This is a genomic window from Roseateles sp. SL47 (assembly GCF_026625885.1).
Classification (GTDB): Bacteria; Pseudomonadota; Gammaproteobacteria; order Burkholderiales; family Burkholderiaceae_C; genus Roseateles.
Genome location: NZ_CP113068.1, coordinates 3,822,950 through 3,879,580 on the forward strand (window position 1 = coordinate 3,822,950; position 56,631 = coordinate 3,879,580).

51 protein-coding genes and 1 tRNA gene (2 of these 52 only partly in view) are annotated in these 56,631 nt (G+C 64.8%); 25 read left to right on the forward strand and 27 right to left on the reverse strand.

What is annotated here, in order from left to right; genetic code table 11:
- From OU995_RS16875 to OU995_RS16905, 7 genes are all read right to left on the reverse strand, one after another.
- Window positions 1-703, reverse strand: partial view of a TonB-dependent receptor gene (locus OU995_RS16875; RefSeq protein ID WP_267831168.1) — the start only. The gene continues 2,348 nt to the left of window position 1, outside the view; the window shows 703 of its 3,051 coding nt (coding positions 1-703); it begins with the start codon at window positions 701-703; its stop codon lies off the left edge, out of view.
- A gap of 296 nt (window positions 704-999) precedes the next feature.
- On the reverse strand, window positions 1,000-2,109 hold the full coding sequence (locus OU995_RS16880; RefSeq protein WP_267831169.1) for an ABC transporter ATP-binding protein: 1,110 nt from the start codon (window positions 2,107-2,109) through the stop codon (window positions 1,000-1,002).
- A gap of 19 nt (window positions 2,110-2,128) precedes the next feature.
- Complete coding sequence (locus tag OU995_RS16885) at window positions 2,129-3,541, reverse strand: GH1 family beta-glucosidase (protein WP_267831170.1); 1,413 nt, start codon at window positions 3,539-3,541, stop codon at window positions 2,129-2,131.
- Between the two features lie 28 nt (window positions 3,542-3,569).
- Window positions 3,570-4,448, reverse strand: a complete 879-nt coding sequence (locus OU995_RS16890) for a carbohydrate ABC transporter permease (RefSeq protein ID WP_267831172.1) — start codon at window positions 4,446-4,448, stop codon at window positions 3,570-3,572.
- Between the two features lie 7 nt (window positions 4,449-4,455).
- The gene (locus OU995_RS16895) at window positions 4,456-5,394 is read right to left on the reverse strand and encodes a carbohydrate ABC transporter permease (protein WP_267831173.1); all 939 of its coding nucleotides are present in this window, start codon (window positions 5,392-5,394) and stop codon (window positions 4,456-4,458) included.
- Between the two features lie 10 nt (window positions 5,395-5,404).
- Window positions 5,405-6,793, reverse strand: coding sequence for an ABC transporter substrate-binding protein (locus tag OU995_RS16900; protein WP_267831174.1), 1,389 nt, complete (start codon window positions 6,791-6,793; stop codon window positions 5,405-5,407).
- Between the two features lie 127 nt (window positions 6,794-6,920).
- Window positions 6,921-7,943, reverse strand: a complete 1,023-nt coding sequence (locus OU995_RS16905) for a LacI family DNA-binding transcriptional regulator (RefSeq protein ID WP_267831175.1) — start codon at window positions 7,941-7,943, stop codon at window positions 6,921-6,923.
- Between the two features lie 215 nt (window positions 7,944-8,158).
- Here OU995_RS16905 and OU995_RS16910 point away from each other — a divergent pair, with 215 nt between their 5' ends.
- The 4 genes from OU995_RS16910 to OU995_RS16925 all read left to right on the forward strand — a co-directional run bounded on the left by OU995_RS16910 (window position 8,159) and on the right by OU995_RS16925 (window position 10,977).
- Window positions 8,159-8,518: a response regulator gene (locus OU995_RS16910; protein WP_267831176.1), complete on the forward strand. Its 360-nt coding sequence runs from the start codon at window positions 8,159-8,161 to the stop codon at window positions 8,516-8,518.
- Window positions 8,519-8,742: 224 nt separating this feature from the next.
- Entirely contained in the window at window positions 8,743-9,747 is a 1,005-nt protein-coding gene (locus OU995_RS16915; protein ID WP_267831177.1) for a beta-1,6-N-acetylglucosaminyltransferase, read from the forward strand.
- Between the two features lie 12 nt (window positions 9,748-9,759).
- Entirely contained in the window at window positions 9,760-10,290 is a 531-nt protein-coding gene (locus tag OU995_RS16920; RefSeq protein WP_267831178.1) for a hypothetical protein, read from the forward strand.
- A 54-nt stretch (window positions 10,291-10,344) separates the two neighbouring features.
- Window positions 10,345-10,977 carry a trimeric intracellular cation channel family protein gene (locus OU995_RS16925; RefSeq protein ID WP_267831179.1) on the forward strand — a complete coding sequence of 211 codons (633 nt, stop codon included), beginning with the start codon at window positions 10,345-10,347 and terminating at the stop codon, window positions 10,975-10,977.
- A gap of 359 nt (window positions 10,978-11,336) precedes the next feature.
- Here the strand turns inward: OU995_RS16925 and OU995_RS16930 are convergent, their stop codons facing one another.
- Together OU995_RS16930 and OU995_RS16935 are read right to left on the reverse strand one after the other, a co-directional pair.
- Entirely contained in the window at window positions 11,337-12,677 is a 1,341-nt protein-coding gene (locus tag OU995_RS16930) for a sigma-54-dependent transcriptional regulator (RefSeq protein ID WP_267831180.1), read from the reverse strand.
- Window positions 12,670-14,580, reverse strand: coding sequence for a sensor histidine kinase (locus OU995_RS16935; RefSeq protein ID WP_267831181.1), 1,911 nt, complete (start codon window positions 14,578-14,580; stop codon window positions 12,670-12,672). Before OU995_RS16935 ends, OU995_RS16930 begins: the two co-directional genes overlap by 8 nt.
- 649 nt (window positions 14,581-15,229) lie before the next feature.
- Here OU995_RS16935 and OU995_RS16940 point away from each other — a divergent pair.
- From OU995_RS16940 to OU995_RS16955, 4 genes are read left to right on the forward strand one after another with little or no spacing between them, the layout of a single operon-like run.
- Window positions 15,230-16,153 (forward strand): branched-chain amino acid ABC transporter permease, encoded by a 924-nt coding sequence (locus tag OU995_RS16940; protein ID WP_267831182.1) that lies wholly within the window; start codon window positions 15,230-15,232, stop codon window positions 16,151-16,153.
- Window positions 16,154-16,163: 10 nt separating this feature from the next.
- Window positions 16,164-17,291, forward strand: coding sequence for an ABC transporter permease subunit (locus OU995_RS16945; RefSeq protein WP_267831183.1), 1,128 nt, complete (start codon window positions 16,164-16,166; stop codon window positions 17,289-17,291).
- 22 nt (window positions 17,292-17,313) lie between these two features.
- Window positions 17,314-18,096, forward strand: coding sequence for an ABC transporter ATP-binding protein (locus OU995_RS16950; protein WP_267831184.1), 783 nt, complete (start codon window positions 17,314-17,316; stop codon window positions 18,094-18,096).
- 30 nt (window positions 18,097-18,126) lie between these two features.
- A complete protein-coding gene (locus tag OU995_RS16955; protein ID WP_267831185.1) occupies window positions 18,127-18,843 on the forward strand; it encodes an ABC transporter ATP-binding protein in 717 nt (238 codons plus the stop codon).
- An 82-nt stretch (window positions 18,844-18,925) separates the two neighbouring features.
- Here the strand turns inward: OU995_RS16955 and OU995_RS16960 are convergent, their stop codons facing one another.
- The 3 genes from OU995_RS16960 to OU995_RS16970 form a co-directional block, all read right to left on the reverse strand.
- The gene (locus OU995_RS16960) at window positions 18,926-20,041 is read right to left on the reverse strand and encodes a Leu/Phe/Val dehydrogenase (RefSeq protein ID WP_267831187.1); all 1,116 of its coding nucleotides are present in this window, start codon (window positions 20,039-20,041) and stop codon (window positions 18,926-18,928) included.
- 397 nt (window positions 20,042-20,438) lie between these two features.
- Window positions 20,439-21,191 (reverse strand): 2OG-Fe dioxygenase family protein, encoded by a 753-nt coding sequence (locus OU995_RS16965; RefSeq protein WP_420714737.1) that lies wholly within the window; start codon window positions 21,189-21,191, stop codon window positions 20,439-20,441.
- A 232-nt stretch (window positions 21,192-21,423) separates the two neighbouring features.
- Complete coding sequence (locus OU995_RS16970; RefSeq protein ID WP_267831188.1) at window positions 21,424-22,461, reverse strand: CDP-6-deoxy-delta-3,4-glucoseen reductase; 1,038 nt, start codon at window positions 22,459-22,461, stop codon at window positions 21,424-21,426.
- A 414-nt stretch (window positions 22,462-22,875) separates the two neighbouring features.
- On the opposite strand from OU995_RS16970, the gene OU995_RS16975 reads away from it, so the two are divergent.
- Window positions 22,876-23,820, forward strand: a complete 945-nt coding sequence (locus tag OU995_RS16975; RefSeq protein WP_267831189.1) for an NAD-dependent epimerase/dehydratase family protein — start codon at window positions 22,876-22,878, stop codon at window positions 23,818-23,820.
- On the opposite strand, the gene OU995_RS16980 is transcribed toward OU995_RS16975, so the two are convergent.
- Window positions 23,783-24,373 carry a rhomboid family intramembrane serine protease gene (locus OU995_RS16980; protein WP_267831190.1) on the reverse strand — a complete coding sequence of 197 codons (591 nt, stop codon included), beginning with the start codon at window positions 24,371-24,373 and terminating at the stop codon, window positions 23,783-23,785. The genes OU995_RS16975 and OU995_RS16980 overlap by 38 nt on opposite strands.
- An 833-nt stretch (window positions 24,374-25,206) precedes the next feature.
- Between OU995_RS16980 and OU995_RS16985 the strand changes: the two genes are divergently transcribed.
- Complete coding sequence (locus tag OU995_RS16985) at window positions 25,207-26,817, forward strand: hypothetical protein (protein ID WP_267831191.1); 1,611 nt, start codon at window positions 25,207-25,209, stop codon at window positions 26,815-26,817.
- 922 nt (window positions 26,818-27,739) lie between these two features.
- Here OU995_RS16985 and OU995_RS16990 read toward each other — a convergent pair.
- Together OU995_RS16990 and OU995_RS16995 are read right to left on the reverse strand one after the other, a co-directional pair.
- On the reverse strand, window positions 27,740-27,886 hold the full coding sequence (locus OU995_RS16990; protein WP_267831192.1) for a hypothetical protein: 147 nt from the start codon (window positions 27,884-27,886) through the stop codon (window positions 27,740-27,742).
- Between the two features lie 1,159 nt (window positions 27,887-29,045).
- Window positions 29,046-29,130: transfer RNA gene (locus tag OU995_RS16995), tRNA-Leu, on the reverse strand.
- 63 nt (window positions 29,131-29,193) lie between these two features.
- On the opposite strand from OU995_RS16995, the gene cysM reads away from it, so the two are divergent.
- From cysM to OU995_RS17010, 3 genes are all read left to right on the forward strand, one after another.
- Entirely contained in the window at window positions 29,194-30,123 is a 930-nt protein-coding gene (cysM, locus tag OU995_RS17000; RefSeq protein ID WP_267831193.1) for a cysteine synthase CysM, read from the forward strand.
- 109 nt (window positions 30,124-30,232) lie between these two features.
- Window positions 30,233-30,760: an NUDIX hydrolase gene (locus OU995_RS17005; protein ID WP_267831194.1), complete on the forward strand. Its 528-nt coding sequence runs from the start codon at window positions 30,233-30,235 to the stop codon at window positions 30,758-30,760.
- A gap of 29 nt (window positions 30,761-30,789) precedes the next feature.
- The gene (locus OU995_RS17010) at window positions 30,790-31,020 is read left to right on the forward strand and encodes a sulfurtransferase TusA family protein (protein WP_267831195.1); all 231 of its coding nucleotides are present in this window, start codon (window positions 30,790-30,792) and stop codon (window positions 31,018-31,020) included.
- A 253-nt stretch (window positions 31,021-31,273) separates the two neighbouring features.
- Here OU995_RS17010 and galU read toward each other — a convergent pair whose 3' ends face one another.
- Window positions 31,274-32,143 (reverse strand): UTP--glucose-1-phosphate uridylyltransferase GalU, encoded by an 870-nt coding sequence (galU, locus tag OU995_RS17015; protein WP_267831196.1) that lies wholly within the window; start codon window positions 32,141-32,143, stop codon window positions 31,274-31,276.
- Between the two features lie 84 nt (window positions 32,144-32,227).
- On the opposite strand from galU, the gene OU995_RS17020 reads away from it, so the two are divergent.
- Entirely contained in the window at window positions 32,228-33,202 is a 975-nt protein-coding gene (locus OU995_RS17020; RefSeq protein WP_267831197.1) for an NAD(P)-dependent oxidoreductase, read from the forward strand.
- On the opposite strand, the gene OU995_RS17025 is transcribed toward OU995_RS17020, so the two are convergent.
- Window positions 33,144-36,002, reverse strand: coding sequence for a valine--tRNA ligase (locus tag OU995_RS17025; RefSeq protein ID WP_267831198.1), 2,859 nt, complete (start codon window positions 36,000-36,002; stop codon window positions 33,144-33,146). The two genes, OU995_RS17020 and OU995_RS17025, sit on opposite strands and share 59 nt — an antisense overlap.
- Window positions 36,003-36,231: 229 nt before the next feature.
- On the opposite strand from OU995_RS17025, the gene OU995_RS17030 reads away from it, so the two are divergent.
- From OU995_RS17030 to OU995_RS17055, 6 genes are all read left to right on the forward strand, one after another.
- Entirely contained in the window at window positions 36,232-36,897 is a 666-nt protein-coding gene (locus tag OU995_RS17030; protein WP_267831199.1) for a hypothetical protein, read from the forward strand.
- Between the two features lies 1 nt (window position 36,898).
- Window positions 36,899-37,261 (forward strand): ATP-binding protein, encoded by a 363-nt coding sequence (locus tag OU995_RS17035; RefSeq protein WP_267831201.1) that lies wholly within the window; start codon window positions 36,899-36,901, stop codon window positions 37,259-37,261.
- A 39-nt stretch (window positions 37,262-37,300) separates the two neighbouring features.
- Window positions 37,301-38,011: a response regulator transcription factor gene (locus tag OU995_RS17040; protein ID WP_267831202.1), complete on the forward strand. Its 711-nt coding sequence runs from the start codon at window positions 37,301-37,303 to the stop codon at window positions 38,009-38,011.
- 89 nt (window positions 38,012-38,100) lie between these two features.
- A complete protein-coding gene (locus OU995_RS17045) occupies window positions 38,101-39,354 on the forward strand; it encodes a sensor histidine kinase (protein WP_267831203.1) in 1,254 nt (417 codons plus the stop codon).
- 159 nt (window positions 39,355-39,513) lie between these two features.
- Window positions 39,514-39,927: a hypothetical protein gene (locus OU995_RS17050; protein ID WP_267831204.1), complete on the forward strand. Its 414-nt coding sequence runs from the start codon at window positions 39,514-39,516 to the stop codon at window positions 39,925-39,927.
- A gap of 19 nt (window positions 39,928-39,946) precedes the next feature.
- Window positions 39,947-40,084, forward strand: a complete 138-nt coding sequence (locus OU995_RS17055; RefSeq protein ID WP_267831205.1) for a hypothetical protein — start codon at window positions 39,947-39,949, stop codon at window positions 40,082-40,084.
- A gap of 258 nt (window positions 40,085-40,342) precedes the next feature.
- On the opposite strand, the gene OU995_RS17060 is transcribed toward OU995_RS17055, so the two are convergent.
- The gene (locus tag OU995_RS17060; protein ID WP_267831206.1) at window positions 40,343-41,320 is read right to left on the reverse strand and encodes a GMP reductase; all 978 of its coding nucleotides are present in this window, start codon (window positions 41,318-41,320) and stop codon (window positions 40,343-40,345) included.
- Between the two features lie 245 nt (window positions 41,321-41,565).
- Here OU995_RS17060 and OU995_RS17065 point away from each other — a divergent pair, with 245 nt between their 5' ends.
- A complete protein-coding gene (locus OU995_RS17065) occupies window positions 41,566-42,687 on the forward strand; it encodes a beta-ketoacyl-ACP synthase III (protein WP_267831207.1) in 1,122 nt (373 codons plus the stop codon).
- 74 nt (window positions 42,688-42,761) lie between these two features.
- On the opposite strand, the gene OU995_RS17070 is transcribed toward OU995_RS17065, so the two are convergent.
- Window positions 42,762-45,275 (reverse strand): penicillin-binding protein 1A, encoded by a 2,514-nt coding sequence (locus OU995_RS17070; protein WP_267831208.1) that lies wholly within the window; start codon window positions 45,273-45,275, stop codon window positions 42,762-42,764.
- Between the two features lie 237 nt (window positions 45,276-45,512).
- Between OU995_RS17070 and OU995_RS17075 the strand changes: the two genes are divergently transcribed.
- The 4 genes from OU995_RS17075 (at window position 45,513) to OU995_RS17090 (ending at window position 49,522) form a co-directional block, all read left to right on the forward strand.
- Window positions 45,513-46,487 carry a tripartite tricarboxylate transporter substrate binding protein gene (locus OU995_RS17075; protein ID WP_267831209.1) on the forward strand — a complete coding sequence of 325 codons (975 nt, stop codon included), beginning with the start codon at window positions 45,513-45,515 and terminating at the stop codon, window positions 46,485-46,487.
- A 19-nt stretch (window positions 46,488-46,506) separates the two neighbouring features.
- On the forward strand, window positions 46,507-47,964 hold the full coding sequence (sbcB, locus tag OU995_RS17080) for an exodeoxyribonuclease I (protein WP_267831210.1): 1,458 nt from the start codon (window positions 46,507-46,509) through the stop codon (window positions 47,962-47,964).
- A gap of 171 nt (window positions 47,965-48,135) precedes the next feature.
- Complete coding sequence (locus tag OU995_RS17085) at window positions 48,136-49,080, forward strand: GGDEF domain-containing protein (protein WP_267831211.1); 945 nt, start codon at window positions 48,136-48,138, stop codon at window positions 49,078-49,080.
- Window positions 49,081-49,219: 139 nt separating this feature from the next.
- Window positions 49,220-49,522 carry a flagellar basal body protein gene (locus OU995_RS17090; protein ID WP_267831212.1) on the forward strand — a complete coding sequence of 101 codons (303 nt, stop codon included), beginning with the start codon at window positions 49,220-49,222 and terminating at the stop codon, window positions 49,520-49,522.
- Between the two features lie 147 nt (window positions 49,523-49,669).
- Here the strand turns inward: OU995_RS17090 and OU995_RS17095 are convergent, their stop codons facing one another.
- From OU995_RS17095 to acnB, 8 genes are all read right to left on the reverse strand, one after another.
- On the reverse strand, window positions 49,670-51,607 hold the full coding sequence (locus OU995_RS17095) for a bifunctional 2',3'-cyclic-nucleotide 2'-phosphodiesterase/3'-nucleotidase (protein ID WP_267831213.1): 1,938 nt from the start codon (window positions 51,605-51,607) through the stop codon (window positions 49,670-49,672).
- The gene (locus OU995_RS17100; RefSeq protein ID WP_324288577.1) at window positions 51,604-52,119 is read right to left on the reverse strand and encodes a GAF domain-containing protein; all 516 of its coding nucleotides are present in this window, start codon (window positions 52,117-52,119) and stop codon (window positions 51,604-51,606) included. The genes OU995_RS17095 and OU995_RS17100 overlap by 4 nt, the downstream gene beginning before the upstream one ends.
- A gap of 108 nt (window positions 52,120-52,227) precedes the next feature.
- Window positions 52,228-52,704, reverse strand: coding sequence for a DUF2269 family protein (locus tag OU995_RS17105; RefSeq protein ID WP_267831214.1), 477 nt, complete (start codon window positions 52,702-52,704; stop codon window positions 52,228-52,230).
- A 4-nt stretch (window positions 52,705-52,708) separates the two neighbouring features.
- Window positions 52,709-53,098: a DoxX-like family protein gene (locus tag OU995_RS17110; protein ID WP_267831215.1), complete on the reverse strand. Its 390-nt coding sequence runs from the start codon at window positions 53,096-53,098 to the stop codon at window positions 52,709-52,711.
- On the reverse strand, window positions 53,083-53,958 hold the full coding sequence (locus tag OU995_RS17115; protein ID WP_267831216.1) for an NAD-dependent epimerase/dehydratase family protein: 876 nt from the start codon (window positions 53,956-53,958) through the stop codon (window positions 53,083-53,085). Before OU995_RS17115 ends, OU995_RS17110 begins: the two co-directional genes overlap by 16 nt.
- A gap of 75 nt (window positions 53,959-54,033) precedes the next feature.
- Entirely contained in the window at window positions 54,034-54,570 is a 537-nt protein-coding gene (locus OU995_RS17120; RefSeq protein ID WP_267831217.1) for a thiol-disulfide oxidoreductase DCC family protein, read from the reverse strand.
- Window positions 54,571-54,623: 53 nt separating this feature from the next.
- Window positions 54,624-55,154: a GbsR/MarR family transcriptional regulator gene (locus tag OU995_RS17125; protein ID WP_267831218.1), complete on the reverse strand. Its 531-nt coding sequence runs from the start codon at window positions 55,152-55,154 to the stop codon at window positions 54,624-54,626.
- A gap of 165 nt (window positions 55,155-55,319) precedes the next feature.
- A protein-coding gene (gene acnB, locus OU995_RS17130; protein ID WP_267831219.1) for a bifunctional aconitate hydratase 2/2-methylisocitrate dehydratase crosses the window boundary here: on the reverse strand, window positions 55,320-56,631 show its 3' portion. Its footprint extends 1,280 nt past the window's final position; 1,312 of the gene's 2,592 nt are visible here — the last part of the coding sequence; its start codon lies beyond the right edge, outside the window — the gene reads right to left on this strand; it ends in the stop codon at window positions 55,320-55,322.

A 56,631-nucleotide genomic window follows, 5' to 3' on the forward strand; every position in this document is an offset into this window, starting at 1 on the left:
TGTCCCCCGCGATGGTGTCAGGCAGGCGAGAGTTGCCCTGGTCATGCACGGCCTTGAGACCGATGCTGGCCACGGTGCGTTTGGTGTCCAGCGGGCGCGCGGTGCGGATGTTGATGGTGGCACCGATGCCGCCGGTCGGCGTGCTGGCGCGGCTGGTCTTGTAGACCTCCAGGGCCGACACCGACTCGGACGCCAGATTGGCGAAGTCAAAGGCGCGGGAGCTGGAGGCGGATGTGTCCGCAATCGACGAAGCCGGCATCTGCCGGCCGTTCAGCAGCACCAGGTTGAAATCCGGCCCCACGCCGCGCACCGTCACCCGTGACCCTTCGCCCATGGAGCGGTCGATGGACACACCGGAGATGCGCTGCATCGATTCGGCCAGGTTGGTGTCCGGAAACTTGCCGATGTCCTCGGCCACGATGCCGTCCACCACGCCGCGTTGCTGGCGCTTCAGGTTGAGGGAGGTGTCCAGCGATTGTCGGATGCCGGTCACCACCACGGTGTCGAGCTGGCCGTCGCTCTTTGCGGCCGGTGCCGTGGGCGTCGAGGCCGCTGCGGAGGCCGCGCCTGCCGGAGCGGCGGGCGCCTGCTGGCCTTGCGCGTGTGCGGCGGCAGCAAAGAGCAGGGCGCAGGCCACGGCCACCGGGCGGGCTTGCAGGGGGCGTTCTGAACGGCAGGCACGCGTGTGCTGGACGGATTTCATTGTTGTCTCCTGTTTTATGTCTCAGTCCTGTCCGTGACCCGCCTCTGAAGTCTCAGAGACCGATCCGGCAGGCTGGAGCCGATGGCTCGGCGAAATGAAGCGCTCTTGAAACGTCGTGAAAGCGCTTTCAGAATGGGTCGAAATTTATCTGCTTCGTGTACGGGGGCTCTACTGACTTTCCCTAGAAACGCCTCAGCACGGCGGCGAAGTTGAAACGCCGGGTGACGGCGTGTGCCTGCGCAGGCGAAGTCAGGGAAGGGGCGGCGAACTCTGGCGGGGTGCGGACGGCTTCACCGTCATGCGTAGACGGTCGGACCGGACGCTGCGGGCTCACTCAGCAACGAGGGGAGGGCCCGTGCCTGCTGATCAAAGGCCAGCGCGTCGGGCGCATGTGCCTTCAAACGCACCCGCTCGCCCACCCGCAGGGGCATGGCGGTCATCGCCAGTTTGGCGGTGAGCAGGTCGGGCACGCCCTCCACCTGCAGATGCAGCAGCGAGACATCTCCCAGATGTTCGGCCAACGCGATGGTGGCGGAAACACCGGTGGCGTCCGGCGTGTCGCCCTGAACACCGAGATGCTCCGGGCGCAGTCCCAGGCGCATGGCACCGGGCCAATGAGCGCCGCCCAGCAGGTCCCAGAGCTGGCGTGCGGCCGCCGGTGCGGCGGCATTCGGCCGTTCAATCAGATTGATGCGGGGCGCCCCCAGAAAGCCCGCCACAAAGGCATTGGCCGGTTGGCGGTACAGCGACATGGGTGTTCCCACCTGCTCGATGCGGCCCTGATGGAACACCGCGATCCGGTCGCCCATGGTCATCGCCTCCACCTGGTCATGGGTGACGTAGATCATGGTGGTGCCGAGCTGCTGATGCAGCCGGGTCAGTTCGATGCGCATGTCCACGCGCAGGGCGGCATCCAGATTGGACAAGGGCTCGTCGAACAGAAACACCTTGGGCTTGCGCACAATGGCCCGGCCGATGGCCACCCGCTGGCGTTGCCCGCCGGAGAGCTGCCGGGGCGTGCGGTCCAACAGATCGGTGATGCGCAGGATCTCGGCGGTGCGCCGCACTTGCTCGTCACGCTCGGCGCGCCGCACACCGGCCATCTTCAGTGCAAAGCCCATGTTCTCCGCCACGGTCATGTGGGGATAAAGGGCATAGCTCTGGAACACCATGGCGGCCCCCCGGTCGGCCGGACGCTGCTCATTGGCCCGCACGCCGTCGATCAGCAGCTCACCGCCGTTGATCTCCTCCAGCCCGGCAATCATGCGCAGCGTGGTGCTCTTGCCACAGCCCGACGGGCCGACAAACACCATGAATTCGCCATCTCGCACCTCCAGGTCGATGCCCTGGATGACTTCGTTTTCGCCATAGCGCTTGCGCAGGCCGCGCAGTGTGACTTGTCCCATGGAGGTCTTTCGTGGAGGTTCAGCCCTGGCTGCTGGCCGTCCGGCCGCGAAGGAAGTCCCGGAAGGCCAGCGCGCTGTCCTTGGGCGTGCGCTTCTGGGTGGCGTAGTCCACATGCACGATGCCGAAGCGCTTCTCGTAGCCGGAGGCCCATTCGAAGTTGTCCAGCAGGCTCCAGACCATGTAGCCGCCCATGGGCACGCCTTGCTGCAGTGCATCACCGACGGCGGCGATGTGGGTGTCCAGATAACAGGTGCGGTCGGCGTCATGCACCTGACCGTCCTGGCTGACCGGGTCCGGAAAGGCGCCGCCGTTTTCCGTCACATACAGGCGCCTGGCCTCCGGATAGTCCCGGTGCAGTGACACCAGCAGGTCGGTCAGGCCCTGGGGATAGATCTCCCAGCCCATGTCGGTCAGCGGCAGGCCGCTGTGCTTGGCATCAAAGCTGTTGTCGGCACTGGCCATGCCGCGCGAGTAGTAGTTGATGCCCAGGAAGTCGATGGGCTGCTGGATGAGCGCCAGGTCACCCGGCTGCACCTGCGGAGCGTCCTCGCCGAGGTGCTCCAGCACATCCAGGGGATAGTGGCCTTTGAACAAGGGGTCCATGTACCAGCGGCGCAGCTTGCCGTCTTCCAGCACAGCCTTGGCGCGGTCGGCTGCCGAGTCCGTGGCCGGATAGATGGGCGAGAGGTTGAGCACAATGCCCAGCGTGGCGGGCAGGTTCAGGGCGCGCAGGGCCTGGATGGCACGCCCATGGCTCAGCAGCAGGTGGTGCGACACCTGGGCGGCCAGTCGGCGGTCCTTGAGGCCGGGCGCGAAGATGCCGCTTTCATGGCCCAGTTGCGCCACCACCCAGGGCTCGTTGTGAGTGGCGATGGAGGCCACCTTCGTGCCCAGGCGTCGGCCCATGCCTTCGGCGTATTCAACAAAGCGGTCCACCGTGGCGCGGGCCCCCCAGCCGCCGAGGTCCTGCAGCGCCTGCGGCAGGTCCCAGTGGTTCAGGGTGAGATAGGCCTTCATGCCACGGGCGCGGATGCCGTCCACCAGACGCTCATAAAACGCCAGGCCGGCCTCATTCCACGCACCGTCGCCGGTGGGCCGCACGCGCGGCCAGGAGACCGAGAAACGATAGGCCTGCGCGCCCAGGCTCTGGATCAGATCCAGGTCCTGCTCCCAGCGGTCGTAGTGCTCGCAGGCCAGGTCGCCGGAGCTGGCATCGGCAATGGCGCCGGGCTGGCGGCAGAAGGTGTCCCAGATGGACGGGCCCTTGCCATCGCGGTCGTGGGCGCCTTCGATCTGGTAGGCGCTGGTGGCCACGCCGAAGACAAAGTCCGCCGGAAAGCGCCGGGCAGCAGCGGTGGGCAGGCCGCCGGTGGCGGTGGATGCCTCGGGCGAGGCGGTGGGCAACAAAGGGCTGGCGTTGGAAGGCGACATCGGTGCGTGCGGGTTCAAGGAGGGACGCTCACTTCACCGCGCCCACGGTCAGGCCCGAAATGAGCTGACGGGAGCACAGGACAAAGAGCACGATCAGCGGCAGCGTGGCGATGGCGGAACCGGCCATCATCGCGCCCCATTCGGTATCCACCGGGCTCTGCAGGCTGCGCAGGGCCAGGGGCAGGGTGTACATATCGGGCGAGCGCATCACCACCAGCGGCCCGATGAAGTTGTTCCAGGAGGAGATGAAGGTGATGAGCCCCAGCGTGCCCAGGGCCGGCTTGAGCAGCGGCAGCACGATGCGGGCGTAGATGCCCAGCTCGCCGCAGCCATCGATGCGGGCGGCCTCCACCAGTTCGCGCGGCACCGACGAGGCGATGAACTGCCGCATCAGGAAGATGCCAAAGGCGCTGGCAGCGCCGGGGATGTAGAGCGCGCGCGGCTGGTCGATCCAGCCGAGCAGATCCATGATCATGAAGCTGGGGATCATGTTCATGAAGCTGGGCAGCAGCATGGTGCCCATGACCAGGGCGAACAGGGCCTTCTTGAACCGGAACTCATACATCGCGAAGGCATAACCGCCCATGGAGCAGAACAGCAGTGTCAACGCGGTGTTGCACAAGCCCACGTAGAGGCTCAGCCCGAGGTTGCGCCAGAACGGCAGCTTGCGGGTCAGCAGCTCGATGTTGTGCAGCAGGTCGTTCCCGAACCACAGGGGCGGGGGCAGGCTGAAGATGTCGGTACGCGAGTGGGTGGCGAACACAAACATGAAGTAGAACGGCGCCAGCATCAGCAGCGCGCCGGCACCCACCAGCAGGTAGGCGGCCCAGGTGCTCATCCGGGCGGAAGCTGTGGGGGCGGTGCGGCGCATCGTCGCGTCCATCGGGGTGGGGATCGTGGTGCTCATGGGGGCCTCAGTCGTCCTTGCGGCGGAAGGCGCGGTGGGTGAGCCAGGTCAATGCGCCCACGATCAGGAACAACAGCCAGGACATGGCACTGGCGGCACCGAAATCATTGAAGTCGAAGGCATTGCGGTAGAGATAGACCGCAGCGGTCATGCCGGCCTGGTCGGAGCCGCCTTTGCCACCGGTGAGGATGAAAGGCTCCTCAAACAGCTGCAGGCCGCCAATGATGCTGAGCGTGACACCGAAGAAGATCATCGGCCGCAGGCTGGGCAGCGTGATGTGGAAGAACTGCTGGAAGCGTCCGGCACCATCCATGGTGGCGGCTTCATACAGGTCCGGCGGGATGGTCTGGAGCGCGGCCAGGTACAGCACCACGTTGAAGCCCACATAGCGCCAGAACACCAGGGTGGCGATGGCCGGCTTGAGCGAGTCAGGATCATTCAGCCAGTCCACCGCGCCTGCGGGCAGCAGGCTGCCGATCAGCGGCCATTCCCGCAGGTGGGACAGCGCCAGGTTGATCAGGCCGTAGTCGGTGGAGAACAGCGAGCTGAACAGAATGGCAATGGCCACCGACGAGGTGATGTAGGGCAGGAAATACGCGCCCACCAGGGCATTGCGCCAGCGGCGGAACGCCAGATGCAGGAAGGTCGCCAGGGGAATGGCCACCAGATGCTGCGGCACGCCGGAGGCCACGGCCAGCCAGCCGGTATTGCGCAGCGACTTCCAGAACCATTCGTCTTCCAGCGCAAAGCGGAAATTGTCCAGGCCAACCCACTGCATGGCGCTCAGCCCGCTCGTGGGCTCCCAGCTGTGGAAAGACAAATACAGCGAAAACAGCAGCGGGAACAGGCCAAAGACAATAAACAGGATCAGGAAGGGCGCCAGCAGCGCGTAGGGCGCATAACGTGGCGACAGACGCATCCAGTAGGGCCATTGAATTCGCATCATGAGCCTCCTCTCAGCGGCGCGCACGCAGTTCCAGCAAGCGCTGGGCATCCGCCAGGGCGGTGGGAATGTCCTTGTTGCGGTCCAGCACCTTGTCCAGCTCGGTGTCGATGACCTCGCGGGCAAAGGCATCCTGCTTGTGGACAGGGAATGCGCGAATGTGGCTGGCCGCCTCGCGCCAGTCGCGCCGGGCGCTTTGCCCGTTAAGGAAGGGCAGCGGCTGGTCGAAGAAGGGGTCGGTCTGGGCATCGACCAGGGCCGGGAACGCGTCCTGCGATTTGAAGGCGGCCAGTTGCTGGTCCCGGTTGAGCGTCATGAAGCGGATGAATTCATAGGCCATGGCCTTGCGGCTGGGGTCGGAGAGCCGGGGCAGCGCAAAGAAGGTGCCCCCGTAGGCGGCAAAGGCGCCCTCCGGCAACTGGGTGGCGCGCCAGCAGCCCCGCGTGTTGGGCGCCAGCCAGTTGTTCAGGTGACCGGCCAGCCAGGCGCCGGACATCTGGGTGGCAATGCCACCGCGCTTGAAGCCCTCGGTCCAGTCGGCGGACCAGGCGACCACGCGGGCGTCCAGCTGCTGCCGCCGCACGGCGCGGGACAGCTCAAAGGCGCGTACAAAGCGCTCGGAGGTGACGAGGGGGCGCGATTGCGCGTCGAAGTAAAGACCTTCGCCCGGGGCCATGCCGGTGCGGATGAGGATGTCCTTCATGTCCCGCGCATGGGCCAGCAGGTAGGCGCCGGTGGTGGCCTTGATGCGGACCCCGGCGGCCACAAAACCTTCCCAACTGGTGGTCAGGTCCTTCTCGGTGAGGCCGGCACGGGCGAGCAGGTCGGTGCGGTAGAGCAGGGTGCCGGGGGCAATGTCGGCAGGCACTGCAATGATCGAGCCCTTGCCGGTGGTGGCCTGGTCAAAGGCATACCGGACAAAACGGTCGCGATCGCGGCTCAGGTCAAACGGGGGCGGAGACAGGTCTTGCAGGCCGGTACCCTGCGCAAAGCGGCCGAGGTAGGGGACCTCCAGCGCCATCACGTCCGGCAGGCCCTTGGCGGTGGAGAGGGCCGTGGTCATGGCGGTGTGGTGGTCGTTGACCTCGCGGCTGAGTACCTTCACTTCCACGTCGGGATGGTGGGCATGCCAGGCCGGCAGGGCGGCGCGGACGATCTCGTCAATGGCCGGGAACGCGGCCACTGTGAGTGTCATCGACGGGCCGCCTTCGGTGGAGGCGGTGGGCAGTGCCGACGTGGGGGCCTTGATCGGTGGATGCAGGGATGAGGCGGACGGGCCCGCCCCAGGGGATGGCGGGGGCACCGGCGCTGCGGCGAGCACTCCGCTGATCGCCGCTCCGGCCAGGGCACCACCCGCCAGGGTCAGCGCAAGCGCCGACAGACATTGAACCCACCGCCGCATGAAGCGTGTCTCCGTGGTTGATCTTGTTATGAAAGCGCTTTCATCGTAGCGGTGAACAGCTTGGGGGCGTAGCAGGGTTATTGCTAGGCCACGAAGGTGAGGGCGCGCGGACGCGTGAAGGGAGGCGTCAGAGGGCTCGGGTGGACGAGCGGACGATCAGCCGGGGTTCCGGCAACTGCGCGGTGGGGCGTTGGCCGGCGAGCAGTTCCAGCAAGGCCTGGGCGGCGCAACGGCCCAGTTCCAGCCCGGCCTGATGGATGGTGGTCAGTGGCGGGATGCTGTGGGCGGCGCCGGCCAGATCGTCGAAGCCGACGATGGAGACATCTTCCGGCACACGGATGCCGCGACGGTACAGCGCCAGCGAAGCGCCAAAGGCCATCTGGTCGTTGGCCGAAAAGATGGCGGTAAAGGGTTCTCGGCTGTTGATCAGCTGCTCCACCGCCAGTACGCCGCTGTCCTCATGGAACATGCCAGGCAAGACCAGCGCTGGCTTGTATTTGATGCCGGCGGCCTCCAGGGCAGCGCGGTACCCGCGCAGGCGCTCCTGGGCGTCCGGATGAACCGGGTCGCCGGAGATGAAAGCGATCTTGCGATGCCCCTGGGCCAGGAGGTGATCGGTGGCCAGCCGAGCGCCTTCGAAATCGTTGAAGTTCAGTGCATACAGGCCGGTGGCCTTGAGCGACCGCCCGGTGACGACCACCGGCATTTCTTTCGCCATCTTGCGAAGCGCCTCGTCGCTCAAGCGGCCGGTGAGCACGATCATGCCGTCCACGCGCCGGGATCGCAGGGTGTCGATGCAGCGCTGTTCTTCCTTGGCATTCCAATGGCCGCTGGCGAAGAGCGGGCAATAACCGGCCGGGCCCAGCACTTCTTCAATGCCGCGCAGGGCGACGCCGTAGTAGGGGCTGTCCAGCGTCTGCGTGACCACCCCCACGCTCTGCGAGCGGCCGCCCGCGAGCAGCCGCGCGATGGGGTTGGGCACAAAGCCCAGTTCGGCAATGGCCCGGTCCACGGCGTCCTTCTTGTCCTGGCTGACCACGGCCGTGCCATTGAGAATGCGGGAGACGGTGCTGGGCGACACCCCGCTGGCTTCGGCCACCATGCCTAACGTCACCTTGGCGGATGGACGGGCGGTCTTGGTGGTCTTCATGGGCGGCGTCTGGATGTTGTTCGTGTCGCGGGGAGTTTAAGCGCGTCGATGCGCGGGCAAAACGAAGCTCAAGCTTACCGGGAGCGTCAATTGCTGAAGACGCCGATCCGTGGCTCGCACGAGTGGAACCGCAGCGGCGTCTGGCCGCGAGTCACTCGCGCGACTCTGATGTTCATCCTTCCACATAGGGGATGGTCTGCGCCATCCTTGCTGCCATGCCTTACGCCGTCCTGGTCGACGACAACCTTGAATCCAGCGAAACCCTGTCCATTCTTTTGGAGATGGAGGGTTACGAGACCTCCATGGCCGCTTCGTTGAAGGACGCCCGCCGCCAGATTGCGCAGCGTGTGCCCGATGTGATGGTGTTGGACCGGACCCTGCCGGATGGCCACGGCATGGATTTCATCAGCGAGGCGCTGAGCCATGGGCCGATCACCGTCGTGCTGCTGACCGGTTTGTCCGACCCTGCCGATGCCAAAGAAGCCCTGCGTCGTGGCGCGGCGGCTTACCTGGTCAAGCCGGCAACGATTGAAGAGCTGAAGGCGGTGCTCGATCAGGCGGCGTCGAAGGTGTGAGGTCGAATCTCCCCCAATTCGCGTGTGTGGCGTTTTCGTCAGTCCGCGATGATTTGATCGTTCAGCCCAGTATCCTCGGGCCTCAGAAGCCCAGCCAAGACGACGCCTGAAGGCGCTTGCGGCCGTTTCCTCACGAACAGTGCGATGCCGGGATGACCGGGATGGCCAGACTGCCCGGGGGGATCACGGAAGCCACCAGAGCTGGGCCTGTGACGAGGGCCCACGTGAAAACCGCTTACCTGATCATGGCGCACACTGCGCCGGCGCAGCTTCGCCGACTTGTTGAACTCCTGCGCCACCCGGATGTTGGCATCTTTGTCCACATCGACGCCAAAGTGGATGCCTCTGCCTTTTCTGAACTGACGCCCCTGGGGGTGCGGTTTTGCCGGCAGCAGGACCGGGTCCAGGTGCATTGGGGCGACTACTCCCAGCTCGAAGCCACCATGACGCTCATGCGGGCCGCCCTGGGCGCTGCAGAGCGATTTGACCGGCTTGTACTGCTCAGTGGCATGGATCTTCCGCTCCGTCCGGCAGCTCCATTGCAGCAGTTCTTTGACGAGCACGCCACCACGGAATTTGTGAATCTGGTGCCGATTCCCTGCGCCAAGGCCAACAAGACCGAGAGCCGATTGACGGACCGCTGGTTCAGACCCTCGCTTGCAGGGAAGATTCACCGTCGGTTGGTGCGCCGTGGGCTGCTGCCCGCCACCCGGGACTATCGCCCGGCGTTTGCAGACTTGAAGCCGTTTGCGGGCAGTCAGTGGTGGGCCCTGACTCGCGCCTGCAGCGAGTTCGTTCTGGCCGAAGTGGCGGCCCGTCCACGCCTGGTGCGCTTCATCAAGGGCACGGCCTGCGCTGACGAAACCCTGATCCAGACCTTGATCGGCAATTCCAGATTCGCCGCCCATGCTGCGCGCGCGCTGACCTTCACGCGCTGGAAGCCGGGTGCATCAAGCCCCGATGTGCTGGAGCCGGACGATATGCGGCAGTTGCTGGCACACCCCCAACATCTGGAAGACAGTGTGTATGGCGGGGGTCCGATTCTCTTCGCCCGGAAGTTCAATGAAGCGACGTCGGCCCAGGCTGTGGAGCTGGTCCGGGCGTCTGTGCACGCAGCGCCGGTCCATGGCAGCGCTGCACCTCAGGTCCGTCGCCACCACGATCAGCGGCCTCCGCACAGCGAGTTGGCTCCTGGAGATGATGAAGGCCTCGCTGCGGCCGTGGTGTAAGGTGTCGGCTCCATGGACGATTCCGACGTCCGCCGCAGACTTTTCATGAACCGCCTCAACACCGTTGCCGCTATCTTGATACTCGCGCTGGGCGTCGCCACGTTCGGGGCATTGCTCGCGATGTTCCTGAATGATCTGGCGTTTCATCTCAAGGCCACGCCGCAAGTGGTGACCGTCCAACGCGTGGATGTTCACGCCGAACTGGTGAGCGATTCGGTCAAGGTCAACCCGTCGGTGGCCTTGACCAGCGAGCTGATGCTGTCCACGCCCAAGGGCGAGCGAATGGTCGCGGAGTCGCTGCTGGATTCCCGTGAGGTCACCGACACGCGGGCCCAGATGCTTCGGTCTTTGCAGGGCCACTCCACCTCGCTCTTTTTGAGTGACAGCCATCCCCATCGTTTTGCCACGCAACTGCAGTTCCCGTGGCTGTCGGCTGTGGCCTTGCTGCTGCCGGTGGTGCTGATGATCCTGCCCAGCGCGCTGGCGCTGCTGCATCACTACGGCTCACGCCGGCAGCAGGCCGCTCACCCAGCCGATTTCTGAGGTGCGATCGACTTTCTGCGCCGAACTTTTGCCTCGACTTTTTGCGCCGACCTCATGGCCTACGACATCCCCGCCATCATCCTTGAAGTGCTCGACTGGCTCGGTACGATTGCCTTTGCCGTCAGCGGCGCGCTGGTGGGAGTGCGCAAGCGGTTCGACCTGTTCGGTGTGCTCTTCCTGGCCTTTGTGGTGTCCGTGGCAGGCGGCATGATGCGCGACGTTCTGATTGGCGCCATTCCGCCCGCCGCGATGAAGGAGATCCACTATTTCGTCATTGCCGTGCTGTCGGGGCTGGTGACGTTTTTCTGGTCGTCCCACATCGTCCATTACCAGCGGCTGATGCAATTCCTGGACGCCATCGGCCTGGCGTTGTTTGCCGTGGTGGGCACGCAAAAGGCCATCCAGTTCGGCATCCATCCGGTGATGAGCGCCTTGATGGGCATGATCACCGGCATTGGCGGCGGCATGATCCGCGACGTGCTCAGCGGGGAGATCCCCTTTGTGTTGCGTGCCGACCTGTATGCGCTGGCCGCCCTGATGGCCGGCGTTGTTGTTGCGCTCGGGCACTTCCTCGAATTGCCCCCGGTCTACCCGGTACTGGCGGGTGCCGGGCTGTGCCTGTTCCTGCGCATGATGGCCATCCATTACGGATGGCGGGCACCGCTGCCCAAGCCCCTCAGCGACTGAGGAAGAGGACCCGCGCCGATCGACCTTCACCTTTGAAATCAAGGCGGGTGAGGCGTTGCCTTGAAGGAGTCGTCGGAGCATTGACGGCTTGACATCATCCTCATCGTGCAATGGGGGAGGCGGGGCGCTTCAAGCGACCTGTCGCTTGAAAGAAGAAAACCTCGCCTTGCCCACGCTTGGTGGCCACAGCCGAAAATCCGTACTGATCAAGCAGCCTCACCGCCCGCACCCAGATTGCGTCGGTGCTGCGCGCGCGCATTCATCTGCTGCGGCAGTTGATCGTGAATGCCCCGCTGCAGGCTGCACAGTCCGTCAACGCAGTGCGCCGAGTTTTGACGTCGGCATGGCAATCGGCATGCTCAGCGGAAATCATCCAGCTGAATGCCGTGCCGGTGCAGCTTGTCGTAGAGCGTCTTGCGCGGTGTGCCCAGCAATTCCATCGCCGCCGGCACCTTGCCCTGCGTGCGTCGCAAGGCCTGCTCAATCAGCGCCTTTTCCACCAGCTCCATCTGCCTGGCCAAATTGGAACTGGGCAGGTCTCTCAGCGCCGCCTGGCTGTCCAGATCCTCCAGCGCCAGCACAAACCGGTCGGCCGCATTGCGGATCTCCCGCACATTGCCCGGCCAGTCATGCGCCATCAGCTCGCGCAGCTTCTCGGGGGTCAATTCCGGTGCGGGGCGCTCATACCGTGCGCAGGCCTGCGCCACAAAGTGCTCAAACAGCAGCGGAATGTCTTCCCGGCGCTCCCGCAGCGGCGGCAACTGCAGCGTGGCAATGTTGAGCCGGTAATAAAGGTCGTTGCGGAACTGGCCACGGTCGCCCAGTTCCTTCAGGTCGGCCTTGCTCGCCGCAATGAAACGCACATTGATCGGCAGTTCTTCATTGGAGCCCAGGCGTTCGATCCGCCGTTCCTGCAGCACTCGCAGCAGCTTGATCTGCAGCGGCACCGGCATGGTCTCGATCTCATCCAGCAGCAGTGTGCCCCCGTTGGCATGTTCGATCTTGCCGATGCGCCGCTTGGCCGCCGAAGTGAACGATCCCGGTTCATGCCCGAACAGCTCGCTCTCAAACAGCGCCTCCGGCAGGCCCCCGCAGTTGATGGCCACGAAGTGGCGGTCCCGGCGCGGGCTTTGATCGTGCAGGCAGCGGGCCACCAATTCTTTGCCGGTGCCCGTCTCGCCCAGGATCATCACATCCGCCGACGTGCCCGCCAGATTCAGAATCTGCCGCCGCAACTGGTGCATCGCCGCAGACCGGCCCAGCAACACGGCTTCAATGCCACTGGCCCGCTGCAACTGCGCCCGCAGTTCCTCGGCGGAATGGCGCAGCATGCGCAGGTCCAGCGCGCGCATCACCGCTTCCAGCAGTCGCTCAGGCGCAAAGGGTTTTTCGATGAAGTCATAGGCGCCCGTGCGCATGGCCTGCACCGCCATCTGCACGTCACCATGGGCGGTGATCAGGATCACCGGAATACCGGGGTCGGTCGCACGGACATGGTCCAGCAGGGCGCGTCCGTCCATGCCGGGCAGGCGCACATCCGTCACCATCACCACCTGGGCTCCGGGCTGGATGTGCGGCAGCGCTTCTTCCGCACTGCGGCAGGGCAGCACTTCCAAACCCTCCAGTTCCAGCGTCTGGGTGAGGCTCACCCGCACCGGCAGGTCGTCTTCCACAAACACGACCTTGTAGCCTTCAAACATGCGCTTCTTCCTCCGCATTCCAGGCGTCGACCGCCAGGTCGAACTCCAGGCTCATGCCCGGGTCCAGCCGCCGCGCGCGCAGCGTGCCGCCGAACTCATGCACGATCTTTGATGAAATCACCAAGCCCAGGCCCAGGCCTTCGCCGGCCGGCTTGGTGGTGAAAAAGGGTTCAAACAGTCGGGGCAGCAGGTCTTCGTCCAGGCCCGGACCGCTGTCCTGCACTTTGATCAGCACCCGCTGGCCGCCGTCCAGTGGCTCGGTGATCACCCGCAGCGTCATGTCGCGGTCGCCCTCAGTATCTTTCATGGCGTCCAGGGCATTGGCAAACAGGTTCACCAGCACCTGTTCCAGGCGGTTGGCTTCGGCCCGCACACGCAGGCTTTCCGGGATCTGCGCTTCGAAGAACAACCGCTGGTCGCGGGTGCGGTGCTCCAGCAGCAGGTAGGCATTGCGCACGCTGGCCAGCAGCGGTGATGCGGCATCCACCCCTTCGGCCTTGCGCGCAAAGCTCTTCAACTGCCGTGTGATGCGGCCCATGCGCTCCACCATGTCGTCCATGGCCTGCAGGTTGTCGGCCACCGCCTGGGTGCGTCCGTTTTCCAGCAGCCGCTGGGCATTGCGGGCCAGGGCGCGCAGCGCTGTCAGCGGCTGGTTGACTTCATGCGAGAGCCCGGCCGACATCTGCCCCAGCACTGCCAGCTTGCTGGCCTGCAGCAGCTCGCCCTCGGTCTGCTCACGCTGCGCAATCTGCTCCTTGAGCGCGTCGTTGGACTGGCGCAGTTCGGCGGTGCGTTCATCCACCGTGCGTTCCAGGCGCGCATGCGCATCCTGCAACTGGGTCTTGGCGACAAACAGTTGTCGCACCGCGCGCCGGCGTGCCGCCAGATAGAGCGCCAGCATGCCCACCGCAGCCCCGAAGGCCGCGCCGCTCCAGGCTGCCAGACGGGCCTGGCGGCGCACCTCGGTGAGGTCGGACAAGGCCAGCAGCCGCAGGCCCAGCGGCAGCAGTTGCCGCTCCTGCGCCAGCACCGTGGTGCTGGCCGGGGGAGGGGCCTTCACCAGCAGGCTGTTGTAGGCCTCCAGCACGGCCGGCAGGCCCAGGTTGGGGCCCACCGCCTGAGGGTATCGGGCACTGGCCTGCAGTTGTTCACGCTGGGCGGCATCGGCTTCACTCAGGACCGCGTATTTCCAGGCCTGCACGCTGCTCATGATGACCACGCCCTGGTCATCCGCCACCAGGATGCGTTCCCCCTGAGAGCGCAGGCCCAGGTCCACCCAGGTGGCTTCCAGCGGTGCCAGGTTCAGCTTCACCACGATCACGCCCAGCAGCCGTTGGTGGCGCCGGATCGTTTGCAGCAGAAAGAAGTTGGTGCTGCCGGTGGCTGCACCGTCCACCGGGCTGGCGTCGGCGGCAAAGAAGTGGTGGCGGTCCTGGCTGATGGCCAGCGCCAGGCGCGGCGGCGGTAGCAGCGGTTCGCTGGCCGCCAGCACGGCGCCGTCCGCATCGGCCACGAAGATCTGGGTGGTCCCGGCCCGCACATTCACACGCGCCAAGGTCTGGCTGACCTGGCGGCGCAAGCTTTCGTCGGCGGGATGCTGCATCAACTGCCCCACCTCTTCGTCGATGGCCAGCAGGCTGGGCAGGTAGGCGTGGCGGCTGAGTTCGGTGGAAAGGTTGGCCGCATACAACTCCAGGCGCTCGGTGGCCAGGGCGGAGAGCTGGTCCAGGCTGGCCCGCTCGCTCAGGCGGTGGCCCAGCACCAGCCCCACCACCATCAGCACCCCGGTGACATAGAGATAAAAGCCTGGCCGGCTGAGCTGCAGCGACACCCGCTGCCGGACCGACGGCGGATCGGCAGGGGCAGGCGAGCTGGCGGAAGAGGCGGGGAAGGACAAGGGCACGGGGCAGTGGCAGGCGGTCGGTGGCGGTCGAATCGACGGCGGTTGAAGCGGTTGAAGCGGTTGAAACGGTTGAAGCGGTTGAAGCGGTGTTGGCGGTGTTTGAGCGCGTGGCAGTCAGGGCTTGGGTTGTCGGACATTGTCTTCGTTGTCAGATGACTATGGCCACGGGGGGGGGCGGTCGTCCGCCCGTGAAGCCATGTGCCCGTGGTGCTCCCAGGTGCTCCCAGGTGCTCCACCGGCCCTTCATGGCCTGCGGGGGCGGCGGGCCTGCGGGGCGGTCCCGGCAGCATCCGCTCAAAATGGTCTGCCCTTGGGATGCGCTCCACGCCCTCAACCGGATCACAATCCGACGACCGGTGAGCACGGGCGCCCACCAAGCGCTGGCGTAGTGTGCCGAAATCGCCGCACTCTGTGCGTGCCACAGTCACTCATGCCGGTGGCTGGCGGGGAATCGCCCAGATGTCGAGGCGGTTTGTGCGGATTTTCGCCCTCCCTCAGGTCGCCGAGACTGCGGGCATCGCGCCGAGTGGGGTCCCCAGGGGGATTGTGCTCGGTGAATACCCTTGAAACGTCTCGCCTGGCACGAGGGTTGCACCTTTGCGCCGGTCGTTCCTAGACGCGTTCTTCAAACAAAGATTGCTGGGGCCTTATGGAGATACTTATTCAGCAGATCATCAATGGTCTGGTGCTGGGCAGCATGTATGCGCTGGTGGCACTGGGCTACACGATGGTTTACGGGATCATCAGCCTGATCAACTTCGCCCACGGGGAGGTGCTGATGGTCGGCGCCATCGTGAGCTGGACGGTCGTGACCGCGCTCGCCGGTAGCGGCCTGCCAGGCTGGGTGCTCATGATCATCGCGCTCGTCTGTGCGGTGGTCGTGTGCTCACTGCTCAACTATGTGATTGAAAAGATCGCCTACCGGCCCTTGCGCAACGCGCCACGGCTGGCGCCGCTGATCACCGCCATGGGCATGTCGCTGCTGCTGCAGACCCTGGCCATGATCATCTGGAAGCCGAACCCCAAGTCCTTCCCGCAACTGCTCCCCAGTGATCCGATTCCGGTCTTGGGCGCCACCATCACCATGACGCAGATCGTCATTCTGGTGGTGACGGTCGTGATGCTGGCCGGGCTGGTCTTCCTGGTGAACCACACCCGCATGGGCCGTGCCATGCGTGCCACGGCGGAAAACCCCCGTGTGGCGGCGCTGATGGGCATCAAACCGGACGCGGTGATCTCGCTGACCTTCGTGATTGGCGCCGCCCTGGCGGCGGTGGCTGGTCTGATGTGGGCGGCCAACTACGGCACGGTGAAGCACGACATGGGCTTCACGCCTGGCCTGAAGGCGTTCTGCGCCGCCGTGCTGGGTGGCATCGGCAACCTTTCCGGCGCCATGCTGGGCGGGCTGCTGCTGGGCCTGATCGAAGCCATCGGCGCCGGTTATCTGGGTGACTGGACCGGCGGCGTGCTGGGCAGCCACTACTCCGACATCTTCGCCTTCCTCTCCCTGATTCTGGTGCTGACCCTGCGTCCGTCCGGCCTGCTGGGTGAGCGAGTGGCGGACCGCGCCTGAGGAGACCCTGATGCAGAACAAACAAAACAAGCTGATCGTTTTTCTGATCGCCGGCCTGCTGTTGCTGGCGCTGCCGCTGGTGGCGCAGCAGGGCGGGAATGCGCCGGTGCGCATCATCGACCTGGCCCTGCTGTATGTGCTGCTGGCGCTGGGCTTGAACATCGTGGTGGGGTATGCCGGTCTGCTGGACCTGGGCTACGTGGCTTTTTATGCGGTGGGGGCCTACCTCTTCGCATTGCTCAACAGCCCGCATCTGACAGAGAACTTCGAGAACATCGCGGCGGCCTTCCCGCAGGGCTTGCACATGCCACTGCTGGTGACCATCCCATTGGCCGCGTTGATCGCCGGCATCTTCGGGGTGTTGCTGGGGGCGCCGACCTTGAAGTTGCGTGGTGACTACCTGGCCATCGTGACGCTGGGTTTCGGCGAGATCATCCGGGTGTTCCTGAACAACATGGAATATCCGCTGAACGTCACCAATGGCCCGCGCGGCATCGGCCAGATCGACGGCATCCATTTCCTGGGCTTCGAGTTCAGCAAGTCGCATGAGATCCTGGGCTTTAATGTGCAGTCGGTCTCCATGTACTACTACCTGTTCCTGGCCTTGGTCATCGGGTCAGTGGTGATCTGCTACCGCCTGGAGAACTCCCGCATCGGTCGCGCCTGGATGGCCATCCGCGAGGACGAAATCGCCGCCAAGGCGATGGGCATCAACACCCGCAACATGAAGCTGCTGGCCTTCGGCATGGGCGCCACCTTCGGCGGTGTGGCCGGATCGATGTTCGGCGCCTTCCAGGGCTTCGTGTCGCCCGAGTCCTTCAGCCTTCAGGAGTCGGTGATGATCGTGGCCATGGTGGTGCTGGGCGGTATCGGCCACATCCCGGGCGTGATCCTGGGTGCGCTGCTGCTGGCCGCGCTGCCGGAAGCGCTGCGTTATGTGGCCGGCCCGCTGCAGCAAATGACCGATGGCCGTCTGGATGCCGCCATCTTGCGCCAGCTGCTGATTGCCTCCGCCATGATCATCATCATGCTGGTGCGTCCGCGTGGCCTGTGGCCGGCCAAGGATCACGGCGAGGTACTGCGCAAGTCGCAGGCCGACGCGGCCGCATCGTCGGCCACGCCGACCGCTGCCCAGTGACCCCAGCCAGGAGCTAGAACCCATGACTGAATCCGTACTGAAAGTGGCTGGTGTGTCCAAGCGCTTTGGCGGCCTGCAGGCGCTGTCCGAAGTGGGGCTGGACATCAAGAAAGGCCAGGTCTACGGTCTGATCGGCCCCAACGGTGCTGGCAAGACCACCTTTTTTAATGTGATCACTGGCCTGTACACGCCTGACTCCGGCACGTTTGAGCTGGGCGGGCAGGCCTACCGGCCGCAGGCGGTCCATCAGGTGGCCAAGACCGGCATTGCCCGGACCTTCCAGAACATCCGCTTGTTTGCCGACATGACGGCGCTGGAGAACGTGATGGTGGGGCGCCATGTACGCACCCATTCCGGACTGATCGGTGCGGTCTTCCGCACACCGGGCTTCAAGGCGGAAGAAGCCGCCATCGCTGCCCGTGCGCAGGAGCTGTTGGACTATGTGGGCATCGGCCGTTATGCGCGCTTCAAGGCGCGGACGCTGTCCTACGGGGACCAGCGCCGGCTGGAGATCGCCCGTGCGCTGGCCACCGACCCCAAGCTGATTGCGCTGGACGAGCCGGCCGCCGGCATGAACGCCACCGAGAAAGTGGTGCTGCGCGAGCTGATCGACCGCATCCGCAATGACGGCCGCACCATCCTGCTGATCGAGCACGACGTGAAGCTGGTGATGGGCCTGTGCGACCGGGTCACCGTGCTGGACTACGGCAAGCAGATTGCGGAAGGCACCCCTGCGGAGGTGCAGCGCAATGAGAAGGTGATCGAGGCTTACCTGGGCGCCCACGCGGCGCATGCGGCGCACTGACGCGGCCAGACAGACAAGGAAACGAACAAGATGGCAGACAACATCCTGCTCCAGGTTCAGGGGCTGGCAGTCGCCTACGGCGGCATCCAGGCCGTCAAGGGCGTGGATTTCGAGGTGCGCGAGGGCGAATTGGTCAGCCTGATCGGTGCCAATGGTGCGGGCAAGACCACGACGCTGAAGGCGGTCACCGGGCTGCAGAGCCTGCAAACCGGTGAGGTGAAGTTCCTGGGTCAATCGATCAAGGGCCGTGGCGCCTGGGATCTGGTCAAGCAAGGGCTGGTGATGGTGCCGGAAGGGCGTGGCACGTTCACCCGCATGACCATCACCGAGAACCTGCAGATGGGCGCGCATATCCGGCGCGACAAGGAGATCCAGGCGGACATCGAGAAGGTGTTTGCGCTGTTCCCGCGGCTGAAGGAACGTCGGAATCAGCTGGCCGGGACGATGTCCGGCGGCGAGCAGCAGATGCTGGCGATGGGGCGCGCACTGATGGCGCGGCCCAAGCTGTTGTTGCTGGATGAGCCGTCGATGGGCTTGTCCCCGATCATGGTCGACAAGATCTTCGAGGTGGTGAACGACATTCACCAGCAGGGCGTGACCGTGCTGCTGGTGGAGCAGAACGCGAGCCGGGCGCTGGAATTGGCCAATCGCGGCTATGTGATGGAGTCGGGCCTGGTGACGATGCAGGGCGACGGCCGGACGCTGTTGAACGATCCGAAGGTGCGTGCGGCGTATCTGGGCGAGTGAACCCACCACGAAAAAAGGGGCTGCCTTGGCGGGCAGCCCCTTTTTCTTTTTGTCTCCTACCGCCGTCTTTGCAGCGGATTCATCAGGCCTTGGCTGCCGGCTTCACCAGCAGCGAGCGGGCCCAGGCATCCGCCTCGCGGGCGGGCGTCTGGCCGCTGGTCTTGATGCGGTCCAGCAGTTCCGCCACGCGGCCGCGGATCTGGGCCACTTCGTTCATGACGGCGGTTTCTTCACCTTCACCACGGTATTCGCGGGCCACGCTGATGATGCCCCCCGCGTTGACCAGGTAGTCCGGCAGGTAGGTGATGCCACGCGCTTGCAGGGCGTCGCCGTCAGCGGCGGTGGCCAGCTGGTTGTTGGCAGCACCAGCAATCAGTTGAGCGCGCAGGGCCGGGATGGACTGGCTGTTGAGCACGGCGCCCAGGGCGCAGGGCGCAACAACGTCAACCTCAGCGGCCAGGATGTCGGTGACGCTGACAGCCGTGGCGCCGAATTCGGCTTGTGCGCGGCTGACCTTGTCGGCATTGACGTCCGCCACCACCAGCTTGGCGCCGGCCTTGTGGAGATAGTCAGCCAGGTGCCAACCCACGGCGCCCAGGCCTTGCAAGGCCACACGGACCCCTTCCAGCGACTGGCTGCCCATGACGCGGCGAACACCTTCGTCGATGGAGACAAACACACCGTAGGCGGTCTTGGGGCTGGGGTCGCCGCCGAAGGCGCCTTCACGGGGGATGCCCGACACATACTGGGTGGTGGCCATCATGCCGGTCATGTCGGCGGTGGTGGTGCCCACGTCCTCAGCGGTGATGTAGGCACCGGAGAGCGATTGCACAGCACGGCCAAAGGCAGCAAACAGGGCCGGGCGGTCGAAGTGGCCCGCAGGCTTGATGATGACGGCCTTGCCACCACCGAACGGCAGGTTGGCCAGCGCATTTTTCAGGCTCATGCCCTGCGAGAGGCGCAGCGCATCATTGAGCGCAGCCAGTTCGTTGTCGTAGCTCCAGAAGCGGCAACCACCAAAGGCCGGGCCACGGGCCGTGCTGTGGACAGCCAGAATGGCCCGCAGCCCCGTTTGGGGGTCCGCCGCCAGCAGCACCTGCTCGTGCGGGGGCTGGTCGGGCAGGCCGAAGAGCGAGGTGGGAAGGGAGTCAGAGGCGCCGGCCGCAAGGGCTCGGGCAATGTCGGTGAGGGCGTTCATGCGAGGACCTGCACTTGTGATGCTTGAAAAATGGCTGCAAGAGCAGCAGCCGGAGGCTCCGGGCGCTTGTGGCGGTGGAGTGGAGGGAGTGTAGAAGACCCGGGGTGGGGCGGGAGGGGGCTTCTCCAATGCAAGTTTTGCATTGGGTGCTGCTTTTTGTCGGGGGTCTTGGGACTGTTGGGGCTGTTGGGGGGGCGGGGGTTTTTGGGGGGAGGTTCACCGTGGTTGGCGTGGATGAGGGAGCCGGGGGGCCTTTCCCTTCATGTCCCTTCTGTCTGGCTTCGCCAGCCATTCATTCCTTGACTTCCGGGAAAGGCCCCCCGGCTCCCTCATCCAGACCGAGGTTTGCCAACAGGCCAATGTGCGCGTGCCATCCTCAAGACGTTCTTGGGGAAGGTCACGGGCCCATGAAGGAGTCGGCGCGCAAAGTCACCACCAAGGTGTCACGGTGGCCAGCATGGTGGGGGTCCAGCGGCTGAATGGGCGTGGTCTCATGGATGACACGTTCGTCATCCAGTAGCAGCAAGGTCCACGGCTCCATCATGGTGAAGCGCTGGCCCCGCGGACCATCGGCCTCAAAGACCCTCGATTCGCCGCCCTTGATGCCAGTGCGGCCCAGCATGAAGACAGCGACAAGGTCGACGCCATCACGGTGAGCACCTTCCGGCGTGGGGCGGCCAATGCCACCCGCCGTGTCGATGCGGAATTGGTGCGCTTCCACAAACCATGGCCGCACACCCTTGAGCCGGTCGGCCACGCTCGCCAGACCCAGCAACAGACGCGGCCAGATGGGCAGGTCTATGGCCGCAGGCGCCATGGGCTCGAACATGCGTTCAATGCCACCGTGCAAGGCGTTGTAGTCCAGCGGCTGCCAGTGCGCACGGTGCGGCGCCAGGCGCACCGCCGGGTCGGCCTGGGCGTCCACCACAAAGCTGGAGTGGCGACGGAAGCGGTAGTGACCACCATCCCGGAGGTAAACGTCCGGCGGCAGGTCATTCCAGAAGCCCTGCAGTGACCTCAAGTCATTGGCCTGGCAGTGCAGCCAGTGCGTCAGGCTCTCCGGGGCAATGACGGTATGGCCCAGGTCAGAGAGTTGTTGCTCAAACTGGGCGGCGCTGGAGTAGGGCGGCGGGAAATGCTTCATGTCCATCAGTATGGACCGGCTCGCCGCACTCGGCACTTTCCCCAACGTGAGTCAGGATTTGTGTGTGCGGCCAGCAGGTGCGCTGGATCAGCAACCAGAAAAGTCAGCCCCAAAAATGCAAGGGGAGACAGCACTTGTGACGTCCGGGGTGACTTCTGGCATGGCGGCCAGCTTGACGGCCAGAATGACGATGGGTTCCATCGTCCATCGTGTAGCGGCCCGGAAGACACTGTGTGTGTCAGGCGCGGTGCTTGTCCGCCTCGGACGTGAATGCGTCCGCATAGAACTCTTCCGCCGGCAGGCCGCATTGCACCGAAAAGTCGCGTTGGGCGGACTCCACCATGATCGGCGCCCCGCAGGCGTAGACCTGGTGGCGCGAGAGATCCGGCAGGTCCGCCATCACAGCCTGGTGGACAAAACCCGTGCGCCCCGTCCAGGCGTCGTCCGGCTTGGCCTCAGAGAGCACCGGGACGTAGGTGAGGGTGGGCATGGCCGCTGCCGCTTGCACCGCCCAGTCGTGCAGGTAGAGGTCGGCCTTGGAGCGGGCCCCCCAGTAGAGATGCACCGGGCGGGTGATGCCTTCGTCCTGCAGGCGCTCAATGATCGCCTTGATCGGCGCAAAGCCGGTGCCAGAGGCGAGCAGCACGATGGGCTTGTCGCTGTCCTCGCGCAGGAAGAAGCTGCCGAACGGCCCTTCCATGCGCAGGATGTCCTTTTCTTTCAACGCGGTGAAGACGTGGTCGGTGAACTTGCCGCCAGGCATGTGACGGATGTGCAGTTCGATGGCCGGAGGCGTGCCCAGGCGGCTGGGTGCATTTGCCATGGAATAGCTGCGCCGCGCGCCATCACGCAGGATGAATTCGACATACTGGCCGGCACGATATTGCAACTGCTGGTTGGCAGGCAGTTGCAGCTTGAGCACCGCCACGTCCGGCGCCGGCTTGTCCATGGCCAGCACACGGCTGGGCAACTTCAGCACCGGGAATTCGCCTGCACCCGGCACCGTGCGGGCCTCCACCGTGCAGTCGGTGTGCGGGCGGGCACAGCAGGTGAGGATGAAGCCCTGCGCTTCCTCCTCTGCGGATAAAGCCTTGCTCTGGTGCTCGCCGTGCGTGACGTTCCCCTCCACCAGCTTGCTCTTGCAGGAACCGCAGGCGCCGTCCTTGCAGCCATAAGGCAGACCAATGCCCTGGCGGATGGCCGCAGCCAGCAAGGTTTCGTCAGCATCGACGGAATAAGCGCGGCCGCTGGGCAGGACGGTGACCTGGAAACTCATGATGGGCTTTTGGCGAGGCTCGGGTTGGTGAGCCAAACCGAGCGAGGGTGAACAAAATGCGGGAAGACTTCGGACGCATCCATGCATCCGGCCAAACCGCTATTTTGCCTGATGCCATTCCGGAGTTCGCCGACCTGGTGTGCGGTCCCGCAAGTCGCTGCCAAAAGTCACGGCCCAAAATGAAACCGATGGATTGACCTGGGACGTTTCCTGTAGCCAGAGCAAGGCCCGAAGCACAGCGATGCCCGTTGGCATCGCGAGGATTCGCAACGCGGCACGGGCGCGAAAGACGCGGTTTCATTGGCAGGAACTTGTGGGACCTCACACTAGGCATCGGCTGCCGACGTCGCCCCATGAAGTCTGCCCCCGGCGCTTCTACACTCGCTCCCTCTCATCCACCGGTGTGACCCACTCATGTTTGCCAGCCTCTCCCACCCAAGCCGTCAGCGCCGCCAGCGCCTGTTGATCATCGGATGTGGTGATGTGGGGCAGCGGGTGCTCAAATTGCTGCGCGGGCGCTGGCAGATCTACGCGTTGACCAGCCAGGTGTCTCGCGCGCCCGCGCTGCGGGCGGCCGGGGCCATTCCGCTGGTGGGCAATCTGGATGATCCCGCCACGCTGGGGCGTCTGGCCGGCCTGGCGGACCGGGTGCTGCACCTGGCGCCCCCCACCCGCGAAGGCCATCACGACGATCGCACCCGGCATTTGCTCCAGGCCTTGTCTCGCCACACCGTGCCGCTGCAGCTGGTGTATGCCAGTACCACCGGCGTCTATGGAGACTGTGGTGGTGCGCGATTTGACGAAACCCGGCCGGTCAATCCCCGCAATGACCGGGCCTGGCGGCGGGTGGATGCAGAAGCCCAGTTGCGGGCGTGGGGGCGTCGCAGTGGCTGTGCAGTGACTGTGTTGCGGGTGCCTGGCATCTACGCGCTGGATCGGGAGGGCGGAGACCCGCGAGAACGTGTGGCCCGAGGCGTGCCGGTGCTGCGGCCCGAGGACGATGTCTACACCAACCACATCCATGCCGATGACCTGGCCCGCGCCTGCGTGCTCGCCCTGTTGAAGGGGCGGCCCCAGCGGGTGATCCATGCCAGCGACCACAGCGAAATGCGCATGGGCGACTACTTCACGATGGTGGCCGCGCTGGCCGGACTGCCCGCACCCGCACGAATCAGCCGAGAGCAGGCCGCCGGCAGCATGTCCACCATGCAGATGAGTTTCCTGAGCGAGTCCCGGCGCCTGATCAATCAGCGCCTGACCCGGGAACTGGGGCTGAAGCTGCGGTACCCCACGCCCCGTGAGGCGCTGTCAGCAGCCGCCGTCAGCGGCGGCGACCGCCCCGCCAGTAGTTGTACATGAGCCATGCCCCCAGCATGCCGCCCAGGTGGGCGAAGTGGGCAATGCCGGTCGCGCCCGAGATGCCCAGCAGCAGTTCCAGCGCACCGAAGATGGCCACGAACACCTTGGCCTTCATCGGGATGGGGGGGAACAGCGGCATGATCACGCGGTCCGGGAACATCAGCCCGTAGGACAGCAGCAGCCCGAACAGCGCCCCAGAGATGCCGACGGTGGGTGCAGACGTGCCCATGATCAAGGTGAAGACCAGTTGGGCCGCTGCGCCCGTCAGGGCACTGGCCGCCAGCAGCTGCGCGTAGCGCTTGCCGCCCCACACGGTCTCCAGCTCGGCGCCGAACATCCACAGGCCGAGCATGTTGAAGAACAGGTGAAGGGAGTCGCCGTGCAGGAAGGCGTAGGTGAAGGGCTGCCAAAAATTGAACAGGCCTGTGTTCAGAGGCCAGAGCGCCAGGGCATTTTTCAATGGCGCCAGTTCAATCCGGGCGAGGGAGAATAGGCAGAACAAGCCGACGCACAAGAGCATCAGTGCTTTGGTGACCGGAGGAATGAATGGCATTGTTCCGATGTCTCCTACAGCGGGAAGAAGTCGAAACACAGTGTAGCCCCGACTCGCGGGTTGCCGTGCGCTTCACGGCCCGCGCATGCTGCGGCAGGACGGCGAGGCGAGTTCGGATTCGCCACGGGCTGCCAACGGCAGTCGGGACAAACAAGAATGTGGCGATCGGGGGGCGGGGGAGAACTGAGCGCGAGGCTCAAGGCGCGGCGTGCAGAACGCGCCGTTCAAAACGCGCCGTTCAAAGCGCGGGGTTCGAGATGCAGGGGTCGAGACGCGGGGTTCAAGAACTCGGCTACTCAGCGGATGCAGCTCTTGCACCTGATCTTGCGCCTGATCTTGCACCTGATGCAGCTCTTGGAGTTGATGCAGCTCACGCAGGCGGCTGATGTACATGTGGCACATGCTGCACGTGCTGCACGTATTGGCACGGTGAGCCTCTGCAGGTGTTTCTGACGTCGCATTTGGGCTTGGTGCCCGGAGTCGGACTCGAACCGACACGCCTTGCGGCGGGGGATTTTGAGTCCGGACCCAAAAAACCGATGGATTGGCTGCGAAAGCTTCGATTTGTTCCGCATTTCCCGCGATCGACCGCCCTCTGAAGTTTTGCCCATGCGGAAGGGAAGATCCGATCCACGCCAGGGCAGTTTTGGCAGGATGGCGGTGCGCAAGGGGTGCCGAACTTTAATGCCCGCAATAGGAAGGTTGCTCATGCTCGGCGGTGCCTTGCCATGTGACTGCTATGAAACCTAGTGCGTACCTTTGCCCTGGTAAGACTGATCAGTCACATCGGTTGGCGTCCGATACGATGTGCATATCTAAGAGGGGGAGCTACAGTGACATCGCAAATCAACCTTGCGCTTCTTCGGATCGCAAAGCGCGCAGAACGGCAGGACGACGCGACCCTTGCTCGAACATTTGTTGACTTCGGAGCCGTGGTCGCTGCCTTGTCTTCGGTGGACCATCACATCATCTTCGGCCGGCGCGGCACCGGGAAGACGCATCTGTTGACTGTGCTGCGAAAAAGTCGAGAGCAAGAGGGTACTGTTGCTATGCAACTCGACATGCGCAATCTTGGATCGACCGGAGGTGTGTATGCCGATCCGTCAATTCCGGTTACGCAGAGAGCGACCCGGCTGCTTATCGACGTTCTGGCCGCAATCCACGGGCAACTTTTCGAGCAGGCGATCGCGAACGAGGCTCGCGTGGATTTAGGAGTTGTGGGGCCAGTACTTGACGAATTCTTCGAAGCCCATCGGGCCGTGAAGGTAGTCGGTACTACGACTGTTGAGACTACGGCGGCGGCGGAAAATTCCTACGGCGCGGAAGCGAAGGTCGGCGCGAGCGTATCGCTTTCCGCAGCCAATCTTGCCGGCGAGTTCAAGGCAATGGACGGCGGCAAGGAAGCTGTCACCGCGAAAAAGACTGTGACAGGTCAGGAGATGCTACGCGTTAATTTTGGAAGTGTTGGCAATGCGCTGCGCAAGGTTGTCGAAACGCTGCCGAACCGGCGCATGTGGCTCTTGATTGATGAATGGAGTGAGGTTCCTCTAGACCTTCAACCAACCCTTGCAGATCTGCTTCGCCGTGCTGTGCTCCCGATTAAAGGGGTGACGGTGAAGATTGCGGCAATTGAGCAGCGAAGCCGATTTATGGTGGCTGACGCAAGTGTTGGTCACGTTGGTATCGAGTTAGGAGCTGATGTATCTACCACCGTTAATCTTGACGACTACATGGTGTTCGACAACGACGATCAGAAGGCTGTGGCGTTTTTTCGGTCGTTGATCTACAAACACGCATGCGCTGAACTGGAAGACGTTAAGGCACCTATTCCAAAAGATGAGGCCTCACTAATTTCTGCAGGCTTCACTCAGAGCAATGCATTCGAGGAAGTGGTTCGGGCCTGCGAAGGCGTCCCGCGCGACGCTATCAACATTCTTAGCGCGGCAGCCCAGCGGGCGAATGATGGGACGATTTCGATTGGAGACGTCCGAAACGCGGCACAGGGCTGGTATCTCGGCAGCAAGGATGCTGCCGTTTCGGCGCACGACGATGCGAAGCGCCTACTCACATGGCTGATCGACAAGGTTATTAAGGAGCGACGCGCAAAGGGGTTTCTGCTCGAAAGTGGCGTGCGCGACCCATTGATTGACTTTCTTTACGATGAACGCGTACTACACGTCCTTCGGAAAGGGATTTCAGCGAAGGATCAGCCCGGACGGCGATACACTGTCTACGGCATCGATTACGGTTGCTACATCGATTTGATCTCCACTGCACGAGCGCCGCAAGGGGTGCTCGATCTCGGCGATGTGACAGCGGAATATTCGGTAACGGTCCCTCACACCGATTTGAGGTCGATCCGCAGGTGCATCCTTGACCTTCCAGAGTTTTATCAAACAGCTTCGTCTGAGACACATGAGCTAGAAAAGGGTCGGCTGAACTAGGAAAGACGATTTACCGCCGACAACGCTCAACCTAACCCGCTTTTGACTAGATGTAACCTCGCTACCACTGTTCTTGACTTGATCCATTCACAGGTAGTTCTCGCGCTCACTCATTGCGACGCGTGCGCGGCACGATCAGCGCACAGGCTTGAGCGAGGCAGCCCGGGTCCGATAGCGCTTCTTGGTGAGGTCAACGCTGCTGTGCTGCAGCACTTGACGAGCAGGAGGCAGAAGATGCGCTGCGCAAACCCATCCAGTTCGCCCTTGGCGCTTCGTGCGTCGATCTGGGCGACGTGCCTATTCCTGCTGTGCTGTTTGACCGGCTGCGCGACGCCAGCGCTGGCCGCGCGGGTGACCGACCGCCCGCCCGCTGACCTAGCCGCGCCGTGTGACCCTGGGCCGGCCTATCCGGCGGGCGAGGTCCTGCTCGGTGTGCTGCTTGAGATCCAGCGAAAGCGGGAGGCTGCAGCGGCTGAATGCAGGGCCCTGCATTTAGCCCTGGTGCGAGCGTTGCCAGCGCCATGACGGGGAGGGCGCCATGCGGTCGAGCTGTCTGCTCTGGGCTGTCTGCGAGTGGTGGCGGCTGCGCCGACGGCGTCACTGCCACCTAGCCAGGCGTGGCAGCCGGTGGGTGCCCTTCCCACACTTCAGCCTGATGATCCGGCGCCGGGATGGCGCCTTCCGCTGCGTTAGCTTCAGGCCAGTGGCGCCAAGGCCCAAAAGCATCCCACCGCCGCTCTTCGTCGGACGGATCCGATGGGGGGACCTGACCCGGCCGCCCGCAAATCTCATAGCGCGACGTCACCGAAAAGGGGCGATTGCTGTCGGGGAATTGCAGCGTGGGTCTTGCGCCCCGAGACATTCAGCTTAAACTTTGAACATCCGACCAGGCAAATGCCCGGCCGGGGAGCGTTAGCCAGCTTTACTTCTTGGGAACGACAAGACGGAACGCCTTCTTGCCGAACTGCTTGGCGTATAGCCTGGTTCCATCCTCTCTGGTGATGTAAGCGGTGTAGACTGCTTCAAAACCATCGGGGATGGGGAGAAAGACCTTAGGGTCTTTTTTCATCGCGTGATCTTTCTTCCGGCATTGCCGGATGCAAATTGGGTTGAAAGCCCGCCTGGTGACCCTGTCAGCGCCAACTTTCCACGGCGAGCGCTGTCAGGGTCTTCCTTTTTTCCGCCCATCATGCCGGCAGGCTCGAATGATGGGCCGACTCATATCGTCTTCATGATTCCCCTCAATTGGGTTCGAATCTGCGAAGTCAGCAGGATAGCATCCGAGATACTATATCTAGGGTCTACGCTACTCACAAGCTGCTACCAATAGCGTTAGTAGCATTGAGGTCGCCTTGGCACACAAAGGTTGGCAAGCCCTGCCTCCGCATACACCCGATGAATTGGGCTGCGTCTTTGAAGAAGCTAGGATTGGCGCGGGCTAGCGCCCGGAAACGTGTGCGAAGTGCGATTTGTGCTGGAGTTCCCGCTATTTTGAAATACGAGCTTCTCGTGGTTCATCGATTCGCTTGTCACAGGTGATCAGGACAATTCCTGTCTGTGGGGAATCCCTTAATAGCCCGCGATGTTTGTACGGAAGCGGCGGAGAATTTCTCAACGCGCAATCAGGCAACCCCGGAAACTGCCCGGCAAGGTGCAGTGGCCTGACGTACGTGAGGCAGAGCCGTAAGGTGCTGTGTGGATTTGCGTCGGCGCCTAAGTGGTGGTGGAGGTACACGCGAGGGCATCCATCCTTTCAGAGGGTGCTGCATGACCCGACCCTGCTGATCAACCACGTCCAGCACGATCCGCTCGCGCCCAAGTGCCGCGTCGCGTTCGTTTGTAGACGATTGCAACAGCAGGGCGGGCACCTGAGCCCGCAGCGCTTCCTTCGCGGCCATCACGTCGCGTCCCCACTCCATCCAAGCCGCTCGCTCGTCTGCGGTGCACCCCGGTCCAGGCGGTGCGTCCTGCGTCGGCCCCACCACCAACGTCGCTTCCATGAGGGCTCGCACGGTCCAGTCTGGACTGCCGAACGTTGCGTCCAGCGCGTGGCGGACGACGTCGCAGGCGCGTGCGTGATCCTGCTCGAGCACTGCGAGAAAGGCAGGCCGAACCAGGTATTTCATGGGGTGGGGGAGGTGGCGATTTGTCATGAGCCATTCCGGCAAATGCGGAACGACGTGCGGAACAAATGCGGAACGATTCTTCTGAGGTCGCAGCTAAGTGCTTGGTGCCCGGAGTCGGACTCGAACCGACACGCCTTGCGGCGGGGGATTTTGAGTCCCCTGCGTCTACCGATTTCGCCATCCGGGCGACATCAGAAAAGAAAGCCATTATGCCATGCAAAGCCATGGTCTCACTGAGAGAATGCGGGGCATGAGTGATGCACCTGCTTTTGAGGGGTCCAGCTATCCGACGCTGGAGGATGTGATCGGCAATACACCGCTGGTGCGGCTGCAGCGCGTGCTGGGCCCGGAACTGGCTGCGCGCGGCAATGTGCTGTTGGCCAAGCTGGAGGGGAACAACCCGGCCGGCTCGGTGAAGGACCGGCCCGCCATCAGCATGATCCGCCGCGCCGAGGAGCGCGGGGAGATCAAGCCGGGCGACACCTTGATCGAGGCCACCTCCGGCAATACCGGCATCGCGCTGGCCATGGCCGCCGCCATCCGGGGCTACCGCATGGTGCTGATCATGCCGGAAGACCTGTCCATCGAACGCGCCCAGACCATGAAGGCGTTTGGCGCCGAGCTCATCCTCACCCCGCGCTCCGGGGGGATGGAATATGCGCGGGACCTGGCCGAGCAGATGCAGAGCGACGGCAAGGGCCGGGTGCTGGACCAGTTCGCCAACAACGACAACCCCCGCATCCACTACGAGACCACCGGCCCCGAAATCTGGCGCGACACCGGTGGACGCGTCACCCACTTCGTCAGCGCCATGGGCACCACCGGCACCATCACCGGGACCTCGCGCTTCCTGAAAGAACAGAACAGCGACGTGCGCATCATCGGTGCGCAACCGGCGGAAGGTTCCCGCATCCCCGGCATCCGCAAGTGGCCACAGGCGTATCTGCCCAAGATCTATCGCCCCGAAACCGTGGATGAGCTGGTGCTGGTCAGCCAGTCCGACGCCGAGGACATGGCCCGGCGTCTGGCGCGCGAAGAGGGCCTGTTTGCCGGGATCTCCGCCGCTGGCGCCTGCTGGGTGGCCCTGCAGACCGCCCGCCAGGTGAGCAACGCCACCATCGTGTTTGTGGTGTGCGACCGCGGGGACCGCTATTTGTCGACAGGCGTCTTCCCGGCCTGACCCAGCCTGAGGTGCCACCCGTGCTCAGTCCCCGGTCCCGACTTGCAGCGTTGTTCCCCGGCGCTTTTTCGGTTTTCCCCTCAACCCAAGGCTGAGCGCCCTCAAGCCCATGACCTTCCGGTTCTGCCCTCAATGCGCCACGGAGTTGCAATGGATCGAACTGCCGGAAGACGGCGGACCCAAAACCCGGCTGCGCTGCCCCGCCTGCGACTTCACCCACTGGAACAACCCGACCCCGGTGCTGGCCGCCGTGGTGGAGTGCGTGGACCGCGAGGGCCAGGTGTTGCTGGCCCGCAATGCAGCCTGGCCCATGCCTTTCTACGGGCTAATCACCGGCTTCATGGAGGCCGCTGAAACCCCGGAAGAGGGTATTCGCCGGGAGGTGCTGGAAGAGACGTCGTTGGAAGCCCTGGGTTGCACACTCATCGGCGTGTATGACTTCCAGAAGAAGAACCAGGTGATCATTGCGTACCACGTTCCCGCTCGTGGGGAGGTGAAGCTGTCGCCCGAACTGGTGGACTACACGCTGACGTCGCCAGAACAACTGGAGTGCTGGCCCGCCGGCACCGGTTATGCGCTGGCCGATTGGCTGCAAAGCCGGGGCATCACACCCCGCTGGATGCCGCCACGGACTTAAAATCAGCCGCCTGCGACAAGGATTGATCCATGGACACCATCCACAAGGAACTCGACACCCGCGGGCTGAACTGCCCCCTGCCCATTCTGAAGGCCAAAAAGGCGCTGGCGGAAATGGAAAGCGGCCAGCTGCTCAAGGTGGTCGCCACGGACCCGGGCTCCAACCGGGACTTCCAGGCATTTGCGCGCCAGACCGGCAACGAGCTGGTGGAGCAGTCGACGGTGGGCGAAGATTTCATCCACGTGCTGCGCCGGCGCTGAAGTCAATTTCGGGCCTCTTTGTCGGGCGCATTGACCGGCGCATTGACCGGCGCATTGACGGGCCCATTGACGGCCTCATTGCGAGCCTCATTGCGAGCCAGATTTTGCGGGCCACATTGTCGGCCTCTTTGCGGGGCACTTCGGGACGGCACTTCCGCGCTTAGGGGGTGCGCTGCTTGCAGCAAGAATGACAAAGGCCACGCTGAGCGTGGCCATTTCCATTGCGGGTCGGTCAGAGTCGATCAGACGGTGATCAGACTTCCAACGCCTTCAGGTATTCACGGAAGCTGGCACCCAGCTCCGGGTGGTCCAGCGCCAGTTCAACGTTGGCCTGCAGGAAGCCTTCCTTGCTGCCGCAGTCGTAGCGCTTGCCTTCATAACGATAAGCAAACACCTTCTCGCGACGCATCAGGGCGGCAATGCCGTCCGTCAGCTGGATCTCGCCGCCGACGCCGCGCGGCTGCGTGGCGATCTCGCGGAACACGCCCGGCGTCAGGATGTAGCGGCCGGCCACGGCCAGACGCGAAGGCGCCTGTTCGGGGGACGGCTTTTCCACCATGTGAGTGAGATCCATCAGGCGGTCGCTGATGGCCGAGCCCGCCACGATGCCGTAGCGCTTGGTGTGTTCCGGTGGCACTTCCTGGACGGCCAGAATGGAGGCCTGCCATTCGGCGAACTGGTCCACCATCTGCTTGAGCACAGGCGGGCGGCCCACCATCAGGTCATCGGCCAGCAGCACGGCAAACGGCTCGTTCACCACCACACACTGGGCGCAGAGCACCGCATGGCCCAGGCCCAGGGCCTTGGGCTGACGGATGTAGATGCACTCCATGTCGTCCGGCTTGATGGAACGCACCAGGGACAGCAGTTCACGCTTGTTGGCGTTTTCGAGCTCGGTCTCCAGCTCGAAGGCCGTGTCGAAGTGGTCCGGAATGGCACGCTTGTTGCGGCCGTTCACAAAGATCATCTGCCGGATGCCTGCGGCATAGGCTTCTTCGACCGCATATTGGATCAGTGGCTTGTCCACCACCGGCAACATTTCCTTGGGCTGGGCTTTGGTGGCGGGCAGAAAGCGCGTCCCCAGACCTGCGACGGGAAAGATTGCCTTGTTGATCAGGGCCATTTACGTAAACTCCCACGGTTGTTGCGCTGGCATTGTTGCATGGCAGCATTGCAAGAAAGTCAAACAAACATCTCCAAACCCCTCATGTCAGTGCTAGTGCTGGAACCGCTGGAATCAGACATCCTGGAGTGGCTGGCCGAACGCCATCCACTCCAAGTTGCGCCTGAACTGGCAGCGGATCCGGTGGCATTAAGAGATCAGGTCGGGCAGGCCCAGGCAATTCTCTTGCCCGCCTCGGTCGCCCTGGACTTGCCGCTCATCCAGCATGCGCCGCGTTTGCGGGCCGTGGGCCGCATCAACGCGGGCGCGGAAAACATCGATACGGAAGCGTGTCGAGTTGCAAATATCGAGGTGGTGCGGGCCCCCACAGCCACCGCATCGGCGGAAGCCGAGTTCATCATCGGCGCGCTGCTCGCCTTGTTGCGCCGCGTACCGATTGAAACACTTGATGGGTCACTGGTGGGCCGTGAACTCGGCTGCGCCACCGTCGGCCTGGTCGGCCTGGGGTCGTCGGCCCGTCAATTGGCCACGGTGCTGCCAATCTTTGGTGCGCGGGTGATCGGATATGACCCTGGCCTGCACCATGCCGATCCGCTCTGGGCCCAGTGGGGCATCGAGCCTTACGGCCTGCGGGAGCTCATGCAGGCGTCGGATGCGGTGAGCGTGCAGCTCGGTTATTTCCCACGTTATCGCGGGCTGATCGGGGAGCGGGTGCTGGGGTATTGCAAACCCGAGCAGGTGCTGGTGTCCACCTCTCACTCAGCGCTGTTTGATGAACAGGCGCTGGCGGATGCCCTCACTGGGGGGCGGCTGCTGGCCGCCTGGCTGGACTTGATGGAGCCCGGCCTGCTGGAGCCGGGGCGGCCGCTGCACGGCGTGCCGGGCTTGCAGGTCACGCCGCGGCTGGCGGCCACCACGCGGGAGTCCCGCATGCGTGCGGCCTGGAGCGTGGCACGGAGGATCTCGGAGATCCTGTCCGTGCCCAGCCCGCAGGCCGACTTCAGGCCGACGCTGCCAGACGCGACACCTGATCTTGCAGTCGAGCCAAGGTGGCGGTGAAGTCGGCAATGCGCTGACGCTCCTGTTCCACCACGGCGGCCGGGGCGCGCGCCACGAAGCTTTCGTTGCTGAGCTTGCCTTCGGCCTTGCTGATCTCGCCTTGCAGACGGGCGATTTCCTTGGCGATGCGCGCTTGCTCGGCCGCCACGTCCACTTCCACCTTCAGCGCCAGACGGGCCTGGCCATGCACCAGCACCGGAGAGGTGGCGCTGGCCTGGTCGAACGCGGCTTCGTCGTCGATCAGCTCCACCGTCTCCAGCTTGGCCAGCACACGCAGCAGCGGGGCGGCTTCGCGGAGGAACTCAAGCTGGCCGGTGGCCAGCAGCGGCACGCGGTCGGACGGGCTCAGGCCCATTTCGCCGCGCAGGCTGCGGCAGGTGCCCACCACGGACTTGAGCTGCTCCACCCAGGCGATGGCCTGCGGGTCGATGCGGTCCGGCGCGGCCACGGGGTAGGTGGCCGTCACCAAATAGTCGGTCTGCTTGCGGCCGGCGATGGGGGCCACGGTCTGCCACAGCTCCTCGGTGATGAAGGGGGCGATCGGATGCAGCAAGCGCAGCACCGTTTCCAGCACGCGGATCAGCGTGCGGCGGGTGCCGCGCTGCGCCGCTTCATTGCCGGCCGCCTGGGCCGTCTGCAGCTGGACCTTGGAGATTTCCAGATACCAGTCGCAGTATTCATCCCACACAAAGGAGTAGATGGCATTGGCGACCAGGTCCAGGCGGTAGTCGGCGAAGCCCTGGGCGACAGCCTGTTCCACCTTCTGCAGCTCGCTGACGATCCAGCGATCGGCCTGGCTGAACTGCAGGTAACCGTGGGCGGTACCACCGGGGGCGCATTGCTCCTTGGTGTGATCCATCAGGCCGCAGTCCTGGCCCTGCGTGTGGGTCAACACGAACTTGGTGGCGTTCCAGAGCTTGTTGCAGAAGTTGCGGTAGCCCTCGCAGCGCTTGCTGTCGAAGTTGACGCTGCGGCCCAGGGTGGCCATGGCGGCAAAGGTGAAACGCAGTGCATCGGCACCGTAGCCGGGAATGCCTTCCGGGAATTCCTTTTCGGTGGCCTTGCGCACCTTGGGCGCCGTCTCTGGGCGGCGCAGGCCCTGGGTGCGCTTCTCCAGAAGCTCCGGCAGGGCGATGCCGTCGATCAGGTCGACCGGGTCCAGCACGTTGCCCTCGGACTTGCTCATCTTCTTGCCCTGAGCGTCCAGCACCAGGCCGTGGATGTAGACATGGCGGAAGGGCACCTTGCCGGTGAAGTGCTTGGTCAGCATGATCATCCGGGCCACCCAGAAGAAGATGATGTCGTAGCCGGTCACCAGCACGGAAGAGGGCAGGAACAGGTCCTGTTCCAGCGTCTTCTCCGGCCAACCCAGGGTGGAGAAGGGCACCAGCGCGGACGAATACCAGGTGTCCAGCACGTCTTCGTCACGGGTCAGCGGGCCGGTGTAGCCAGCCGCCGCCGCCTTGGTGCGGGCTTCTTCTTCATCATGCGCGACGAAGATCTGGCCCGCGTCACCGAACCAGGCCGGAATCTGATGGCCCCACCACAGCTGGCGCGAGATGCACCAGTCCTGGATGTTGTTCATCCACTGGTTGTAGGTGTTGACCCAGTTCTCCGGCACGAATTTCACTTCGCCGTCGGCCACCACATCGATGGCTTTCTGGGCGATGCTCTTGCCGTCCGCGCCCGGCTTGCTCATGGCGACGAACCATTGGTCGGTCAGCATGGGCTCGACCACCTGGCCGGTGCGGGTGCAGCGCGGCACCATCAGCTTGTGCTTCTTGACCTCCACCAGCAGGCCTTCGGTCTCCAGCTGGGCCACCAGCTGCTTGCGGGCCACAAAACGGTCCAGGCCCCGGTATTGCGCGGGGATCTCGGGCAGCGTGTCCACCACCGTCGCGTCCAGCGTGAAGATGGTGATCATCGGCAGCTTGTGGCGCAGGCCGACCTGATAGTCGTTGTGGTCGTGGGCCGGGGTCACCTTCACCACGCCCGTGCCGAAGGCCTTGTCCACGTAGTCGTCGGCAATCACCGGCACCAGCCGGCCGGTGATGGGCAGGCGGACCTGGCGGCCGATCAGGTGGCGATAACGCTCGTCCTCCGGATGCACCATGACGGCGGTGTCACCCAGCATCGTCTCGGGACGGGTGGTGGCCACCACCAGTGATTCATCGCCGTCCGCCAGGCTGTAGCGGATGTGCCAGAGCGAACCGTCTTCTTCTTCGCTTTCCACTTCCAGGTCGGACACGGCGGATTTCAGCACCGGATCCCAGGGCACCAGGCGCTTGCCGCGATAGATCAGGCCTTCATCAAACAGCTTGACGAAGGTGTCCACCACCACCTTGGACAGCTTCTCGTCCATGGTGAAGTACTCGTGTTCCCAGGAGACCGAGTCGCCCATGCGGCGCATCTGCTGGGTGATGGTGCTGCCGGACTGCTGCTTCCATTCCCAGACGCGGGCCACGAAATTCTTGCGACCCAGGTCATGGCGGCTCTGGCCCTGGCCCTGCAGCTGGCGCTCCACCACGATCTGGGTGGCAATGCCGGCATGGTCGGTGCCGGGTACCCACAGCGTGTTGTCGCCGCGCATGCGGTGGTAGCGGGTCAACGAGTCCATGATGGTCTGGTTGAACGCATGGCCCATGTGCAGCGTGCCGGTGACGTTGGGCGGCGGCAGCTGAACGCAGAAGGAGTCGCGGGCGGGGTCCAGCGTGGGCTTGTAGAGGCCCTTGGACTCCCACAGGGGGCCCCAATGGGCTTCCAGGGCGGCGGGTTCGAAGGACTTCGCGAGTTCGGTCATGAGGTCGAGCGCCTGCCAGAGGGCAGGCGGACGTGAAAGTGAGGAATTCGGGTGGACCTGCATTGTAGAGGGCAGGCGGCTCGGCAGGCCCTTGGCGCTCGGCCCTCCGGCCACGATACAAAACGAAAAACAGCGATACCGGCATGAGATGCCCCCAGCGGCCGGCCCGGGAATGATGCAGACATGTTTTCACCGCCTGGACACCCGGGCTTTACCAAGGAATCCGACCATGCATCTGTTTCGTCGCTGGAGCCGTCACCATGAACATCACCGTCATCACAGCTTTGATGGCCAGTTCGGTCCTTTCGGCCCTCACCCTCACGCTGGCCCCTTCGGGTCCATGCCCTCCGGCCCCGCTGCGGGTCTCTGGCCTTTTGCGGCCTTCGGTGCCTGGCACGCCCATGGCCATGGCTACGGGCGTGGCCACGGGCACGGACACGGATACGGATACGGCCATGGGGCAGGCCGTGGGCGCGGCGACCACCCGGGTGGTGGGTTCGGCCTCGGTCCAGGCCTGGGCCTTGGTGCCGATGGCCGGCGTGGAGAGCGGCTGCAGGCCCGCATCAGCGCCTTCCTGGACCTGAGCGAGCGCCAGCAGGCTGCACTGGGCCAGGTGCTGGACCAGTTCCGCGCCCGCCGTCGCGCCTTGCGAGGGGTGATGTCCGGCCCGGAGGTGGCGCGCCTGGTGGAGAACGACAGCTTTGCCCGTGAAGCCGCCCAGCAATTGCTGGACAAGGAGATCGACGCCCTGCGGGCCGGCGTGCCGGCGCTGGTGCAGGCCGTGGGGGACTTTTTCGACGCCCTGGACTTCGACCAGCAGCAGGCCCTGCGTTTCATGATGCGGCGGCTGCGTCGTCGGGCCGGTCGCCATGACGCTGCCACCGGGCCGTTCTGACATGGCCGCCCGCCCATCCAAAGCCGGTTCCGGCATCAGCGCACTGCTCACCGGCGACACCTGCCGTCAGCCGCCGGGGCGCCTGGTGCCGGCCATCGACCGCAATCGGTGCGAAGGCAAGGGCGACTGCCTGGCCGTCTGCCCCTATGGCGTCTTCGAGATTGGCATCCTGCCCCGGGAAGATCGGGCAGGGCTGAGTCTGGTCGGCAAGCTCAAGGGCTTCGGCCATGGGTGGCGCCAGGCGTTCACGCCGCAGGCCGACGCGTGCCGGGCCTGTGGGCACTGTGTGACGGCCTGCCCGGAGCGGGCGATCACGCTGGTGCGCGCCGTGCCGCGGGACACTCGGGCCCATGATCAGACATGATGGCTGCGGCGCAGCCTCGCCGGGCACAATGGAACCAAGATGCATCGACTGCTGCTGATCGACGACGATGAGGCCCTGGCCGGGCCGCTGACCCAATACCTCGCCCGCTTCGATTTCGAATTGAGCGCGGTGACCCGCCCGAGCCTGGCCTTGCAACGGCTCGCGTCCGACGCCTTCGACGCCCTGATCCTGGACGGCATGTTGCCCGAGATGGATGGGTTTGCCTTCTGTCGGCAGATCCGCGCCAGCCAGGATCGCTGGCGAGACATCCCCATTCTCATGCTGACGGCGCGGGGCGATCTGACCGACCGGGTGGTGGGGCTGGAACTGGGGGCGGATGACTATCTGGCCAAACCCTTCGAGCCGCGGGAACTGGCGGCCCGGCTGCAGACCATCCTGCGGCGCACGCGGCTGGTGCCGGTGGCAGCCTCGCAGGGCGGCCACGGTGGGTGGCTGCGTTTTGAGGGCCTGGACATCGATACCAGCCGACGTGAGGTGCGCACCCCGGACGGGGTGGCGGACCTGACCAGCACCGAATACGAGCTGCTGGCGCTGCTGGCGAGGGAGCCCGGTCGGGTGTTTACCCGGGACGAGATCCTGAACCGGCTGCGCGGCCAGGAAGCGGACCTCTACACCCGTGCGGTGGACATCCTGGTGAGCCGGTTGCGCAAGAAGCTGGAGCCAGTCGAGGCGGTGAAGACGCTGCGTAATGCGGGCTACTGTTTTGCGCTGCCGGAGCGGGTGTCGTGAGCGGGTGGCGGGCATGGCGAACCTGGCGCGCAGAAGTGCGGCAGGCTGAGTCGGGTACTGCGGGATCCGAAGGGGCTGCGGGATCGCCGGTGGCTGCGGATCGCTGGGGGCGACGGGAACTGCGCCGGAGCGAACGCGAGGCCCGGCAGATGGCCAAGCGGGTGCGGGAGCATCGCCTGCGCCAATTGGCCTGGATGGCCCGGATGGGCCATCTTGAGAGCCGCACGGATGTCCGCGACTGGGGCGCTGACCGCTGGCGATGGGAGGGGCGCCGCGACTGGCGCTGGCATCTGCGGGCCCGCCACCGTTGGCATCAGCGCTGGCACCGGCATCATGCCAACTTCAAGCATTCGCTGGGGGCGCGGCTGATCGCCATCTTCGTGGTGATGGCGTTGCTGAGCAGCCTCGTTGTCTGGGGCACCATCGGCCAGGACCTGGGCCCGCTCACGGCGGTCGTGCTGCTGTTGCTGCTCACCGCAACGGCGTACGGCGCCATTCGCCACATCGTGCGTCCGATCAGTGCGCTGGCGGCTGGCGCAGAGGCCTTCGGGCGGGGCGACCTTCACCACCGGGTGCCGGTGATCCATCGCGATGAAATCGGGGACCTCGCTGTTCGCTTCAATCAAATGGCCGATGACATCCAGGCGATGTTGGATGGCAAACGAGCACTGCTGCTGGCCATCAGCCATGAGTTGCGCAGCCCGCTGACCCGCGCCCGGCTGCATGCGGAGCTGGTGGAGGAGGGCGCTTCCAAGGGGGCTCTGCTGCAGGAACTGGGGCAGATGCGGGACCTGATCTCGGCGCTGCTGGAGAGCGAGCGACTGGATCGTGGCCATACGGCCTTGCAACTGGCGCCCTGCGATCTGGCAGCGCTGGTGCAGGAGCAGGCGCAACCGGGGGTGGGGCTGCAGATCGAGCCCGGCCTGCCGCCGCTGCCGGTGGACCGCATGCGGATCCAGCTGCTGCTGCGCAATCTGGTGCACAACGCGCTGCGGCACAACGACCCGGCCCAAGGGCCGGTGGTGGTGGCGCTTGAGGCGGTGCGCGAGGGAGGGGGCTCGGCCCAGGGCGGCGGCTCGTCCACTCTCAAGGCCCAGCGGCTGCGGGTGCGCGACCATGGTCCGGGCGTGCCGCCCGAGGCCTTGCCGCAGTTGGGGCAGCCGTTCTTCCGTCCGGATGAAGCCCGCACCCGGTCGGAAGGCGGCGTGGGCCTGGGGCTGTCGCTGTGCCGGCTGGTAGCGCAGGCACACGGCAGTCAGCTGGTGCTGCGTAATGCGTCGCCTGGCTTCGAGGTGTGGGTGGACCTACCCATGACGAGGCCTGAAACGACTCATCCAACCTAGCAAGATCATCGCCCCGCGCCTCAGAAACATCGGTCGCAGGCAGCCACCTACTGAAGCGAGGCATCAAGCGCAAAGCGACAGCAAACTTTTGCAAGTGAAAGCGTTGAATGCCTTGGATAGAGTGGCTTTGCATTTATTGAAACGCTGTGAGGCCGCAATATGGGCTGGTTCCTGATCTCCATCGTGATCCCCATCTTCACGCCCTTGGCGTTGGTGGGCATGTATCTGCTGGCGCCAGTGGAGCAGGCCCATGGGCTGAAGCTGATTTCGCAGGTCAAGGACGGGCAACTGTCCTGGCCCGCTTGCGGGTTCTGCGCATCCGCCCTGTATGAACTGGCGGAGTCCCGGGTGTTGCTGGATGACCAGTTCAGCAACTGGGTTCAGGGCGGGTTCACGGTCATGTTGCTGATCAGCGCGTTCATTGCATTGCTGAGCGTGGTGTTTCCAACGCCGCTGCCACTCACAGTCAGACCGCTGGCACGTCGCCAGTTCAAGATGCTGCTGGGTTCGGCTGCGGTGGTAGGGATCTCTGCAATTTTCTATACCTGGCTGCACTTCCTGGTCAGCCAATAAGGAGCCACAAGGAGCCCTCATGAACCCAACACCCGAACAACCCGACCCGGACCCTGATCGCCGCAAGCGGGAGCTGGCCGCCAACATCCTCACCTCGCTGGCGCTGTTGACCGGTGCGGTGATGCTGGTCGGCATGTTGCTCTTCCCCCCGCATTAACGGCGCGCTCATGGGCCCTGATGGGCCCTGAACGGCGCACGAGCGTCGTATGAACGGCGTATGAGCGATGCACGAGCGATGCACAAGCGATGCACGAATGGCAAAAAGGGGCGCTGATGCGCCCCTTCTTCTGCCTGCAGTGAGGCGCACCAACCAGATTCGTACCGTCAGATCCGTACCGCCAGATCTATACGGCCAGACCTGTCAAACCAGCTCCGTGCAGGTGCTCCTGGAGCCCCTAGAGCCCCTGGCTCAGGCTCACATGAACAAATGCTCTCCGGCGTTCTCCCCGCCCAGCACCACATAGTTCACCTTGCGCAGGTCGCCCAGGGCCGTGCCGCCGGCATAGGAGATGGAGCTTTGCAGGTCTTCCTCCATTTCCCGCAGCGTGTCCGGCAGTTGGCCTTTCACCGGCTCCAGGATGCGTTTGCCTTCCACATGCTTGTATTCGCCCTTGTTGAAGTCGGAGGCGGAGCCGTAGTACTCCTTGAACAGCTTGCCATCCACCTCGACGGTCTTCCCCGGCGATTCCTCATGGCCTGCGAACAGGGAGCCCACCATCACCATGGCGGCGCCAAAGCGCACACTCTTGGCAATGTCTCCGTGATGGCGAATGCCCCCGTCCGCGATGATCGGCTTGGTGGCCACACGGGCGCACCATTTCAGCGCGGACAGCTGCCATCCCCCCGTCCCAAAACCGGTCTTCAGCCGGGTGATGCACACCTTGCCAGGGCCGATGCCGACCTTGGTGGCGTCCGCGCCCCAGTTTTCCAGGTCGATCACCCCCTCGGGCGTGCCCACATTGCCTGCGATCACAAAGGTCTGAGGCAGCTTCTGCTTGATGTGGGTAATCATGCGCTGCACGCTGTCGGCATGCCCGTGTGCAATGTCGATGGTGATGTAGTCCGCCCCGACACCTTCCGCCGCCAGGCGGTCGATCAGCTCGTAGTCGGCCGGCTTCACGCCCGCGCTGAGCGAGACAAACAGGCCGCGCTCCCGCATGTGGCGGGCGTAGGCCACAGCATCCAGATCAAAGCGGTGCATGACGTAGAAGTAGCCATGGGCCGCCAGCCATTCGGTGATGTTTTCATCTACCACCGTCTTCATGTTGGCAGGCACCAGCGGCAGCTTGAAGCGCCGCGGGCCGAATTCCACCGAGGTGTCACACTCGCTGCGGCTCTCTACCCGGCACTTGCGGGGCAGCAGCAGGATGTTGTCGTAGTCAAAGATTTCCATGGTCCAAAGTCGCAAATTCGGGATGCGTTGATGCAGTGCATGCCCTGAGCTGCGAGCGCTTGACCTGGGACCGGAAGACCGGCCCCAAGATTTGGGCCCGGTGACCCATTCTACGCGCCCTGCAACGGGTACGGGTTTGCCCTTGATTCGCCGTGGTGCAACATGCACCAGGGGAGGGCCATGCACCAGCTTCGCTAAAATCGATGACCTTGGGCTCCGTAAGGGCCGACATCCCATCAGCCACCATGCACTCCGTCGTCATCAGCGGTACCGGCCTCTACCAGCCGCCCCACGTCATCACCAACGCCGAGCTGGTGGAGTCCTTCAACCGCTATGTGGATCTGCAAAACGCCCAGCATGCCGACGCCATTGCCGCCGGCACGCGGGAGCCGCTGGTCTACTCAAGCGTGGAATTCATCGAGAAGGCCTCCGGCATCAAGCAGCGCTATGTGATCGAGAAAGAGGGCGTGCTGGACCCCACCCGCATGTATCCCCGTTTCGAGGAGCGCGCCGACGATCAACTGTCGCTGATGGCTGAAATCGCGGTGGATGCCGCCCGCAAGGCCCTGGCGGCGGCCGGCCGCCAGCCGCAGGACGTGGACGCCGTGTTCTGCGCGGCGGCCAACATGCAGCGGGCCTATCCCGCCATGGCGGTGGAAATCCAGGCGGCCCTGGGCGCTGGCGGCTATGGGTTTGACATGAACGTGGCCTGCTCCTCGGCCACCTTTGCGCTGGAGCAGGCCTACAACGCGGTGCGTTCGGGCGCTTCCAGGTGCGTCCTGGTGGTCAATCCGGAAATCACCTCCGCCCATCTGGAGTGGAAGGACCGGGACTGCCACTTCATCTTCGGTGACGTGTGCACCGCCGTGGTGGTGGAACGCGCCGAGACCGCCGTGGGCGCCGAACAATGGGAGATTCTGGGCACCCATCTGGCCACCCAGTTCTCCAACAACATCCGCAACAACTTCGGCTTCATGAACAAGGGCGAAGACAGCGACCCCGACGCCCGCGACAAGACCTTCCGCCAGGAAGGGCGCAAGGTCTTCAAGGAAGTGGTGCCGATTGCAGCGGCGCACATCGAGAACCACCTGGCCACCCTGCACATCCAGCCGAACGACGTCAGCCGTTATTGGCTGCACCAGGCCAACCTTGGGATGAACCAACTGGTGATCAAGAAGCTGGTGGGGGGCGAAGCGGGTGCCCAGATTGCGCCGCTGATCCTGGACACCTATGCCAACACCGCCTCGGCGGGGTCGATCATCGCCTTCCATGAGCACCGGGGCGACCTTCGCTCGGGCGATCTGGGCGTGATCTGCTCCTTCGGCGCCGGGTATTCGGTCGGCAGCGTCATCGTCAAGAAGCGTTGACGGCCCTGCCCGTAACGACTCGGTAACGTCTGATGCGGCGACCGTCCCTGGACTGTCGCCCAGATCGCTGACGATCAACCGCCTCGATCCCCGGACCACCACGAACTTGGCGGGCCGGAAGCGGGGCGCGACGGCGCCAGCGGTGCCGTAGAAGACGCTCCACCCGGCGGCATCGCCCCGGACGCCGCGCCGGAGGCCGGGACGGCTGGCAGCAGCGCACCGGTCGCCGGATCCGTCGTCATGTCCGCAATGGTGCCCAGTGTCTTCACCCAGGCGTCCGGCGCATATTCCTGGAACACCCAATCCGGCCCGTTCGGGCCTTCCACCTGCACCACACCCGCCGCAGGCGGCTGGATCTCCGAGCTGGGAATGCCCTTGAGGGCCACCTGCATGTAGTCGATCCAGGCCGGCAGGGCGATGCCACCACCGGTTTCGCGGTCGCCCAGGCTGCGAGGCTGGTCATAACCGATCCACACCACCGTCGCCACCTTGCGCTGGAAGCCTGCGAACCAGGCATCGACCGCATCGTTGGTCGTGCCGGTCTTGCCGTAGAGGTCATACCGCTTGAGCGAGGCGCTGGCCCGATAGGCAGTGCCCCGGACCGCGACGTCATGCAACAAGGACCCGGTGAGGAAGGCATTGCGCTCGCTGATGGCGCGGCGGTCTTCGGTCAGCTTCTCAGGTTCGGCCTGGAACAGCACCTGGTTCTGCGCATCGGTGATCTTGGTGATCAGCAGGGGCTTGAGCAGATACCCGCCGTTGGCAAACACTGAGTAGCCGCTGGCCATCTGCAAGGGCGTCACCGCGCCGGAGCCCAGGGCCAGGGTGAGGTTGGCCGGCTGCTTGTCCTCGTCGATACCGAACTTGCCGGCCCAGGCGCGGCCACGCTCCGGCGTGAGCTGCTCCAGCATCCGGATGGTGACCATGTTCTTGGACTTGGCCAATGCCTGACGCAGGGTGATGGGGCCGTCGTACTGGCCGTCCGAATTGCGCGGTGACCAGTCGCCGATGGTGATCGGCGAGTCATCCACCAGCGTGGCTGGGCCCGCGCCCATCTCCATGGCAGCGGAATACAGATAGGGCTTGAAGCTCGAACCCGGCTGGCGCCAGGCCTGCGTGGCGTGATTGAACTGGTTGCGAGCGAAGTCGAACCCGCCCACCAGGGCCAGCACCTTGCCGGTGTCCGGCTCCACCGACACCAGCGCCCCCTCGGCTTCCGGCGGCTGCGTGACCGCCCATGCCCCCTTGGGGAACTCCTTGGTGGGCGCGCCTCGCAGCACCCGGATGATGGCGCCGCGCTGGATGCGGAGATTCGGCTTGGCCTTGTCGGACAGGGCCGACATCACGCTTCGGATGCCATCGCCCTTGATTTCGATGTCTTCACCATCCTGCAAGGTGGCGCGGATGCGATTGCTGGCCACCTCGGTCACCACAGCGGCCCGCAGGTCGTCGTTGTCCGGATGGTCGGCCAGCGCCTGGGTGACGGCACTGTCCAGCTCGGTATCGGTCAGGTCGGTTGGCAGGTCCACCGTGTCCTCGGGGCCGCGCCAGGGCTTGCGCCGCTCATAGTCCAGCAGGGTGCGGCGCAGGGCCTTGTAAGCCGCCACCTGGTTGTCCATGTGGAGGGTGGTGGTGACGTTGATGCCGCGGCTGTAGGCGTCTTCCCCATACTGCGCATGCACCACCTGGCGGACCATTTCCGCCGCATATTGGCCGTAGGGTAGCCGCTGCTCCTGGGCGGAGCGCAACTGCAGCTTCTCATCGCGTGCGGCCTGGGCCTGCTCCGCCGTGAGCATGCCCACGTCCTGCATCCGGCTGATCACCACCAGTTGGCGGCGCTTGGCGGCCTTGAAGTTGCTGATCGGATTGGCCCGGTACGGGTTCTGCGGCAGGCCCGCCAGCATCGCGATCTCGGCGGTAGACAATGCCTTGAGCGGCTTGCCGAAGTAGGCTTCCGCCGCAGCCTCGAAACCATAGGCCCGCTGACCCAGATAGATCTGGTTCATGTAGACCTCCAGGATCTTGTCCTTGGAGAGCTGGCTTTCCATCTTCAGCGCCAGCAGGATCTCCACAAACTTGCGGGTGTAGAGCTTGCGCTTGGTCAGGTAGAAGTCCCGCGCCAGCTGCTGGGTGATGGTGGACGCCCCTTGGCTGCGCGACGATGAGAACAGATTGACGCCAAAGGCGCGAATCATGCCGGGAATGTAGATGCCCTGATGCTCATAGAAGTTGGTGTCTTCCACGGCCAGCAGGGCCTTTTGCATCTGCTGGGGGATCTGGTCCAGGGGCAGGTAATGACGGCGTTCGGTGCCATATTCCGCCAGCAGTTCCCCCTCGGCGGTGTAGACCCGCAGCGGTTGCTTGGGCTGATAGTCGGCCAGCCGGTCCAGGTCGGGGAGGCCCGGCCAGACGATCGCCGCCGCGCCCGCCACGACCAGCACCAGCGCCAGCATCGCCGCACCGCCCCACACCAGCACCCGCTTCCAGGTTGGCAACTGGGCCAGGGTCCGCCGCAAGGGGGCGGTTTTGGCCCAGGCGGCCCGGAGGGCATCCCGCAGAAGGCCAACGAATTTTTGTAGAAGCTGCATGCGGCTGGCACGAATCAAGAGTCGGGCGATTATCCTCAGTCCCCGCCCCATCCTGGCCCAGGGATGCAGGCGGACACGAACTCCCTACAAATTCAGTACAAATGTCCGACTTGATGCTGTCCGACTTGATGCTCTGGCCGGAGGGCCCTTCCTCCCGGCGTCCCGAGGCCACGCCCCCTGGCCATCTTCGACCCACTCTCCGCCAAGGCGCTGACCTGGTGCCGCAAGGAGGCGTTCATGCAGCGCCGTGACTGGCTGGCGGCGGCGGCCGCCGCCCTGGCCGGGGTGGTGCCCCGGGTGCATGCGCAGGACCGGCATGCCGGGTTTCCGACCCGCCCGGTCGTTCTGATCTGCCCTTGGCCGGCCGGCGGTTCCAGTGATGCAGTGATGCGTGCCTTTGGCGAAAGCCTGTCCCGCCAGTTGGGCGTCCCGGTGATTGTTGAAAACCGGCCAGGCGCCGGCGGTACGCTGGGGGCTTCTGCCATGGTCAGCGCCAAACCGGACGGCTACACCATCACGCAGTTGCCGCTGGGGATTTATCGCCTGCCGCACATGCAGAAGATGCCGTTTGACCCGCTGAAGGACATCCAGCATGTGATTGGGCTGACCGGCTACACCTTTGGCATCGTCTGCACGCCGGATGCACCGTTCCGGACGCTGGCCGAGATGGTGGCCTGGGCCCGCGCCCGACCGGGTCAACTCACCTACGGCCACACCGGCACTGGCACCACGCCCCATCTCGCTTTTGAGGAGTTTGCCCACAAAGCGGGGTTCAAGACCCAGGATGTGCCGTACAAGGGTTCGGCGGAAATCCTTCAGGCGATTCTGGGGGGCCATGTGCCGGTGATGTGCGGCACGCTGGAGTTCGCCCCGCAGGTGAAGGCCGGCAAGCTGCGTTTCCTGGCCACGCTGGGCCGGGAGCGCAATCGCGCGTTTCCGGACGTGCCCACGGTGAAGGAGTCGGGCTGGGACACGGTCATCGACTCGCCGTTTGGCATCGGCGCGCCTCGTGGTACCGATCCCGGCGTGGTGCGGGTGCTGCATGACGCGTTCCGCCGGACGCTGGAAGATCCGAAGGTGCTGGAGACCCTGGAGCGCTACTACCAACCGGTGATCTATATGAATACCGAGGCCTACACCCAGTACGCGCACCGCACCTTTGAGGCCGAGCGCGCAACGGTGGAGCGGATGGGGCTGGCCCATCGGGGATGATGAGGTATCGTGCCGCCCCATGCATGACCTGACTTTTTACTGGCACGACTACGAGACCTTTGGCCGCGTGCCGCGCCGCGACCGTCCGGCCCAGTTTGCCGGCATCCGCACCGATGCGGAACTCAACGAGATCGGCGAGCCGCTGATGGTCTACTGCCAGCCGTCGTTCGACAGCCTGCCAGACCCCGAATCCTGCCTGCTGACCGGCATCCTGCCGCAGACCTGCGCCGAGCAAGGCATCCCGGAGCACCAATTCGCCGCCGCCATCCATGCCGAGCTGTCTCAGCCCGGCACGGTCGGGCTGGGCTACAACACCATCCGCTTTGACGATGAGGTGACCCGCTTCCTGTTCTGGCGCAACCTCATCGACCCCTATGCCCGCGAGTGGCAGAACGATTGCGGTCGCTGGGATCTCCTGGATGTTGTCCGCTGCGCCTATGCCCTGCGGCCGGAAGGCATTGAATGGCCCCGGCATGAAGACGGCCGCCCGTCGTTCAAGCTGGAACATCTGACCAAGGCCAACGGCCTGGCTCATGAAGCGGCGCACGATGCGCTCTCGGACGTCCGCGCCACCATTGCCCTGGCCCGCCTGATCCGACAGCGCCAGCCGCGCCTGTGGGACTTCTGCCTGAAGCTGCGCCGCAAGGAAGCGGTCTGGCAGGAAATCGGCTCGCATCGGCCTTTCCTGCACATCTCTGGCATGTATGGGGTGGAGAAGGGGTGTATTGCGCTGGTGTGGCCGCTGGCCTCGCATCCCACCAACAAGAATGAGCTGATCGTCTGGGATCTGGCCCATGACCCCCGTGAACTGCTGGATCTGGACGCCGACACCATCCGTCAACGGCTCTACACCCGTCAGGATGAACTGCCGGATGGGGTGACACGGCTGCCGATCAAGACGGTGCATGTCAACAAGTCGCCCATCGTCATTGCGTCGCTGAAGATCCTGTCGCCGGAGATGGCGCAGCGCTGGGGCCTGGACGTGACCCAGGGCCTGGCCCATGCCGAATGGCTGGCCCAGCGGGGCGGGGACCTGATGAGTCGTTGGGCCGAGGTGTTCCAACGGCCGGCGTCGTCCGGGGGGGTGGATGTGGACGAAGACCTGTATGGCGGCTTCCTGGGCAATGAGGACCGCCGCGCGATGGAGCGGCTGCGGGGTCTGACGCCACAGGCGCTGGCCGAGCGGGTGGGGCAGGGCAAGGTGGCGTTTGAGGATGCTCGGATCGAAGAGCTGCTGTTCCGTTATCGCGCCCGGAACTGGCTGGACACGCTCAGCGAGCAGGAACAGGCCCGTTGGCAGAAGCACTGCATCGACCGGTTGCACCTGGGGGCGGGGGGCAGCCAGACCCTGGGCGAATTCTTCGATCGCATTGATGCCCTGGCGGAAGTGGCGGAGACCCAGGAAGACGAGCGGGCCCAGGAGATTCTGGCCGCCCTGTACGACTGGGCGGAGCAGATCGCTCCCCCGGCGCCCTGACCGGCCCCGGTCAACGCTTGTACACCCCACCATTGCGGGCCGCTCATCACCGGGCTTCCCTGAATCGGCCAAAACGGGTACACCTTCAACCGGGCACCCGTGCGGCCATTGCGCCAGCGGTGTACCCCCGCAATGACCGTGCGCCGTTGACGGCGCAGAGATGGAGACGACATGCAGACCCCCGAAGCCGCCGGCACGCCGGCTGACCATGAACGTGTCTCGGCCCGGATGCGGGCGCTGCTGGTGAGGGCGCCGCTGGCGGTGGCTTTCACGGCGGGCGGCCGATTCGAGGTGGCGAGCGAGCAGTTCAACCACTTGTTCGGCCACGGCGACGACACCGACCTGTCCGGGTCGGATATCAGCGCGGTGGTGGTGTCCGAAGCCTCCCATCAGGCCCTGCAGGCCCGGCTGGGCACAGCCTTCGGCGGCGGTCGCCCGGTGGATGAAGAGGTGGAATTCGTCCGACGTGACGGCTCCCGCTTCTGGGGGCGCCTGCAGGCCTCGCCGGTCCATTGGGAACAACCGGCCGGGGAGGCGATGTGGGTGGTGGAAGACGTCTCCGCCGCACGGGCCCAGCGCCTGCAACCCACCTGGGCCGCCAAGCATGATGTGGTGACCGAGCTGGCCAACCGCCGTGAAATGGAGCGCCGTCTGGCCGACCATGTGGGCAGCCGTCGGCATGAGCCGGTGTCGGTGCTGCTGGTGGATGTGGACAAGTTCAGCGCGGTGGTGCAGGGCATGGGCACGGAAGTGGCCGACCATTTCCTGTATGGCCTGGGCCAGATGCTGGTGACCAAGGTGCGGGCCTCCGACGTGGTGGCGCGCCTGGATGCCGACCATTTTGTGGTGCTGCTGCCGGATTGCGACCAGCACTATGCGCAGATCGTGGCGGAGAAGGTCCGGTCGGCGGTGGCGGCGTTCCGCCTGCGCTGGGGCCTGCACCGCACGCGGGTCAAGGCCAGCGTGGGGGTGGTACAGCTGCAGCCGTCGCTGGATACGGTGGAGTCGGTGTTGGCGGCGGCCGGGCTGGCCTGCGCCGAAGCCAAGGCAGCCGGGGGCGATAGTGTCCGGGTGTTTGTCTCCAACGGCTCTTTTGAGGAGCTGGCGGGGGCTTGATCGAGGCGTGGTCCGTTTGGTGAACCGTTGATGTGAAGAAATGGGGGGAAATTCCCATTCTTTTCTCAAGTTCGACGCGCACTGGCCGATAGCGACGGATAGAGTCCTTGCTTGAGGGGTCCTCCAAGCGCACACCATCATGTCCATCAACAGCCTGTCGACGGTTTTGTCCGGAATCTCCGCCGCCAACGAGCGGCTGCGGGCGTCCGCGAACAACATCGCCAACCTGAATACCGAAGGCTATCGGCGTGAGCGGGTGGAGTCGCAGACCACCAACACGGGCGGCGTCAGCACCACCGTGACCAAGCTGCCCCAGCCGGGCGAAGATCTGGCTACGGATGTGGTGGACCAGCAGGCGGCGGCCTACACCTTCATTGCCAATCTGAAGGTGCTGCAAACGCAGGTGCGCGCGGAAGGCGCGTTGCTGGACATTCACGTCTGAGTCGGCGGCGAAGGCGCCGGCACCGGCTCGGGCACTCCGGCGCCCACGGGTGGTCGGCAAACCAGCATCAAAAAGGGGCCCCTGGGCCCCTTTTGTCATACAGAGTCGTCCAGATCATCCACACCGCAGCCTGATCTGGCGGCGGCTTCATTCCGTCAGTTCAAACAGTGCGGAACCATCCCCGTTGTCCTTGACCAGACGCACCGGCGTGCCGGGTGTCAGGCGGGCTGTCGCGCCTGCACCGGACAGGAACTGCATCTGAACGCCCGTCACGGGCCGGATGCGCCAGGACGGTGCCAAACCCCCCCGATCCGCCGAAGGCTGCGAGGCCAGGTCCCGGGCCAGCGCCTCCCGGGTTTCGTCCGGCGCGTCCACCACCACCTTGTCAGCACCCAGCGCCGGGAAGTGGCCGCCGCCGTAGGCCCGGTAGTTGTTGGTGACCACCAGAAATTCCGCCTGGTCGGCCAGCGGCTTGCCGCGCCAGGTCAGGTTCACCACCCGGTGGCTGTCATTGGCGGGCCGACCTTCCTTGTCAAACCGCGCAGGCTGGGTCAGATCCAGTTCATACCGCAGGCCGTCCCCAGCGCCCCACATCATGTCGAAATTGAAGCCGGGATAGCCGGTGTCCAGCAGCGCCTGCTGGGCCGGTCCGGCCGGATCGATGCGCCGGAACTGGCCGGCCGACATCTCCAGCCAGTCCCGCACCTGCGCACCGGTCAGCTTCACCACCTTGATGGTGTTGGGGTAGACATAAAGATCGGCCACATGCTTGATCGCAATCGGACCGGCCGGGATGTCGGTGTATTGCGTCCAGCCCTGGCGGCCACCCGACTTGAACGGTGCAGCTGCGGAGAGCATCGGCAGGGCCTCCAGTGCGGTGCCCTGCACGGCGCGCTGCGCATAACGCAACTGGGCCTGCGCCACCAGACGCACCGCCAGGCTGTCCACCGTCTGGGCGAAATAGCTGTGGATGGGCGTGTCGGTGTGGGCCACCTGGCTGCGGACATGGTCCAGCGTGGCCTGATGCTCGGCGGCGATGACCGCAGCCGGCATCGGGTCGGCCGCCACCAGCGGGCGGCGGGTGCTGCGGTCAAAAATGGGGCGCAGGGAGGCGCGGCTGTCGATCACCCGCCAGTGACCATCCTGGTTGGACAGCCGCAGGTCCACGAGGCCCAGATGGTCGCCCCAGCGGCCCGGCATCACGGCGGGCACGCCAAAGAGCCGGCCTTTGTCCAGGTCGGCGCCGGGATAACCAGCAAACCCAGGGCCGGGGAATTCGGTATGGGCATGGCCCAGCAGCAAGACATCCACCCCCGGCACACGGGCCAGTTGCGCCGCCATGTTCTCGGACAGGCGCGGCAGCTCGGTCTTTTCAATGCCGGTGTGGGCAATGATCACCACCAGATCCGCCCCCTGGCGCCGCAGCGCCGGCACGAGCTCGCGCGCCACGTCCACCATGTCTCGCACCTGCACCCGGCCGGCCAGGTTCTGCCGGTCCCATTCCAGGATCTGGGGCGGGGTCAGGCCCAGGACACCGATCTTGAGCTTGTGGGTGCGCCCCTGTTCATCGGTGAACGGGCGCTCCAGCAGGAGGCTGGGCGTGAAGGCATGGCGCCGACCATCGGCCTCCATCACATTGGCATTCAGGGTGGGGAAGTTCGCACCCGCCAAGGCTTGCCGCAGAAAGGGCAGGCCGTAGTTGAACTCGTGGTTGCCGATGTTGGCGGCGTCCACGCCCAGCAGGTTCAGCACCTTGTAGGCCGGATGCACATCGGTGCTCTTGAGCGGATGCACTCGCGCCACCAGGTCGCCCAGTGGATTGCCTTGCAGCAGGTCGCCGTTGTCAAACAGCAGGCTGTTGGGGACCTCGGCGCGGGCCTGGTGGATCAGGGTGATGGTCTTGGCCAACCCGAATTCCTGCGACTCCCGGTCCTGGTAGTAGTCGTAGTTCAACAGGTTCATGTGGATGTCGCTGGTCTGCATCACCCGCAGACGGACCTCCGCCGCTTGCGCACCCCCGGTTGTGACACAGGCGAGTGTCACCCAGGCCAGCGCCGCCAGGGCGCCCGACAGCCGCCGGCTCATGACCAGTCGGTACCGGCGATCAGTGCGGCCAGCATGGCGCCGAAACCCTTGGCGTCTTCCGCGTCAAAGCGGGAGGGTTCCGGACTGTCCAGATCCAACACGGCTTGCAGACGGCCGTTGGCGATGACCGGCAGCACCAGCTCCGAGCGCGACGCTGCGTCGCACGCAATGTGGCCGGGGAAGGCATGCACGTCTTCCACCAACTGGACTTCGCCGCTGCGCGCGGCTGCCCCACACACCCCGCGCTCGAACGGAATGCGCACACAGGCCACCTTGCCCTGGAAGGGCCCCAGCACCAGCTCCCGGTCGTTCGACGGATTCACCAGATAAAAACCGGCCCAGTTCAGCTGCGGCACACTGTTGTAGACCAGGGCGGCGAACTGCGCCAGGTTGGCAATGCGGTCCCGCTCGCCATGCAGGATGGCCTGGGCCTGGGTGATCAGCGTGTCGTAGGAGGCGCGCTTGGCCTCAGGGCTGGACATGTCCAGCGGGGGAGTGTGTTCAAAGCTCATGGTTGGATTGTCGGTCAAGCCTGGATCACCACGCGAGCACCTGGCGATCACCTGGCGATCACCAGGAATAGGTCGACCGACTCGTGCGCTCCCCCGTGCTCCTTCCATTCATCCCCAAAGCGCAGGCTTGTTCACCATCAGATAGAACACCCCCACCACCGCAATGAAGGCCGGATAACCCAGCGATTCCCACCTTCGGGCATAGCGCCAGTACAGCGCGGGCAGTGGCTGCGACGTGGCCACGGCCTGTTGTGCCATGTCAGACAGCCGCAACTGAAGCCACACGACGGGCAGCCAGCACGCGCCTGCGAGGAGATAAAGCCCGATGGAGAGCATCAGCCACGGCGCGGTGAGCGGCCAGCCGGCGGTGGTGGCCAGCCAGATGCCGCTCAGCGGCTGGATGATGATGGCCGGTGTGGTGAACCACAGATCCGCCTTGACCACCAGCCGGGCGACCACGGCCTGCGCCGCGATGGAGCCGCTGCGATTGGCAAAGAACAGATAAAACGCCGTGCCGAAGCCGGTGCCGGCCAGCAGCACGCTGGACAGAATGTGCAAGCACTTGATGACGAGATAGGTGTTCATGATGTCAGGCCGGGGCATCCTCATGCAGGATGAGCAGGAGGGCCGCAATTGGCAGGTTCTTGGAGAGGCGGCCCAGCGGGTCCAGCCACAGGTCCGGCAGCAACAGGGTGCCCACCAGGGTCATGCCCAGCATGGCAAGGCCGGCTGACAAATACACCCAGCGCCGATGCCAACGCCAGAGGGCCAGGCCCAGGGTCAGGTCCAGCCCTGCGCCGGCCAGGATGAGCGGAGCGATCCAGGCGTCCGGGGTGTGGGCGGCGGCCAGCAGTGCCCGGCTCTGGCCTTGCAGCTCCACCACACTCACCACGGTGGTGAGCAGCCACAAGGCGATCAGGCTGGCACGTGAGAGCAGCCGGGTGCGCCGATGGCGAAAGGGTGTCAGGCCGACTGCCATGCCGCCGCCACGAACCGCTCCAGCGGCACCGGGCTGCGGCCCAGGAGGTGGGCGAAGACAGCCGCATCGCCGACGTTGTCCGCCTGCAGCATCGCCAGGCTTTCGGTGCTCCAGGGCTGGAAGGACAGATGGTCGCCCACCCGGGCACTCCAGCGGCTGGGTGCTTCCGGCAGCGGCACCACCAGCGCCTGGCCATGGCCCAGTTGCCGGCGCAGTTCCGCAATGAAGGCGGACAGCGGCAGGGCCTGGACCCCTACGGCGGTCACTTGTTCAGGTCCGCCCTCTTGCAGCAGCCGCAGGACGGCCAGCGCCACGTCCTGCACCGCCACCGGCTGGATGCGGGCACGCAGGGCCGCAGCCGGCAACACCATCACCGGCAGACGGGCCAGGGTCATGAACAGGGCGGAGCTGGCACCTCCGCGCCCATAGACGATGCTGGGGCGCACCACGGTGCCGTCCAGGCGGCCTTCGGCGCGCAGGCGCAGCAACACCTCATCGGCGGCCCGCTTGGTGGTGGCGTAACGGGTGTTGAACTGGTCCACGCCATTGGCGGAGATCTGGATGACCCGGCGCACACCCACCTGCGCGCAGGCTTCGAACAGCGCGGCCGGGGCGCGATGGTGCAGCGCGTCCAGCTTGCGGTCCCGCGTATCCCGCAGGATGCCGACCGCATTCACGACGGCATCAAAACCTTCCAGGCGGGGCAGCCAGTCGCTGGGTTGAAGGTTCTGGCTGAAGTTGTGGCTGGCGGAGCTGGCCTCGGTGACCGACAGGCCAGCCTCGCGCAGCGTGCGGACGATGCGGCGGCCAATGAAGCCGCTGGCGCCGCAGACCAGGATGGAGCGGGCAGGGCGGCTCACGATGCGGCTCCTGCAAGGGGGCGGTCTGACGCGGCGGCGAGCCCTTGGGGCCACAGGATCAATTCGCACATGACGTCACTCCTTGGAATGGGGATTCGTGTGAGGCGCCGCTGGTATTTCGCAGCTTCCGGACTGGCAGGCAGAGGCGCCGGCCCGTCGTTCGGCCGCGCGCCGCAGCGAGGTTTCGAAGAGCAGCTGGGCCACCGGCCGGGGGATCCTGTAGCGGTTGCGCGCCAGGATGGGGTAGGCCCAATCGGCCAGTTGCCGCAGCCCGGGGGCATTCATCAGCCGGGCCATGCCACGCATCTGGGCCCCGGCATAGAGCAGCCGCAGCGCTGGTGCACCCCGGATCACACGGCCGTCCGCACATTTCACATGCAGCAGGGTCATCAGGTCCGGCAGATCGGTCCCGGCCGGATAGTCGCGGAAGTCGGGCCTGGACACGTCTTCAAACCGCAGCAGGCCGGCGGTGTTGCGCAGCTGCAGGTTGGTCATCTCAGCCAGGCAGATCGGGCAGCCGCCGTCGAAGTACACGGTGAGCGGATAGACCGCTGCGCCTGCGCCACTGGTGCCACTGGCGCCGGTGGCCGGTGTGGAAGGAGAGGTGTTCATGACGTGTCCGATATTCCAGAAAAAACAGAAATCCCTGGAAAAAAAGCGGGTGATCAGGGCTTGTCACCGCGCACAAAACGCTGGACGTTCGCCCCCAGCTTGAGCACCTTTTCCAGGGTGGAGGGAGAGAGCCGCATCATTTCTTCGGACCAGGCCCCCAGCGTCTGCATCAAACGCAGGCACTCGCGCACACGCTCCTGGGCATCTGCGGATTCCTCCTGGAAGCTGTTGCCCTCCACCAGCTCGGTGAGCATGCGTACCGTGGGGTCGAATTCGCGATGCTTGCGCTCCCGCACGACCGTGCGGAACAGCTCCCACACATCCACAGACGTTTCAAAGTAGTCGCGCCGGTCGCCCATCAGGTGGGTGACGCGCACCAGGTTCCAACTGGTCAGCTCCTTGAGGCTGTTGCTGACATTGGAGCGGGCGACCGACAGCGTTTCAGTGATCTGCTCGGCATTGAGCGGACGGCCATGAAAGTAGAGCAGGGCGTGAATCTGGGCGACGGTGCGGTTCACCCCCCAGGCGCTGCCCATTTCGCCCCAATGAAGGACAAATCGTTGAGCGGTGGTGCTGAGTTCCATGGCGCTGACTTTATTCCTACAGAAATTTCTGTCAAGACAGAAATTAGCGGAATGGGAAAGGAATGAAAAAAGCCCCGGGGCTGTCGCCGAGGGGCTTGGAGGTGGGATTCAGTCCCGGATCGGTTCATCGGTCGTGCGGGCGCCTGGCCCGCACGCCGATGTCGGTCAGACCGAGACCGACTTGGCGGTGTCCGCGTACTCTTCGATCTGGTCGAAGTTCATGTAGCGGTACACGCTGGCGGCATCCTTGTTGATGATGCCCATGGCGTCGTGATACTCCTGCAGCGTCGGGATGCGACCCAGCTTGGAGCAGACCGCCGCCAGTTCCGCCGAGCCCAGGAACACATTGGTGTTCTTGCCCAGACGGTTGGGGAAGTTGCGGGTGGAGGTGGACATGACCGTTGCGCCTTCACGCACCTGCGCCTGGTTGCCCATGCACAGCGAGCAGCCCGGCATTTCGGTGCGAGCACCGGCGGTGCCGAAGGTGGCGTAGTGGCCTTCCTTGATCAGCTCGTTCTGGTCCATCTTGGTGGGCGGCGCCACCCACAGCTTGACCGGAATGTCACGGGCACCGCCCAGCAGCTTGGCCGCTGCACGGAAGTGGCCGATGTTGGTCATGCACGAACCGATGAAGGCTTCATCGATCTTGGTGCCTTGCACTTCCGACATGAACTTGGCGTCGTCCGGATCGTTCGGGCAGCAGACGATCGGTTCCTTGATGTCGGCCAGATCGATCTCGATCACGGCGGCATATTCGGCGTCCTTGTCGGCTTCCAGCAGGTTGGGGTTGGCCAGCCAGGCTTCCACGTTCTTGATGCGGCGCTCCAGGGTGCGCTTGTCGGCATAGCCGTCCGCAATCATGTTCTTCATCAGGACGATGTTGGAGGTCAGGTACTCCTTGATCGGTTCCGGATTCAGCTTGATGGTGCAGCCGGCGGCCGAGCGTTCGGCCGACGCGTCGGACAGTTCAAAGGCCTGTTCCACCTTCAGCTCGGGCAGACCTTCGATTTCCAGGATGCGGCCCGAGAAGATGTTCTTCTTGCCCTTCTTCTCGACGGTCAGCAGGCCGGCCTTGATGGCGTACAGCGGAATGGCATGGACCAGGTCACGCAGGGTGACGCCGGGCTGCATCTGGCCCTTGAAGCGCACCAGCACCGATTCCGGCATGTCCAGCGGCATCACGCCGGTGGCGGCACCGAAGGCCACCAGACCCGAACCGGCCGGGAAGCTGATGCCGATGGGGAAGCGGGTGTGCGAGTCGCCGCCGGTACCGACGGTGTCGGGCAGCAGCAGGCGGTTCAGCCAGCTGTGGATCACGCCGTCGCCCGGACGCAGGGCCACGCCGCCACGGTCGCTGATGAAGTGCGGCAGTTCGCGATGCATCTTCACGTCCACGGCCTTGGGATAGGCGGCGGTGTGGCAGAACGACTGCATCACCAGGTCGGCCGAGAAGCCCAGGCAGGCCAGGTCCTTCAGC

Bases quoted from the DNA above. Each gene is read 5' to 3' on its own strand.
- OU995_RS17070 (WP_267831208.1), bottom strand. From the start codon at position 45,275: ATGCAGCTTCTACAAAAATTCGTTGGCCTTCTGCGGGATGCCCTCCGG.
- OU995_RS16910 (WP_267831176.1), top strand. From the start codon at position 8,159: ATGCCTTACGCCGTCCTGGTCGACGACAACCTTGAATCCAGCGAAACC.
- OU995_RS16920 (WP_267831178.1), top strand. From the start codon at position 9,760: ATGGACGATTCCGACGTCCGCCGCAGACTTTTCATGAACCGCCTCAAC.
- OU995_RS17030 (WP_267831199.1), top strand. From the start codon at position 36,232: ATGCATCTGTTTCGTCGCTGGAGCCGTCACCATGAACATCACCGTCAT.
- OU995_RS16960 (WP_267831187.1), bottom strand. From the start codon at position 20,041: ATGAACGCCCTCACCGACATTGCCCGAGCCCTTGCGGCCGGCGCCTCT.
- OU995_RS17125 (WP_267831218.1), bottom strand. From the start codon at position 55,154: ATGGAACTCAGCACCACCGCTCAACGATTTGTCCTTCATTGGGGCGAA.
- OU995_RS16980 (WP_267831190.1), bottom strand. From the start codon at position 24,373: ATGCCATTCATTCCTCCGGTCACCAAAGCACTGATGCTCTTGTGCGTC.
- OU995_RS17075 (WP_267831209.1), top strand. From the start codon at position 45,513: ATGCAGCGCCGTGACTGGCTGGCGGCGGCGGCCGCCGCCCTGGCCGGG.
- OU995_RS16970 (WP_267831188.1), bottom strand. From the start codon at position 22,461: ATGAGTTTCCAGGTCACCGTCCTGCCCAGCGGCCGCGCTTATTCCGTC.
- OU995_RS16890 (WP_267831172.1), bottom strand. From the start codon at position 4,448: ATGAGCACCACGATCCCCACCCCGATGGACGCGACGATGCGCCGCACC.
- OU995_RS17090 (WP_267831212.1), top strand. From the start codon at position 49,220: ATGTCCATCAACAGCCTGTCGACGGTTTTGTCCGGAATCTCCGCCGCC.
- cysM (WP_267831193.1), top strand. From the start codon at position 29,194: ATGAGTGATGCACCTGCTTTTGAGGGGTCCAGCTATCCGACGCTGGAG.
- OU995_RS17105 (WP_267831214.1), bottom strand. From the start codon at position 52,704: ATGAACACCTATCTCGTCATCAAGTGCTTGCACATTCTGTCCAGCGTG.
- OU995_RS16895 (WP_267831173.1), bottom strand. From the start codon at position 5,394: ATGATGCGAATTCAATGGCCCTACTGGATGCGTCTGTCGCCACGTTAT.
- sbcB (WP_267831210.1), top strand. From the start codon at position 46,507: ATGCATGACCTGACTTTTTACTGGCACGACTACGAGACCTTTGGCCGC.
- OU995_RS17060 (WP_267831206.1), bottom strand. From the start codon at position 41,320: ATGGAAATCTTTGACTACGACAACATCCTGCTGCTGCCCCGCAAGTGC.
- OU995_RS17020 (WP_267831197.1), top strand. From the start codon at position 32,228: ATGTCAGTGCTAGTGCTGGAACCGCTGGAATCAGACATCCTGGAGTGG.
- OU995_RS17035 (WP_267831201.1), top strand. From the start codon at position 36,899: ATGGCCGCCCGCCCATCCAAAGCCGGTTCCGGCATCAGCGCACTGCTC.
- OU995_RS16925 (WP_267831179.1), top strand. From the start codon at position 10,345: ATGGCCTACGACATCCCCGCCATCATCCTTGAAGTGCTCGACTGGCTC.
- OU995_RS17085 (WP_267831211.1), top strand. From the start codon at position 48,136: ATGCAGACCCCCGAAGCCGCCGGCACGCCGGCTGACCATGAACGTGTC.
- OU995_RS16880 (WP_267831169.1), bottom strand. From the start codon at position 2,109: ATGGGACAAGTCACACTGCGCGGCCTGCGCAAGCGCTATGGCGAAAAC.
- OU995_RS16905 (WP_267831175.1), bottom strand. From the start codon at position 7,943: ATGAAGACCACCAAGACCGCCCGTCCATCCGCCAAGGTGACGTTAGGC.
- OU995_RS16990 (WP_267831192.1), bottom strand. From the start codon at position 27,886: ATGAAAAAAGACCCTAAGGTCTTTCTCCCCATCCCCGATGGTTTTGAA.
- OU995_RS16940 (WP_267831182.1), top strand. From the start codon at position 15,230: ATGGAGATACTTATTCAGCAGATCATCAATGGTCTGGTGCTGGGCAGC.
- OU995_RS17055 (WP_267831205.1), top strand. From the start codon at position 39,947: ATGAACCCAACACCCGAACAACCCGACCCGGACCCTGATCGCCGCAAG.
- OU995_RS16955 (WP_267831185.1), top strand. From the start codon at position 18,127: ATGGCAGACAACATCCTGCTCCAGGTTCAGGGGCTGGCAGTCGCCTAC.
- OU995_RS17095 (WP_267831213.1), bottom strand. From the start codon at position 51,607: ATGAGCCGGCGGCTGTCGGGCGCCCTGGCGGCGCTGGCCTGGGTGACA.
- galU (WP_267831196.1), bottom strand. From the start codon at position 32,143: ATGGCCCTGATCAACAAGGCAATCTTTCCCGTCGCAGGTCTGGGGACG.
- OU995_RS17025 (WP_267831198.1), bottom strand. From the start codon at position 36,002: ATGACCGAACTCGCGAAGTCCTTCGAACCCGCCGCCCTGGAAGCCCAT.
- OU995_RS17010 (WP_267831195.1), top strand. From the start codon at position 30,790: ATGGACACCATCCACAAGGAACTCGACACCCGCGGGCTGAACTGCCCC.
- OU995_RS17110 (WP_267831215.1), bottom strand. From the start codon at position 53,098: ATGGCAGTCGGCCTGACACCCTTTCGCCATCGGCGCACCCGGCTGCTC.
- OU995_RS16950 (WP_267831184.1), top strand. From the start codon at position 17,314: ATGACTGAATCCGTACTGAAAGTGGCTGGTGTGTCCAAGCGCTTTGGC.
- OU995_RS16885 (WP_267831170.1), bottom strand. From the start codon at position 3,541: ATGTCGCCTTCCAACGCCAGCCCTTTGTTGCCCACCGCCTCGCCCGAG.
- OU995_RS16900 (WP_267831174.1), bottom strand. From the start codon at position 6,793: ATGCGGCGGTGGGTTCAATGTCTGTCGGCGCTTGCGCTGACCCTGGCG.
- OU995_RS16965 (WP_420714737.1), bottom strand. From the start codon at position 21,191: ATGGACATGAAGCATTTCCCGCCGCCCTACTCCAGCGCCGCCCAGTTT.
- OU995_RS17120 (WP_267831217.1), bottom strand. From the start codon at position 54,570: ATGAACACCTCTCCTTCCACACCGGCCACCGGCGCCAGTGGCACCAGT.
- OU995_RS17005 (WP_267831194.1), top strand. From the start codon at position 30,233: ATGACCTTCCGGTTCTGCCCTCAATGCGCCACGGAGTTGCAATGGATC.
- OU995_RS16945 (WP_267831183.1), top strand. From the start codon at position 16,164: ATGCAGAACAAACAAAACAAGCTGATCGTTTTTCTGATCGCCGGCCTG.
- OU995_RS16975 (WP_267831189.1), top strand. From the start codon at position 22,876: ATGTTTGCCAGCCTCTCCCACCCAAGCCGTCAGCGCCGCCAGCGCCTG.
- OU995_RS16930 (WP_267831180.1), bottom strand. From the start codon at position 12,677: ATGTTTGAAGGCTACAAGGTCGTGTTTGTGGAAGACGACCTGCCGGTG.
- OU995_RS17040 (WP_267831202.1), top strand. From the start codon at position 37,301: ATGCATCGACTGCTGCTGATCGACGACGATGAGGCCCTGGCCGGGCCG.
- OU995_RS17050 (WP_267831204.1), top strand. From the start codon at position 39,514: ATGGGCTGGTTCCTGATCTCCATCGTGATCCCCATCTTCACGCCCTTG.
- OU995_RS17100 (WP_324288577.1), bottom strand. From the start codon at position 52,119: ATGAGCTTTGAACACACTCCCCCGCTGGACATGTCCAGCCCTGAGGCC.
- OU995_RS17065 (WP_267831207.1), top strand. From the start codon at position 41,566: ATGCACTCCGTCGTCATCAGCGGTACCGGCCTCTACCAGCCGCCCCAC.